Here is a 57,671-nt window from a genome sequence, read left to right on the forward strand (position 1 = left end):
AAGTGATCAACAAACGCCTGGTGAAACCCTTTTGCCTCGGAGGTGGCAGAAAATGCGCGTTCGGCGTTAGCCAGGCTTTCCAAAGCCTTGTCGCGGGGAGTGTTGCTGGCTTGAAATGTGCCCATCATAAATGCGGATAGAAGTAATATGGTAATCTTCATAGTTTTAGGCTTTTGCCGTGTTGTACAGTAACCCAAATATAAGCTTAATTCTCGTTCGCTGTCACATTAACTGCTTAACTTTTAGATGTTTATTGTTTTAGTTGCAGTGAAGCAAGCGTAATAACTAGCCTGTTTAGAGTTTATTAAAATTTACTCTGCCAGCCCTTGCTGCGTGTTTTCACCAGCAAGTATAGTAGCCAACGTCTTTTAAAACTTGAGACCTTAAGACAATAACTCACAAGAGGCTTTATTAAAAAAAGAATTGCTAACGGGAGAAGCAAAATTCGATGCTTTCCCGTTAGCAATTAAGGAATGGATTAATATAGATACTTTTTTATTTTTTAAACTTGATGCTTTTAATAATTTCATCTAAAGCTTTTTCAGCTGCTTCTCTATTGCCTTTGTTATATTCTAACGTCCCTACTAATATGCTGTCACCGCTTCTGTTGTAACTCCTGAACAAGAAGTAGCCCTTATCTCTTCCAGCATCTTCAAAGTTAGCGACTACCACAGATTGGTTATGATAATGTTTAATCGAAGAGCTGTATACTTGAGGTTGAGACAAGCTGAGGAGGTAATCTATTCCTGCCTTCTCTTGTTCCAAGTAATTAGGCTTTGGGGCAATTGAACCGGCATTTAACTGTATTAGAATGTCCTTTCCTTTATAGGTCTCACCATTAAAATGCTCATGGGAGATAGGAGAGGATTTGCCCTTATCTGGTTTGAGGGCAGTAAGTTTCTCTTTTGTTAATTTTTCAACGTTTATTGGTAAGGTTACAGTAACAGTATTGTGAATGGTTGCCTGCTGCTGGCTAAAAACATTAACATAAACCAACAAACCAATTATTGTAAGTGCTATTATTTTTTTCATCTTAATATATTGTTAAGGTTATACGCAAGGCATAGTTGTAAGCTGCCCTTGACTATCAATTTGAAGAGGTTGAAGTTTTGTAGACCCTGCAGGTGCTTTATATAAGTTAATAGCATTTCCATACATTTTCAATAATGCATAAGCTGTCATTTCTTGAGTAGTGGCTGTAATATTCTTTGATTTGTAATCGAAAGCATAATCTCTATAGATTTGGTTGCCAGCTTGCTCTGTATACCAATCAGCATAAAAATTCCAATAATGCTGTTCAATTGCCCCCCAGTCTTTTACAGTAAGTATAAAGATGCCGCCGTTTGTTACAACAGTTACACTTACATTGTCTTTATAGTAAGCCTGTCCGTTAGCACCAACTAATTGAGGATTATTGATATTGCTTATAGGCCACAGAGCATCGGCTGGAGAAGGAGCACCATGACCTGTATGACTATGTGATGCACCAATTGTATACCCATTCTGAGAATTCCAGGTAAATTTAGGTGTAAATGTGCTTGCTTTACCATCGGTACGCACAGAAGTATTAACATAGGTATTTCCTGGTACTGATGTTAAGTTCTGTTCCGTCCCATACTCTACCGTGTTATTATTGGCCTGTGTATCATTTAATATTTGGTTGTTTTGAGCAGAAATAGTGGAGTTAGCAGCATTGGTGCTTAATTTGTCTTTTTCAGAACAAGGTAATGGTTGAGCAGGTTCTAATGAGCCGCCACCTCCTCCGCCACCGCCTCCACCACTATAATCATAATCAGCTGGCATAAGGCTTTGTAGAGGTTCGTCAATATAAACAGTATAGCAATCTGTATAGCTACCTTCATAAGTAGGTGTTCTGTATTCAGTATAAGAGTAGTAGTCAGTTGTTGTACAATACGTTTCCCATCCGTTAACTGCATTTCGGTCACCGGCCGTTTGAACTTGATTGACCTCAGATGATAGTCTTCCTGATTTAGAAATATATACTTTATTATCAGCAAACAGAAATCCATTTTTGGCCTTACCATTCCACTCTTCTATAACTATCTTTCCTGAAAACGACTTATTGTTATCACCTGATTGTATATACTCTGCATCAGGCATATGAGTAACGAACTCAGTGATCATTACTCCATCTTTATTGCGGTACATTACAAGATTACTCTTGTCTTTTAAGCTTATGTACATGTTTCCAGTCTTATAATACATATTTTCCGGAGTTGAAACAGGTATTACAACAACTGGCCCAATAGACGTTTGTTTCACAAATGATTTTTGCCAATCTGGATTTTTGAAGCCAGGTATTCTAGGGTTTCCACTATTTACATCTGTGCCATTTGGTTCGGTGTTTAAGTTTTTGATAAAATACTCTTTTGCCTCTCAGATTAAAATGTTTTCTTCTGTTTGAGGTTTAAGATCATCTTGCTGCTCACAAGAAAATATAGAGAGTAGGAGAAAAAATTGAAATAGTTTTAACAAGTTTTGTTTCATATGATTAGATTAAAGTTGGATAATAAAGGTTTGATTTATTTTCAAGCACATTTTATGTTAAAGGCCTATCAAACTGATTGAACTACTACCTGCTAATGAAAGCAATAGAGTTAAGTTTTTGAAACATGCTAAAATCTTGACAACTGCCGGATTCGAAAGATTAAAGGAATTCCGGCTATCAATACAGCATCGTATAATATTGTTTCTTTAGCCTTAGGCAATTATTATAATAACCTAAAATTTTGCTTTTAAGGCTTTGGGTAGGAGTTGAAGGAAAGGATTACTTCTTCTTGAATTAATATCCAAATAGTTGGTAATGTTGTTTTCATTTTAGTAGACATATATTTATATCATGCAAATATGATGGCAACCAATCAAGTATAAAAAGAAACTTTGATGAATAAAGTAACTACAATTATATTGTTAATATATTTAATTTTATTAATACATGATAATTTGTAGTTGTGATGTTAAGGTGAGAAGTTCTTACAACTATGTTATAAACTGTATCTTCTACTCTCTGCTATTTTCACATCTACAATTTTATAACATTGGGTTAAAGCCCAATGTTATTGTATCTACTTATTCTACTAAATAAACCTAATAAGGGAAGTTCCTATAATAACTATGATTTCAATATAGGAATTATCTATCATGGTTCCCAAGTTATAAGCTTTAAAGGCAGGAAGTTACATGGTGGCGTAAAAAGAAAAAGGCCCACCGTTTCCGGCAGGCCTTTTATACTTGAGTTTATACTTTACTTACTGGTTTACCTCAGTAGGGTTGATCAGCTTACGCTCCAGGAAGTTCGTCATCATCTTGAAGCGGTGCAGCGAGGTAATGCCACCACCCACGCCGTGGTTACGGTTCGGGTAGTAGAAGCTCTCGAACTGCTTGTTGGCACTGATTAGTGCATCCTGCATAGCTACTGCATTCTGGAAGTGCACGTTATCATCTCCGGTTCCGTGAATCAGCAACAGATCGCCTTGCAGCTTATCTGCAAACATCAGCGGTGAGTTATCGTCGTAACCGGCAGCATTCTCCTGTGGTGTTTTCAGGAAGCGCTCTGTGTAAATGCTATCATAATATCTCCAGCTTGTAACCGGTGCTACAGAAATACCTGCTCTGAACACGCCTTCGCCTTTCGTCAGGCCCAGCAGGGTCATGTAACCACCAAAGCTATGGCCCCAGATGCCTATGCGGTTTTTGTCAACATAAGACTGATTGCCCAGCCACTTGGCCGCGTCAATCTGGTCCTGAATCTCATACTTGCCAAGGTTGGCATAAGTAGCTTTCTTGAACGCAGCGCCGCGTGCACCAGTACCACGGTTATCCACACTTACCACGATCAGGCCTTTGTCGGCCAGCACCTGGTACCATAGGTAGTTGGTGCCGCCCCAGCTGTTGTTCACTGTCTGCGAACCCGGACCGCCATACACGAACATCAGCACAGGGTACTTTTTGTTAGGGTCGAAATCAGTTGGTTTTATCATCCAGCCGTTCAGTTTGGTGCCGTCCGGTGTGTTCATGGTGAAGAACTCCTGCTTGGCAATGTCGTACTGCGCCAGTGTGTTCTTCAGCTTCGAGTTATCCTCTAACATCTTGATCAGTTTACCGTCTTTTGCCGTGTGCAGGCTAACAGTAGGCACCTCGTTGGCAGCAGAGAAATAATCCAGGTAGTACTTAAAGTCATTGCTCATGTTCACGCGGTGCGTGCCCGACTTGTCAGTCAAACGCTTCTTGCTTTTGCCCTTGCTGCTGATTGTGTACAGGTGGCGCTCCAGTGGCGATACCTCCGTAGACATGTAGTACAGGCGGTCATTTTTCTCGTCGTAGCCCACAAACTCGCTTACCTCCCAGTTGCCGTCCGTGATCTGGCGTACCAGCTTGCCGTTCATGTTGTACAGGTACAGGTGATTAAAGCCTTTCACTTCTGAAGAGTGGATAAAGTGCTTGCCATCTTTCAGGTAAGTCAGGTCGTCCGTGATGTCGATGTAGGCTTTGTCAGTTTCTTTGAGTACCACATTGGCAGCGCCTGTAGTAGCGTTTGCGTGCAGAATTTCCAATGTGTTCTGCAGGCGGTTCATCTTCTGGATAGAAAGCAGGTTGGCATCGTTTGTCCATTTGATGCGCGGGATGTAGATGTCCTCTTCTTTGCCAGTGTCCATTTTCACGGTTTTGCCGCTATTCACGTCATAAACCGATACTTTTACCTTTGAGTTGGCCTCGCCTGCCTTTGGGTACTTAAACTTGTTGTCCTCTGGGTAAAGCTTGCCCCACATCTGCATGTTAAACTCAGGTACGTTGGTTTCGTCAAAAGTATAGAAAGCGATCTTCTTGCCATCCGGTGACCAATGGAAGCCCTGTGCAAAAGAGAATTCTTCTTCGTATACCCAGTCAGCATAACCGTTGATGATAGAGTTGAACTTGCCGTCAGTGGTGATCTGGGTTTCCTTCATGTTGCTCAGGTCCACTACAAACATGTTATTGTCGCGGGCAAAGGCAACACGCTTGGCATCCGGCGAGAAAGTGGCATACATTTGCTTGCCGCCGTTGCTTAGCTTCGTCAGTTTTTTAGAAGCAATGTCGTAGATGTAGAAGTCGGCCTTGGAAGAACGGCGGTAGATCTGCTCACGGTTCGTGGAGAAAAGCACCTTCTGCTCGTCCGAAGAAAAAGTATAATCATCATACTTTATGGGAGTATTGCTGCCCTCAGGCTTCAGGTTCTCACCTTCTATAATAGTGCTTACAGGCTTGCCGGTGGTTACATCATACTTTACGATGTCGTACACATTGTTCTGCTCGTCCTGGACCTGCGAACTGTAATACTGGCCATCGTTCATCCAGTTTACACCATACACCGACTGTGCCCGGAAGGTGCCTTTGCGGTAGATGTCCTCGAGGGTGATGTCCTTTTTCTGCTGCGCCTGCGCCACAAAGGCAAAGCAAAGAAGCACGGCAGCCAAAAGGTTTGTTTTGATCTTGTTGATATGCATGCGATTAGTTTGGTTTATACTTGGTGCTACTAATTTATCAGAATTATGTGGTTTCGCCATAGAAAGAAGCCAAAACCATACCTGTGTATCTCTACATTGGATGTTAACTAGTGAGAAGTATAAAAAAAGGCAGCCCCCTCGGACTGCCTTAAACAATTAAACCTGTTAACTTAAAAATTGTAGCCAAACGTCAGCATCACGGTAGTCAGCTTCTCATCGATGTCTACTACCGGCTGGTCGCCGTTGTCGAGCACAAACGGGGAGTAACGGCTGTTGCCATTGCTTCTTACATAGGCCAGGTCAAAATAATAGTTCTTGAGGCGCACACCTGCACCGGTAGTAAAAGAATTTATACTTCCATCGAAGGAGGCGTTTTTGTACGGGTCTCCGGAGTGGGCAAAACCTGCACGCACCCTGAACACATCAAAGCGGCCCTCGGCACCTATCCTGTAGTTAACCGCCGACTGATAAGTGCTGGAGATGCGGTTATTGATATCATTAAAGTAATCGTTTACAGTGGCAAAATCACCGTCATCCTCCGAGAACCTAATATTGCTGTAGTTCACAAATTCCACATCCGCGGTAACAAAGCCATACTTACCCACAAAACCCGCCGCACCCAGACTTGCCCTGAAAGGAGTAACCAAAGTATAGGAAAACTCTCCGGGCAGTTCCACAGCACTTTCTGTCGGGCCATCATCAAACGAGGCATACAAAGAACGCTGGTAGGTATCGGTAAAAGAATAAGCTGTTGGAGTTTGCAAGGTTAAACCTAAGCGCAGGGCATCGGTTGGCCTGGCAATTACGCCTACTTTCAGGTTTATGCCGGCACCCTCCGTCGTAAACTCATCGCGCAGCTCCAGGTCTGTGAATGCGGTATTGGTGCTTGTCTCGGACTCGCGGTAAATGCTCTCCTGCGTAAAGTTGGATGTCACAATGCCCAGGGAGGCACCCAGGTATACTTTATCTTTGTAGCTTGTGCCTACGCCAATATCAAACTGGTTTTGCGAACCTCTGCGCCGAATGTCTTCCCGCTCCAGAATCTGACCTTCCCTGAACAACGGAACAACAGCCTCATTGCCGTTGGCATCAGTTACCACATCAATCAGGTAGGCGCCAAACGCCAGTCCTTCCAGCGTTACAAAGCCATTGCTGAACTCATTGTTCAGTTCGTTCAGCGTAACACCTTTTTTATTGGCCTGCTCGGCAAAGTACTCTACAATAGTGGACTGGTCGGCGGCGGCATTGTTTCTGTAAGACAGGCGCTGGTTAAAATTATTGAGCCGGGTAAAGCTGATGCCCAGGTTGGCACCTGTCCAGTCGTTTCCTTCGTTTTCATTTCTTTTGCTGATAACCAGCCCGGCGTGTGGTATACTTACTGCGTTCTGGTCGGTGCTTTGGGTAAAGCCGCCTACTTTGGTCTGGGTGCTGTTTAACTGCAACCCAGGGCTAATGCTGAACTCCGACCTGCGGAACATGCCCAGGCCAGCCGGGTTAGACGAGATAGTGGAGATATCTGCGCCAAGGGCGGTTTGTGCGCCGCCAATGCCCTGTATTCTGGCAGAGCCGGTTATGCCTAAGCGGGTGTAGCGCAGGGCGTCTACCTCGTTCTGGGCAAAGGCGCTGCCCGCCCAGCCCAGCGTAAGCGCCAGGCTGGCAAGAAATAGCTTATGTATTTTCATGGGGTGGTTCTAGGTTATTGTCCTCTTTTTGGTCGGCCGCCGCTGCTACCGCTGTTGTTGTTTCCGGATGATGAGTTATTGCTTTCACGTCTGATCTCGCTGGAGCGTGACGGTGCAGGGCTTTCTCGCCTGATCTCACTGGAGCGTGACGGTGTCGGGCTTTCGCGGCGTGGCTCGTAGGTTGATCTTCTCTCTACAGAGCGCTGGCGTTCCTGCTGCTGCGGCGCGTTATATTCCCGGGTTCTGATGCTGCGGCCCTCTGATGACCTTTGCGTTGGCGTATACTCACGTGTGCGGCGCTCAGTTGGCTGTATCACGCGGCGTTCACCTTGCTGTTGCTGCTCACCAACGTTAATTGGCTGGCGTGTGCCACGGTCTCTGCCACGGCTCGGGTCATAATACTCGGTGCGGCTTGGGCGTGCAGGTAAACTTGGTTTGGCCTCGCTGCCAGCTTCCGGGCTTATCACGGCATCGCTACCCCTCGACGGACGGGACGGCCTTGCATACTCAGAGCCTTTTACATCACCCTCAAAAGCTTCTCCTCTTACAGGTCTGCCGCCATTACCCCTGTTGCCATCTGTAACAATCGCACCGCGTGCGTCGCGTGGGCCATACTGCGTTTTAACACGGTTTACGATGATCGGGCTGTCGTATACCCATCGGTTGCCATACCAGCTGTTGCCGTACCAACTATTGCCATAGAATCCGCCATAGTATGGGTGGTAAGGATTCCAGCGACTATAATATGGGTATCCGTGTCTGCCCCAGCTTCCCCAGCCGTAATTATAGCTTATAATAATCGAGATGCCGCTGTTCCAGTAAGGTCTGCGGTAGAATGGGTCGTAAAAAGGATCGTAGAAGAACGGATCGTAGAATGGGTCATAGAATGCCGAGTTATATCGGCTGTAAGTATAGTGGCGTGGCGTGTATGCGCTTCCCCAGTATGGGTCTATATAAGAATAATTCGGGCGGTACCAGTTATCGCGTGGGTTATACTCCCGGCCATCGTAGTACTCATCAGCATAATAATCATCAGTAACCGAGTTGTTGCGCTGCGAGTAGGTTTGCGCCTGTGTTGCTGATGTTTCTGATTCGGCCAGCCCTGCGTAGGAGGATTGCTGCGGTTGCGAGTAAGTTGTTTCGTCCGAAGAGCTGTAGTACATATCATCATACTCCGTAGACTGCATTGCTGTTGGACTGCTACAACCCAGGGCAAACAATGCCAGAGCGGGGGCTAGTGCGTATATCGTAAATTTTTTCATGGCCATCTCTGTAATAAATTCCTCTATATCAAAGATAAACACACATGGGCGCAAATCCTTATCAATAGTATAATATATTAAACGTATTTTTGAGCCAGAATGATATTTGGCTGCGAGTGTAGAAACAGCAATTATTGTTCCAAAAGCATTAATTATTAGCGATATATTATAAATTTCTGTAAAAGATGAGCAAAGGGCTACCAAAAAGAAGCGAAGACTACTCCTTATGGTATAACGAGCTGGTAAAGAAAGCCGGTTTAGCAGAGAATTCTGCGGTGCGCGGCTGTATGGTTATCAAGCCATATGGTTTTGCCATTTGGGAGAAAATGCAGCGTGTGCTGGATGATATGTTTAAGGCCACCGGCCACTCCAACGCATACTTCCCGCTATTTGTACCCAAGAGCTTATTCGAGGCCGAAGAGCAGAACGCAGAAGGCTTTGCAAAAGAATGCGCTGTGGTTACGCACTATCGCCTGCAAACAGACCCAGACAAGCCAGGCAAACTGCGCGTAGACCCGAACGCTAAACTGGAGGAAGAACTGATTGTGCGCCCTACCTCTGAGGCTGTGATCTGGAACACTTACAAAGGCTGGATACAAAGCTACCGCGACCTGCCTATACTTGTAAACCAGTGGGCAAACGTGGTGCGCTGGGAAATGCGTACACGCCTGTTCCTGCGCACAGCCGAGTTCCTGTGGCAGGAAGGCCACACGGCACACGCCACCGCCGATGAAGCAGTTGCCGAAACAGTGCAGATGCTGAACGTGTATGCCGACTTTGCCGAGAATTTTATTGCGTTACCGGTAATCAAGGGTGTAAAAACGCCAAACGAACGCTTTGCCGGTGCCCTGGATACTTATTGCATCGAAGGATTGATGCAGGATGGTAAGGCGCTGCAGGCTGGTACTTCGCACTTCCTGGGGCAGAACTTCGCCAAGGCTTTTGATGTGAAGTTTGCTACCAAAGAGGGCGGACTGGAGCACGTATGGGGTACATCGTGGGGTGTAAGCACACGCCTGATGGGTGCCCTGGTAATGGCCCACTCAGATGATGAGGGCTTGGTATTGCCTCCAAAGTTGGCGCCTATACAAGTGGTGATTGTTCCGATCTATAAAGGCGAGGAACAGTTGGCGCAAATAAGCGAGAAAGTGAACCAACTGAAGCGTGAACTGGAAGCGAAAGGCATTAGCGTGAAGTATGACGACCGCGATACCGAGCGCCCAGGCTTTAAGTTTGCCGAGTGGGAGCTGAAAGGTGTGCCGGTGCGCATCGCCATCGGTGCCCGCGACCTGGAAAACGGAACAGCCGAAGTGGCTCGCCGCGACACAAAAGAAAAAGGCTCACAGCAGTTTTCCGGACTGGCTGACTTTATACCTGCGTTGCTTGACGAGATTCAGCAGAACATCTACAATAAGGCACTGGCCTACCGCGAAGAACATACTACCAAAGTAGACTCTTACGAGGAGTTTAAGCAAGTGCTGGAAACCAAGGGCGGTTTTGTGCTGGCGCATTGGGATGGCACCTCTGAAACCGAAGAACGCATTAAAGAAGAGACAAAAGCAACTATTCGCTGCATCGCCCTGGACACACCAGATGAAGACGGTGTGGACATGCTGACTGGTAAGCCTAGCAAGCGCCGCGTATACTTTGCTAAAGCATATTAATCTGGTTGATCGTTATTAGTTGTTCGTTATTCGGGCATTATAATAAACTGATTATAGAAGTGCCGCTTTCCGGAAAGGGAGGCGGCACTTTCCTTTTTGTGGCGCCTCACGCCTTTAAATCCAATCAACAATAAACAATTCAACAATTAATTTGCTATATTTACTTAAACAAGCCCCCACGCTATGCTACTGGATTGGATCACGGTTATCTTGCTTATCGGTATCGGACTGCTGCTTATAATAGTGGAGCTGATCTTTGTGCCGGGCACTACCATTGTGGGCATACTGGGTTTTGTGCTTACCTGTATCGGCATCTGGATAGGCTATGCCGCTTTGGGTACTGGTACAGGACATATCATACTTGCCTCAACCGTGCTGATTGGAGTCGTGGCTTTCGTGTATAGTTTCCGGTCGGATAGCTGGAGCCGTTTTGCGCTCAAAAACCAGCACCGGAGCCGCGTGAACGAAGAGTATAAGTACATTTTAACGGTAGGAGACCTTGGCAAGACAATCTCTGCGCTGCGCCCTCAGGGTACGGCCATCTTTAACGAGCAGCACCATGAGGTACAGACCAAAGGAGAATTCTTACCACCCAACACACCTGTTCGCATCATTAAAATTCACCACAATAAAATAACAGTAGAAGAAAATAAGCTAACCTAACCCAGATGGAAAATTTCTCTGTATTGTTTCTGATAGCAGGTGGTATCATCCTGCTCATTATCTTTTTATACTTTGTGCCGATCAGCCTTTGGATCACGGCCCTGTTTTCGGGGGTACGCGTGGGACTGTTGGAGCTGGTGTTCATGCGCATCCGTAAAGTACCGCCAAGCCTGATCGTAAACTCCATGATCAACGCCACCAAAGCGGGTATAGACGTAACCACCACCGAGCTGGAAACACACTACCTGGCGGGTGGTAATGTGCCCAACGTTATCAAAGCGCTTATCTCTGCCGATAAGGCAAACATTCCGCTTTCGTTTAAGCAGGCAACTGCCATCGACCTGGCTGGCCGTAACGTGTTTGAGGCGGTAACCACATCGGTAAACCCCAAAGTGATCAATACACCAAATGTGGCCGCTGTTGCCCAGGATGGTATTCAGCTGATTGCCAAAGCCCGTGTAACTGTGCGCGCCAACATTATGCAACTAGTAGGTGGTGCCGGCGAAGAAACCATACTTGCCCGTGTTGGCGAGGGTATTGTAACTTCCATCGGTTCATCAGGTTCGCATAAAGTAGTGCTAGAAAACCCGGACATCATCTCGAAACTGGTACTGCAAAAAGGTCTGGATGCTGGTACAGCCTATGAAATACTTTCCATTGATATTGCGGACGTAGACGTGGGGGAGAACATCGGTGCAAAACTACAGATAGACCAGGCCAACGCCGACCTGAAAGTAGCAGAGGCAAAAGCAGAAGAACGCCGCGCCATGGCCGTTGCCGTTGAGCAGGAAATGAAAGCCAAAGCACAGGAGGCCCGCGCCAACGTAATTCAGGCAGAGGTAGAGATTCCGCAAGCCATTGCAGCAGCCTTCCGTAGCGGCAACCTGGGCATCATGGACTACTATAAGATGGAGAACATACAGTCGGATACCGACATGCGTAACTCCATTGCCAACCCAGGCCAGCAGGGAGGAGCCCAAAACAAGCCACGCGAATAGCAAAAACATAGAACTCTTACAGGAAGCCATACTTTGCCAAAGTATGGCTTCTTTGTTTTTATGCTGTTTATATGCAGGCAGAGATTAAATTAGTATTGGAGCCCACCCCTAACCCCTCCAAGGAGGGGAATCAGTAAACGATTGTCATCCCCCTACCCCCTTTAAAGGGGGACTTTTTCTGCTTTTGTAATTTTATGCCTTGTTGTTTCTTTGCAATAAATGTGAAGGTTATATATAATAAGCTTAAACTACTCGTGCTGATTGTCCCCCTTCGAAGGGGGTAGGGGGATGACAATCGTTCACTGGTTTCACTTACGGCACAAATGCTTATCTTCGCAGGATAATGAGATTCAGGCTGCCCGGTGCAGCATACGTATAAGAGCTTTTCCTTTATGAACTATCAAAATACCCTCGCTTTTGCGCAGGAGCAAGACCAGCAAGACCCACTATATCATTTCAGAGAGCGTTTTCATTTTCCGCAGGTAAATGGCCGCGATGCCATTTATTTCTGTGGCAACTCGCTGGGTATGCAGCCTAAAAAGGCACAGATGTACATCGACAACGAGATGTATAAATGGGCTAATCTGGCCGTAGAAGGTCACTTTAAAGGCGAAGAGCCGTGGTTCGATTACCACAGGTTGCTAACGCCGGCCGCTGCCCGCATTGTGGGTGCCCAGGAGAGCGAAGTGGTGATCATGAACCAACTGACCGTGAACCTGCACCTGATGATGGTGTCGTTTTACAGGCCAACTGCCACACGCTTTAAGATCATTACCGAAGGCGGCGCTTTCCCGTCGGACCAATACGCCCTGGAAACACAGGCTAAATTCCATGGCTTTAACCCCGCTGAGGCCGTAGTGGAGTTATTCCCGAGAGAAGGTGAATTTACACTACGCACCGAAGACATTCTGGCAAGTATAAAAGAACATGGCGAAGAGTTGGCGTTGGTGATGATGGGTGGTATAAACTACTACACAGGCCAGGTGTTTGATATGGAGACCATTACCAAAGCCGGACACGAAGTTGGTGCCCTGGTAGGTTTTGACCTGGCGCATGCTGCCGGCAACGTGCCCGTTAAGCTACACGACTGGGGCGTGGACTTTGCGGTTTGGTGTACCTATAAATACCTGAACTCCGGCCCTGGTGGCACATCGGGGGTATTTGTGCACGAGCGCCATGGCAACAACCCTGACCTGCCGCGTTTTGCCGGTTGGTGGGGCCACGATGCGCAGGCACGTTTCCAGATGAAGAAAGGCTTTATACCGATGCAGGGTGCTGAAGGCTGGCAGCTGAGCAATGGCCAGATCATACCATTTGCCATGCACCGCGCCTCGCTGGAGCTTTTTGACGAAGCCGGAATAGAAAACCTGCGCACTAAAAGCTTGAAGCTGACCGGTTACCTGGAATACCTGATTGACGATGTACATGCCGGCAAGGATGTGATGGAAATGATCACCCCGCGTGACCCGCAGGCCCGTGGCTGCCAGATATCGTTGCTGGTAAAGAAGGATGCCCGCAAGCTGTTTAATATGCTGATGGATGCCGGTATTATCGTGGATTACCGTGAGCCAAACGTGATCCGCGTAGCACCTACACCGCTTTACAACAGCTTCGAGGAAGTGTATCGCTTCTCTGAGATCCTGCACGAGTGCCTGCAGGCGCACTAAACTGGTTTAAAGTATAAATTTCTGAGCGGCTGGTTCTGATTAGATCCAGCCGTTTTTGTTTTGCGAGGAGACAGTGTTTATACAGACCGGAATATATAGTATATTCGTTAGTCAGGCTATCTGTCAATTTCGACAAAAAAGCGGATGTTTATTACGTTTCTACCATAGTTGGTGTGTATTGCAATCATGAAAAAAGGAGAGGACTTAAAGAACTGGAAAGAGTACCTGGAGCAGAAGTTCTCGGACTCCTCCCTGTATCTGATTATCGACAATACAAAAAAAGAGTCAGAAAGCGGCATCTACAGAGTTGTTGCTAAGACCAATAAAACTGTCATCGACTTCATATGGCCTGACGATCAATGGAAATCCCTTGACGACATCCAATATTACAATGAATCAGCGAAAGGTTGGTCAGGAGAGCTTCTAGGTGGCAACGGCCCTCTAAGGGGAGTATACAATCAGGAGAATATTACTTACATTGATAAACTGCTTGAAGTACCGATAAAGAAGGGCTGGATAAGCGAAGAGTACTACATTTTGGAGAAGTTGTTCAAAGCAGTTACTTACGAAAACGATAATGGGAAAAAGAAAAACAGAGTCTTTACCGACTTTCATACTGGCTGTCTTGGACTTATGCTTTTCCCACTAACATTATTACTAAATGTAGCCTTAGTTTTTGGTTTAGTAGGAGAAAAAAGAACAGTTGTAGTTGAACCTGTTGAAGAACAACAAAACACCAACAAGACCTATAGTGCCTAAACACACCATAGCAAAACCGTTAGGCACTAGACTAATTAATTTAATATGAAACAAACTTTAACATTCATCCTTATCCTCTTGTCTCTGACTACAATGGGGCAGGTCGAGAAATACACCAACTCCACTTACTTCCTGCCGGATATATCTATAAAAAAATATGCTGGTAAAGATTTCCGCTTCCAAATAGATATAAAATCGCTATCTGCAGATACAGCTAGCAAGGTAAGAACTTATGCGCTACAGGTTGGCAAAAATGAGTATGACTTTATTGAATACAACCATCCTGTCAGCATCCAGGAGGATACACTCTGGAATACACGTATTATAACAGGAAGGCTTTCAGAAAAGACGCACAGAATATGGTTCTATGTGAATCAGGTAGGGAATGGCAAGTTCTATATAGATAACCTCAGGCTGGAGGTAAAAGAGAATGAAGGCTGGATTTCTATTCCCATCCCATCCGGTGATTTTGAGCTGGCTGAAAACAAAGACCCGCTAAAGGGATTTCAGAGAACTGCAAAGCTTCCTGTAGGTACACAACTTTCCATCGTGCCTGTTGCGAATCCCTTGCAATCTAAAGCGCTTTTGATTTCGGCCGAGGGCGCCAAGAAAAAATGGGTGACACACTACGGAGCCAACCCAACGGCAGGGAAATACTGCAACATAAATGGTATCAACATCTACTACGAAACATACGGGGAGGGGGAGCCATTGCTGCTGTTGCACGGAAACGGCCAGTCTATCTCTGCCCTTGCAAAGCAGATAATAGCGCTGGCAGGGAAATATCGCGTGATTGCTGTGGATACCAGAGCACAAGGCAGAAGCCTGGACACAGTTTCCACCTCCCTGTCATACAAGCTGTTTGCCGAGGATATGAAAGTGCTGCTGGACTCATTGGGCCTCCGAAAGGTATATGTTGTGGGTTGGAGCGACGGCGGGAACACTGCCCTGACCATGGCTATCAGATATCCTGATTATGTTAATAGGATAGCAGTGATGGGAGCTAACCTTAATCCTTCTACAGACGCTGTTCAAAAGAACATCTTAAAGCAGACGTCCAAAGATCTCATTATGTTGAAAAGTAAGAATGACCCAAACGCAAGGCTCTTGGCTATGCTACTGACAGAGCCTAATATCTCTTTGGAAGAACTGAAAACGATAAAGTCCAGAACATTGGTGATGGCAGGGGAGAAAGATGTCATTAAGGAGCAGCATACCAAACTTATAGCAGCTAGCATTAATAATGCTGAACTTCGAATCTTCAAAGGCCAAACACACAACGTGCCTCAACAAAATGCTATATTATTTAATGAAACTGTATTAAGGTTTCTTTCAGATGAATAATCTTGTATCCAATTAAATCTGAAGCAGATTTAATTGCGCTTTAACCCAGTACTCAAAGTACAGGTAAGGTATTTTAAGCCTCTTAGCAGTGCAATTATTATTATCATTATTAAATAGTCCTACTAACCCCTTGCTGTTTTTATGAAACTCAAACTTTTGTTACTGCTAACTGTAGCCATAAGCTTACTATCCAGCTGCAACTCATCGGAGCCGACAGCAGAAGCCGTGGCGCACCCTGAAACCAACCAGGTAGCCACAGTTGATCTTCCTGAGCCAGCCACAAATGAAACAGAGCTAACGGAATACATTGAATGGAGCAGCTTAAAGCTAAACAATCAGCTATTGTTGGAAGCCAATCTGCGTGAGGTAGAAGCACTGTTTGGCAAACCAGACAGCGTAGTTGTGCCGGACTATGATAACATTTGCCATAACTGCCACTTCTGTACCGAAGAAATGCCGCCCTTTAAAGAAGTATACATTAAAGGCGTAAATTTCGAGCAGTTAAACGATAGCCTCGTATTCTGGTCGGCAGATTTTTCCAGGAATAAAGCGCTGTTCCTGCAAAGCGGCAACATGCGCCTCGACCACAGAACAACTTTAACAGCGTTTCAAAAGCGCTTTCCTGATGCAGTAAAGGAAGCACGAGATGAAGGGAATGAAATTTGGGTAAATATTGCAACTTCAAAACAACCCACGGATGGTGCTTTTATACTTGTGTTCGATAAAAGAGGGTATCTAACTCAATTCAGTTACTGGTTTCCTTGTTAGGGTGATGAGGTTACCTTTGCAAAGTATAAACAACCAGCTTTAATGACCACACAGCCATATACGGTATGCCACGCCCGGGCAGATGAATTTGCCGGTTTAGGGCAGTTAATGGTACAAGTGTACTCGCAACTGGCAGGTTTCCCGAAGCCAACGGAGCAGCCGGCTTATTATACTACGCTTGCCAATATCGGAGACTTCGCGCAGAAACCAGACACAGAGCTTTTGGTAGCTGTAGCTGAAGATGGCAAAATTGCAGGCGGTGTAGTATACTTCAGCGACATGCAGCACTATGGCTCAGGGGGCACGGCCACCCAGGAGAAGAACGCCGCAGGCTTCAGGCTATTGGCCGTAGACCCTGAGCAAAGAGGCAAAGGTATTGGCAAGCTGTTAACTATAGCATGTATCAGCAAAGCAAAAGAAAAAGGCCTGGCTCAAGTGATCATCCACAGCACCAAAGCCATGCAAACTGCCTGGGCCATGTACGAAAGCCTGGGCTTTAAAAGATCAGAAGACCTGGACTTTATGCAGGGAGATTTGCCTGTGTTTGGCTTTAGGTTATACTTAGAGCAAAATCATACTTAGGGTAAAAAGTATAATTTTGCTTAAAAGCATTGGCTATTTTATTCTATTTGTTTTGATTCTCTCGCCCTCGCTTGCCTCTGGCGAGTGTGCGCTATAGTTTGGCCTCCGGCCGCTTTAAGTCTGTTGCTTGAAGTATAAATGTCAGTACGCCACCGTAAAAGCACATTCTCTTTTGAATCAGGTTTCGCTCACAATACCCAAAGGCAAAATCGCTGGACTTATAGTTGAAGTAGGGTCAGATACAATCAGGACATAACTATAAAATTACGATCTGCCGCAAGTTGAAAACCTTATCCTGTCCCATAAATTTACTGGATTAGGCCCTTCTTTAGAAGAATTGTCCCCTTGAGGGCAGGGCCGTTTCATTCTAGTAAATTACACGGTAATGGCGCGTGCGTCCTTGCTCGTGTCGGGCTATGGCTGGGCCTCTGGCCCAGTTGGATTGCAAATCCAACGGTATAACAAGTCACGGATCACAGATCCGCGCCAGCAAAAAATAGAATGAAACACCCCTATGGTAAAATAGTCTCATATCTAAAAAGCCATGGACAACCACGAGTTGAAAACTCGCGGTAGTAGCAGCAATAAAAACCGGTTTATACTTTGGTTGAACTCTTGGCATGAAAAGAAACCCATAAGCCACAAGAGAAACAGGGGTGGAACCCCGGTGCTGCAGAAAATCCTGTTCATCCAATAATCCTGCAAATCCTGATTCAGAATGGCAAAGTAGCTACAGCCTTAACTTAACAGCACCAGAGCTGGAATTATACTTTCACCTTCTCTTCCCTGAATGCTTTCATGCGCACAAAATAATCTTTGGCAGCAGCCATTACTTTAGGTGAAAGCAGCAGCCCCGAAACCATTGTTGGAATCGCCATCATGGCATACAGGCCATCTATTAAGTTGATAACGGCTGTGATAGAAACCACTGCACCGAAAATGATGGTAAGCACATAAAAGTAATTGTACAGGTGCTTATACTTTGCCCCAAACAGGAAGCTGAAGCATTTGGTACCGTAGTAGGAGTAAGAGAACAGCGAAGTAAAGGCAAAGATCATTACGCAGACTACCAGCACATAGCTGCCAAAGCCCGGCATGGCATTGTTAAAGGCGGTTGCCGTCATGGTTACGCCGCTGGCCCCGGAGGTTTGCCAGGTGCCGGTAAGTATAATAGCCAGGGCAGTAAGCGTACAAACCACGATCGTGTCAATAAACGGACCCATCATGGCTACTAGGCCTTCCCGGATCGGCTCGTCGGTTTTAGCGGCGCCGTGCATCATGTCGGCGGTGCCTATGCCGGCCTCGTTAGAAAAAGCGGCCCTGCGCGCACCGGCTATAATAATGGCACCGACAGCACCACCCAGCATCGCGTTGGCAGAAAACGCATCCTCAAAAATAAGGCTGAACGCTGCAGGTATACTTGCATAGTTCATGGCCATGATATAAAATACCGCCAGCATATACAGCACTACCATGCCAGGCACCATCTTGGTGGCCACATGCCCGATGCGCTTGATGCCCCCGAAAATTACCAGGGATACGATCATAACCAGCGTTATGCCAATGCCCAGGTTCCAATAAAGCAGGCTGCGGTCGTTGTCCATGACGATGCCGTTGGGCATTAGCAGTACTTCCCGTACTACCTGTGTTACCTGGTTTGCCTGAAAAATAGGCAGGGTGCCAAACAAGCCGGCTATGGAGAAAAATATGGCCAGAGGTTTCCATTTTTTGCCCAGGCCCTCCACGATCACATACATCGGCCCGCCCTCGAGGTGGCCTCTGCTGTCGCGGCCACGGTACATAACAGCCAGCGTGCAGGTAAAGAACTTGGTAGCCATGCCCACAAAGGCGCTTACCCACATCCAAAAGAGCACACCCGGCCCTCCCACGGCTATGGCAACCGCCACGCCGCTGATGTTACCCATGCCCACCGTAGCTGCCAACGCACTTGACAAAGCCTCGAAATGATTGATATCGCCGGGGTCGTTCGGGTCGTCGTACTTGCCGCGAAGCACATTAATGGCATGTCCCAGGTAGCGGAACGGTAAAAAGCCGGAGTACAGCATAAAGTAAAAACCGCCACCCATTAGCAGGATAAGCAGCGGCATGCCCCAGGCTGCATCGCTGAACGCAGCAAAAATCTTCTCTAATGCTTCCAAATCAGGTAAATATACTTTTGATGAAGATACGAATATAGGCATGAATCGCAAAACAACGTATGGTATGCTACGTGCATACTTGCCTTGCCTGCAAGTATAATTTTTAGGCAAGGCTGCACCATCAAGATTCATTGTAATGTCATGTCAACATACATCATTGTTTTAACGGTTGTAGGCCTTGCCGCCCTTTCTATGGCATGGGTGCCCTCGCTGCTGAAACGCACATTTATTTCTTACCCCATGGTATACATGCTGTTGGGGATGTTGGTGTACCTGCTGCCATACGAGCTGCCGCAGCCGGACCCGATCTGGCGCGAGGAGTATGTGGTGCACCTCACAGAGCTAATCGTGATCATCTCGCTGATGGGCTCAGGGCTGAAGATCAGGCGCAAGGTAAGCTGGAAAAACTGGCAGATACCGCTAAGGCTGGTAAGTATAACCATGCTGCTTTGTATTGCCGGGCTGGCCTTGCTGGGTTGGGGCGTACTGGGCATGGCGCCTGCCGCAGCCATACTTTTAGGCGCTGTGCTGGCGCCAACCGACCCGGTACTGGCAGAGCAGGTACAGGTGGGCCCACCCCACGAGAAAGAAGAGGACGATGTGCGCTTTTCTCTTACTGCGGAGGCCGGCCTGAACGACGGTATGGCTTTTCCGTTTACTTGGTTGGCCGTGGTGGTAGCCATTGCCGCCGGTACGAAAGGCGACTGGCTGGCAGACTGGTTATGGCGCGACCTTATTTACCGCATTGTGGCTGGCCTGGCCATTGGTTGGCTTATTGGCCGCGCGCTGGCCTATCTTATCTTCCAACTGCCCCGACGGTCAAAATTCCCGCGAGCGGAGGATGCTTTTCTGGCGCTTTCGGCCACGCTGGTATCGTATGGCATAACGGAGCTGGCACATGGCTATGGCTTTATTGCGGTGTTTGTTACGGCCATAACCCTAAGCAGCTACGAGCCGGAGGATAAGTACCACACCGAGATGCACGACTTCGTAACCCAAGTGGAGCAGATACTGATGGTGATGCTGCTGCTGCTCTTCGGGGGTAGCCTGATGTACGGCCTGCTGAACTACCTTACCTGGCAGGGCGCAGTGGTCGGGCTGGTGTTCCTGTTCCTGATAAGGCCGGCGGCTGGGTTAGTGGGTATGCTGGGGGTAAAAGTGCCCCTGCACGAAAAAATGGCGATCAGTTTTTTTGGCATACGGGGTATCGGTTCTTTTTTTTACCTATCCTTTGCCCTGGATAAAATTGATTTTGTGGATGCGCCACAACTTTGGTCGGTGGTGGGGTTTATCGTGATGATCTCCATTATCATACATGGGTTTACTGCCTCCAAAACCATGGGCTACCTGGACAAGCGCCGCAAAAGAAAGCGGGCAACTGCTGAGGATGTTATCAATTAATACCTAATGAGCACAGATGATTAAAGTATAGTTTTGCTTTTGCCTATCTTGTAAATCATCAATAAGCCATACTTGCCATACATGCATTTACTCAACAAACTGGATCTGCCCGACGCCGAAGTATACTTTGCCCCTCATTTCTTTAATAAGGATGAAAGCGACGCATACTTTGAACGGCTGATGGAGGAGGTGAACTGGCAGCAGGAAAGTATAAAGATGTTTGGAAAACTGCTGCCCATGCCCCGGCTTACGGCCTGGTACGGCGATAAAGGCTATACTTACTCTGGACTGCAAAACAAACCACAGCCCTGGCTTCCCGTTTTACAGGAACTGAAAGAGCGGGTAGAGCAGGCAACCGGCGCAAAGTATAACAGTGTGCTGCTAAACCTGTACCGCAGCGGGCAGGATAGCATGGGCTGGCACTCTGATAATGAAGCGGAACTGGGGCCAGAGCCGGATATAGCCAGCCTTAGCTTTGGCGGCGAGCGGAAATTTAGCTTCAGGCACCGAGCCGACAAAAGCATAAAGCCCAAAAGTATAAACCTGAGCCACGGCAGCTTGCTGCTGATGCGTGGGCCAACCCAGCACCACTGGCTGCACCAGGTTTCAAAGACCGCACGCACCGTAGAGCCCAGAATTAACCTGACCTTTCGTAAAGTGATTTGATAAAGGTTTGGCATTAAACACCGGAAATCTTTACTTTACAAGAAACAACTGCGCAACCTCTGTTATCATGACCAAAAGAAAGAACATCGCCATTATGGGAGCCGGACTGGTTGGCTCGTTACTGTCTTTGTACCTGGCTAAGCGCGGCCATAAAGTGGATGTGTACGAACGCCGGCCTGATATGCGCAAAACAACCCTGGATGGCGGACGTTCGATTAACCTGGCCCTGAGCGACAGAGGCTGGCGTGCCCTGCGCGGCATTGGCATTGAGGAGGATGTGCGCAAAGTGGCTATCCCGATGCAGGGGCGCATGATGCACGATGAATCCGGGAAGCTTACCTTTCAGCCATATGGCAAAGAGGGGCAGTTTATTTACTCGGTATCGCGGGGTGGGTTAAATGCAGCTTTAATGAACCTGTCGGAGCCCAACGATGCGATCAACTACCATTTTAACCGCCAGGCACTGGATGTGAACCTGCGCGAAAACAAAGTGCAGCTGCTTAACACCGAAACCAATGAAACGGAAACCATACAGCCGGACCTGCTTTTCGGGGCTGACGGTGCCTATTCGGTAGTGCGCAGCGCCATGCAGAAAACAGAGCGCTTTAACTACGAGCAGAGTTACCTGGAGTATGGCTACAAAGAACTGACCATACCTGCCGGGCCAGGAGGGGAGTGGTTGCTGGAGAAGAACGCACTGCACATTTGGCCTCGCGGCAACTACATGATGATTGCATTGCCTAATATTGACGGCAGCTTTACCTGCACGCTTTTCTTCCCTTACGAAGGAGAGCGTTCGTTTGCAGCCATCAAAAACGATACCGACCTGCTTAATTTCTTTTTGGAGGTATTCCCGGATGCGGTGCCACTGATGCCGAACCTGGCCGAAGATTATTTCTCTAACCCGATCGGGTCTTTGGTAACGATAAAGTGCTTCCCATGGAGCTATGAGGATAAGTCGCTATTGATCGGGGATGCCTGCCATGCGGTAGTGCCTTTCTACGGGCAGGGCATGAACGCCGGCTTTGAAGACATTACGGTGCTGGACCAGATGCTCGATGGCTTTGACGGAGATGACTGGGAGGTGTTGTTCAAGGCGTTTGAGCGCAGCCGCAAACCTAATGCCGATGCCATCGCCGACCTTGCCGTGATGAACTTTATAGAGATGCGCGACAAGGTTGCAGACCCGCGCTTCCTGCTTCGCAAAAAGATAGAGGCCAAAATTTCGGAGCAGTTCCCGGATAAATGGGTGCCACTGTACTCCATGGTTACTTTCTCCGATTACCCTTACTCTTACGCCCTGGAAACCGGCCAAATGCAGGATAAGATCATGCGCAAGGTGATGAAGCACATCCAAAGCACGGATGACTACTACAAACCCGAAGTACAGAAGTTACTGGAAAAGCAATTGGTGCGCAAAGAGAAGCTAAAGCCTTACCAGACACAGGAAGTATAACCGCGCAGCTCTTCAGTTGCTTTTACTTATCCAGCCAGGCTTTAAAATCCTGTACTTTCTCGCGGCTCACCACCACATCTCCGGCTGGGGTAGGGTGGTGTAGTTCCAGCTTTAAGCGGCTGTTAGACCAGGCTATAATGTCTTTCAGGGCTTTAAGGCTTATCAGGTAGCCACGGTTCACCCGAAAAAAACAGTCAGGGTCTACCAGGCCTTCCACCTGTTCTAAAGTATAATCTATGGCGTAGCGCTTTCCGGTTATAGTTTGCAGAAAAGTGGCTTTCTCGTAGCTGTAGAAGCAGGCAACCTCCTCAACGGGAATCGTGTGCAGGTGCTCGCCTACCTTTACCACAAACCTCGATTTATAGCTTTTGCCCCCGTTTATCAGTTGCATTGCCTGCTCCAGTGCGCCAACCTGGGGGGAAGCCGCGTGGCTGTTCAGCTTCCTGAATTTTGTTAGCGCAGCCTGTAGTTCTTCTTCATCAATGGGTTTTAGCAGGTAATCAATACTGTTTACTTTAAAGGCCTTTATGGCATAGGCATCATAGGCTGTCGTGAAGATGACGGGTACATCTACCTGCACCTGCTCAAATACCTCGAAGCTTAAGCCGTCGGCCAGCTGTATGTCCATAAAGATCAGGTCCAGCTGGGGTTTGAGGCGAAGCAACTCCACTGCTTTGGCCACAGAAGCGGTAGTGGCAATAACCTGTGCTGAGTTATCCAGTCGTTGCAGAAGGGTTGTCAGTCTGTCTGCGGCCAGCTTTTCGTCTTCAACTATAAGTATGCGCATTTTCTTTTATGTGCAGGATTGGCAGCTTTACCGTAAAGTGCTGATCGGTTTGTTGTATCTGTACTTTCTTGTTCGTCAGGAAGCTATAGCGCGACTTAATGTTCTGTAAGCCAGTGGCAGTGGATGTTTCCCGGGCACGGCGTTCCTGCAGGTTGTTTTGTACCACCAGGTAATCTTCCTCCAGGTATAAATGTATACTTAAAGGCGATTCCTCCAGGGCTATATTATGCTTGATGGCGTTTTCCAGGAGCAGCTGCAGGGCCAGCGGAGGCACTACGATGTTGCCATCTGGCGGCAGGTCGTTCTGTAAAAGTATGGCATTGCCGTGCCGTATCTGCTGCAGGTAAAAGTAAGACTGTATAAAATCGACCTCCTGCTGCAGCGGCACCACTTCCTTTTGGCTGCTATCCAAGAGGTAGCGGTATACTTCCGATAGTTTCCGGATAAACTTTACAGCCAGCTTTTGATCTGTTTCAACCAGGCTGGTCAGGGCATTCAGGCTATTGAACAGGAAGTGAGGATTTACCTGCGCTTTCAACGATTCATACTGTGACAGGATGTTTTCCTTCTGAAGCCGCTCCACGTTAATGGCCATCTCACGCCAGCTATGGAAAAAAGAGAGGCTGTACATAATAAAAGTGATAAGGGAGGTTATGCCTATCTGAAAAAGCAGCATGTTTCTGAACCCTGGTGTAGCAACGATGTTGAAATCATTGCCTTTTACAACCACATAGTAAAGGATATCAATCACCAGAAACACAAGCGTAGAGTAAACAAGCATAGCCAGCACCGACAGCACAAAGCGTTTACCGGGTTCCTTCAGCCAGCTTACATACTTACTTAGCCCTTCGGCAATGTATCCGTTTCCTAACCAGATAGGGAGTATAAGTGCAAAGTTAAAAGCAGCGTTTATGAGAAATCGTTTCAAGCGGAACTCCTCACCTAAATCAAAGAATACCTGAAGGGAAACAGCCAATGCAAGCATGGCCAACAGGTTTTTAATGAAAGTATGCCGGCCATCCGGTTTACCAGAGTCGGTACATAAAGCCTGTTGGATTTGAATTTCCTGCATATCCTTAAATATAAGCATCAGGAGGGAAAAAGCCTCCTGATGCGGCTACTACTTGAAGCTGGGAGTTAAAATGATCAGTTACACCTGGCAAGCATGGAGTCGTTTTGGGCTTTGCCCCAGCTGGGTGCAAACGCAGAGGCCGGTTTTTGCGATTCATACTTTGTTTTAGCCTGCTCAAAGTAAGGCTTGGCCGCTGCCGGTCCGCCCCCGAACATGGATGGCGTATGAAACAGGTTAGAGCCCATCAGGTAGTGTACACGCGGGTTGTCTGGGTTTATACTTTTGGCCTTCTCCAGAGCTGCTGTGGCCATGCCGCTATACTTCATGCCCCGTGCCATCGGCGACACCTGTATGCGCACCATGTGCAGCAGTCCTTGTAGGGCATGCAGCTCCGACTCTTTCGGCTCCAGCTTCTGGGCCTTTTGCAGGTAGTCCTGCGCCTTGTCCAGGTAGGCATCCTTCTTATCGTTGTCTTTTTCGTGATTACACATATTGATATAGCTCAGACTGGCATAATACAAGGGTAACCACTGGTTTTGCTCTGTGCCGGCAATACGCTCGAACAGGTTGGCAACCTGCTGGTACTCTTCTACTGTTTTGGCTTTGCCCAAAGCTTCCAGGTTCTGGCCCATAGCCGACTCGAAAGCGGGGTTTTGCGCAAAGGCGGTAAGTGTAAAAAATAAGGCAGTTGCAAAAAGAATAATGTGCTTTCTCATGGTCTCTAAAATTTATTGTTGATTCATAATTCATAATCAGGCGCAGCCCTAGTGGTGAATGCCTTTCCCCCCGAAGTTGATGAAGACACCTGCGAAGACGAAGCGCTTGGCCGGCGGGCCTACTTCCATACTTTGGTAGTGGCCTGTTTCGTCCGGGGAGCCGGCGTAGCGATAACCAAACACCTGCTCAGTTCCCAGTAGATTGGTAACAGATAAGTACACTACCGTAAAGTTTCCCCGGATATTGGTGAGGTAGCTGGCGTTAAAGCTGAGGTCGTGGTAGTTTGGAGTGCGCCCCTGGTTAAAGCCAGCCATGTTTGGGTTGTGGTAAGGCCGACCACTCGCAAAGGTATACGTGGTTCCAAGTTGTGTTTGCAGCTTGGGTACAAAGTGCTTGTATACTATAGCCAGGTTATGCCTGGATGCAAAGGCTGGGCTTGTCTGCTGCGGATAATCTCGGTAGTTACGGCGTGTGTCCAGTAGCGAGTAAGACACCCAGTAGTCTCCGTGCTTTATACTTTTGCGGTCGCGCCAGAAAATGTCCAGGCCTTTGGCGTAACCGTTGCCCTGGTTGTTGTAGGCAGTGGCCAGGTATGGTTGCTCGGGGTTATACTTTATAAGATCATCATACTTCTTGTAATAGCCCTCTACCCTGAAAGTGCGTTCGTCTTGCTGATGCTGGTAATTAAGAATGTAATGTGTGGCGTTCTCATATCCCAACTCATCATTGATCTTAAGAAACTGCGCTTCAGGTAGCTGGTAAAACCTGCCATAGGCTGCAGATAGTTGGCTGCTTTGGTTCAGCTTGTAGGCCAAAGACAGCCGTGGAGCCAGGTTGGCTTTGCGTAGTAACGCCGAATATTCTGCCCTTGCCCCGACACGTGCCACGAAGCTGTTGCTCAGGTACCAGTCTGCCTCGGCAAAAAGGGCTGGCAACGATTCCGTGAAACCGGCTTTTATACTTTGTTGCTGTCGTGTCTGTTGGTATTGCTGCTCATACTTTCGAAGGGTTAGCTCTGTACCTATTTTCAGCCAGAGTGGGTCTGCTGCCTGGTGTTCCAGCATCGCCTTTGACTGTAGCGTGTTATCCTGCTCTGTTATGTGCTGCTCATCTACATGTACCTTATCGTTGTTTCGCATATAGCTAACACCGGCTTGCAGCGTAGTCTTTTCGGTAAGCAAGCCCTGGAAAGTGGTATTGCCAAAATAGTTGTCGTTAGATAGGTTTATATTGTTTGTGTGGCCGTCAGGTGTGGGCTGTTCTAAGGCAAGTTTAGAGGTGTTGTAGCTGCTGTAGGCCCTAACCATACCTGTTGTCGATGTTTTATACCTGAAAACCAATGAACCGCCTATACTTTCCGGGGCATGGTGCCACTTGATGTTTTGATTGACCAGGCCAGTGTAAGGAGCCAGGTTGCTGTGATCGGCAGTCAGGGCAAAGGAGGTATTTTCCCAGCGCAGTGTGTGCGAAGCGCCTAGTCCCACCGACATCAATGACAGGCCGGTTTCTGTCTTATCGGGTAGTCCGTTGGTTTTTAGCAGCAGCGCTGACGAAAGTGCCTGGCCATACTCGGCAGAGTAGCCCCCCGAACTAAAGGTAGTGCCACTGAACATGAAAGGTGAAAAACGGCCCCGGGCAGGCACATCCGGCACTGAAGAGTTGTAAGGCCGCTGCACCAGCAGCCCGTCAATAAAGGTTTTGGTTTCGTAGCTGTCGCCGCCACGCACAAACAGTTTGCCTTCTTCGCCTATGCGCTGCGCACCTGGCAGGGTGTTTATGGCTGCATAAATATCAGCAGTAGCACCGGCTGTTGTCGCAATATCAAGCGAGCTAAGTATAGTGCTGCGTTTTTCATCCCCAGCCTCAAATGCACCGGCTGTTATGGTTACCGCATTCAGCTGGCTCTGTTTTTCTTTTAGCTTAAAGTATACTTTCACAGGGCCCGCTGCCTCAAGATCTATACTTTGCTCTTGTGGCTCATAGCCTAAAAAACTTGCTACAATTGTTTGTTGCCCTGCAGCGGTGCTCTTAAACTCAAAAGTGCCATCTGTGCCTGTTGATGCCCCGTTGTAGCTCCCTTTCACAAAAACATTGGCCCCAATAACCGGCTGCCCCTGCATATCAAGTACCTGGCCCGAAACAGTATATTGCCTTTGTGCCAGTACCAGCAGTGGGGTAAGCCAAAATAAGAGTATGCCTGTAAATGTCCTTTTCATAGTCGTAGCGTGTAAACTTCGACTCAAAGGTGCATAGGCTATAAGGGTAAGTAAATTAAAACCCGACGAACCGCCGGATCAAATGGATGAATTGTAGGAAAGCCGCGAGATGGAAAAATACAGACTCGAAGTATAGCGGAATGCTGGAGAGAGTATAGGTTAAGAAAAAAAATAAGGGCAGTAGAAGTACTGCCCTTGTCTTTTATAAGTGAGATCGCTTTACTTCAAAACTGAAAGCTTTGTTACAGCCTTCGCGTTACCTGACTGCACTGATACGAAATAAATGCCGCGCGCCATTTTCTCCAGGCTAAGCGTGTGCTCAAAAGTGCCGCTTGCTTCAGACCAAGACTCGCTGTGAACCACTACACCTCTCATATCCACTACCTGTAGCGATACGGAAGAAGATCTGTCTGCTACAGTAATGGACACGGTTGCCTCTGTATTGGCAGGGTTCGGATAAACCAACACCTCATTTGCTAAACCAAAATCAGCTGAGGCTGAACTGGAGGCCTCGGCAAACATGCCTGCTTTGGCACCGGCAAAGGTTGCTCTTGGGCCACCAGAGGCAAATACCGCTCTCATTCTGTCTTTCTGGCCATACGTGAACATGTACATGCAACGGTCATAAGTATAATCCATGAAGTTCATCCACATGTCGCTGGTGTTGTTGCAGGAAGGCTTAGGGAAGGTAGGGCAGCCACCGTTGGAGCCCTGCTGGGTTGGGGTATCGTCCACGTAGTCGTTGCCGCAACGTCTGTCGCCCCAGATGTGGCGCAGATTTAGCCAGTGGCCCACTTCGTGCGTGGCAGTACGGCCTAAGTTATAGTTGCCGGCAGTGCCCCCAGGCAGTGAGCTGTACAAGCACACTACACCATCGGTGGCCGGGTTGCCCCCCGGAAACTGCGCATAGCCTAACAAGTTGTTGCTCAGGTTACATACCCAGAAGTTAAGGTACTTGCTCGAGTCCCAGGCATCGCTGCCACCTCTGTTGTTGAACTTCATGTCATCGTTTGAGGAGAATGCAGTAACGGAAGTTTGTTTTCTCACAACTGCTGCCAGCGTAAACTCGATCTCAGAGTCGGCATCCAGGGTGCCAAACAAACTTGGTACGTTGGATGCATCAGCGTTCTGCTTTCTGAAGTCTTCGTTCAGCACGCGCAACTGCTCGGTTATCATAACGTCCGAAACGTTTTGAGCAGTAGTATTGTACAACACATGGAAGACCACCGGTATTTTGATGATCACGCCCGTTGGTGCGGGCTCTGGTCCGGGTGTACCTGGGTCGGTTGGGTCTGAAGGCTTACCTTTGCCGTTGCCGTTTGCAGTAACTTCTTTCGTGAAGCGTTCAATGGCTTCCATTCTTTTCTCAAGGCCCGGGTTTTCCTTTAGGTGCCTTTCATAAACATCCATGGTGGCGCAGCTTTTCTTCAGCAGCCCCTGCTGTGCAAAGCCCAGCGTGCTTGTCAGTACCAGTAAGGAGATTAGACTGAGTAAATGTTTTTTCATAAGATGAGGGTAAAGTGAGATAATGTGAATGAGATGTTTTACGTAGTCTCCAAAAGTTAGGCTAATAATGTTTATACAATAAATTGCCTGAGCACAAATTTTTCTGGCTGCTTTCTTTACTATCTGTTACCTGCTCATCTGTTTTGCTATAGTTGCGCCTTAAGGGAGTTTATGAAGCATGTTATTGATGCAGTTTTTTAGAGCTGCCAGCAAAATAAAAGGCCCACTGGTATAGCGGGCCTTTCAACTATAGAAAAGAAAACTCTTTACTCCATGGGCTGCTGGGCTGAGGGCTCCTGGCCACGGGCAAACTCCACGATTTTAAAAGTCTTGTTGCGGCGGTCGTAGTAACCGTAGTGCAGCTTATCGCCATACTTGTAAACCGTCTTTAGTTCCGGCTCAGGCTTTAGTTCCTGCTCATAGGTTTCAACTTTATCCTGCAATACCACTGGTTCTTTCCCGTCCTCAGCAGGTACTTTTGCCAGGCCATCTGTCGTAATAACTGACCTAAAGTATGTGCTGATGCCCGGGCCTGACGGAATATTGCTTCCTCTGCTGAAAGGGTCGTAGAAAAAGCGGCTATAGTATGGTGAGTTCAGGTAATAGCTCGGAATGTTATAAGCTGGCACCCAACGGCCTGGCAACATCATCAAACCACGTGATGTCTGCACATACCTGTCAGGGGTGCGTACCATCCTGGTTGGGTCCTGGTTAAAAGCGTTATCCGTATCAGGTGCTTTGTAAGAGCCTATGGTAAGCTGCAACGAGTTATCATCATACGTATCCACGGTAATGGCCGGCACACCACTGGCAAGGTTCTTCATCACTTTGGATGTTTTCTCGATCACAGTATTGTCCGGAGAGAACAGGCTTCTGGCACCACGCTGGTAAACAGGCGTAGACTTAATCGTGATCTCCTCATCACCTGTATAACTATACTCTTTAATTGGCTGCAGCGAGTTAAAGTCGTAGGCAGCCAGCTTAAACTGGTCTTTGTTCAGGTGCACACGGAATAACTTGTTTTTGTACAGGAAAGAATTAAAGTTAGGCGTGCTTCGCTGGTCAGCTGCCGGCAGTGTTCTATACTTTGTCTTACCGGTGTTCCAGTCCAGGGTCAGAATTTCAGTGGTAGTTTCATCGCTGCTTTTGCCCCTAAGGTGGAAGCCGTCAAATATCATGTGTATCTTATCGCCTTCCGAGTAGATCTTGCTTCGGTGGTAGCCTGTGAACACATTGTGCTGCATATCAGGGTGCACAAAGATCATATCAGATTCCCGGGCATTACGCACACGGGTACGCGGCATCTCCTCCGACCTGAATATCTTGTGCTCCATATGCGCCACATCGGCATCTGAGTCACGGTACAGGTGCATGTCGTTGTCCCTGTCGGTGTAGAGCATGTAAAAGTGCTCCTTGTCGCCAAAGCCACCCACAAACGTTACATTACGCTCCAGGTTTATCTGCTCGTCCTGCATGGTGCGGAAGGCGCCTGTTTCGCGGTTAATGGCAAAAGGGCGCAGGTACTCACGGCGGCCATTCACATAACGGCTATAGAACACAAACTCATCGTCGGTAACGCGGGTACCCAGCAACTGTGGTTCCTGGGAATAGCGGTAAGGTATTTCGTGTCGCGCAATCTGTTTGCCATCCGGTGCGATCAGGGCAAAATTCAGGGCGCGGTTCTGGTAGTAGTAAATACACACGTTGCCATGATCATCGGCCAGGGTAACCAGGTCCTCGGCGCGGTTCATGGGCAGTTCTATTGTGGCAAACTCCTGTTGGGCATTAGCTGTAAATGCTGTAGCGCCAGCCAGGAGCAGGCTAAAGATTAGTTTACGCATAGTAAGGAGCTTAAAAATCATACTTAATAAGTTGAGCAAATTTCTAGCCAAAGTATAGCTAAAGCTGTGTAAGCGTTGATTTTATCTTAGTTAACGGCACTGCTCGTGGCTTCTTGTATACTATTATGCTGCGGCTCAAGTGCAACTATCTTTAGCTGCCTGGTTCTCTTTTCGAGGTATCCGTAGTGCAGCTTGCCTTTATAGGCGTAGGTTACAAGAGCGCCTATACTTGCCTTCCCTGTTATCAGGCGGTTAGTGTGCTGGGTAATCAGGTCGGATGTGCCTACTCTGCTCACCCCGTTCACAATCTCAAAAGTCTCTGCATCCAGGTAAGATCTATAGTACGTGTTTTTCTCTTTCGGGGGAGCCTCGTTGGCAGCTATTTTTATAAACATCAGAGCCGCCATAACCGGTATTGCCCCCGGTCCCATGGAGCTCATAAGTCCGGCACCGGTGGGTAGCATGGCGGCCGGGTTATTTTTTACGTCGTAGGTGCCAAGCTGCAGCTCAATAGTATTGCCGGGTGCGTTGTTAGCCACTACGGCCACCAAACCGTTGTGCATTTTCTGGATCATGGTGCGGGCTGTCTCTACCTGGTTGGCATCTGGTAATTTGTTGGCCTGTACTACTGCCGTTGCCTGCAGTGCTATCTTATCGTCGCCGGTAAACTTGTAGCTTTTGCTAGGAGCAAGGGTTTCGGCATCATATATTTCCAGCTGTACGATGTCTTTGCCTGTCATCACATACCTGAACAGTGCGTTATTGAAAAGGTAAGAGGAAAAGTTCTCATTGTTGGTGTCTTCTATATAAGGCAATACATTAAAAGCAGAGGTTTCTGTGTTTAGGTCCAGCGTAAGGATTTCTGTGGTCAGGTTCCTGCGGCTAACCCCTGGCCCCGCAAAGCCATCGAAAAGGAAGTATAATTTGCCTTGGTGCAGAAACAGTTTTTTAGGGAATTGTGCCTGATACAGTTCATTGTCAAGGTCTGTGCCTATGTAAACAGGAGAGGTGGTAGGCTTAAACAAGCGGTCCTCCATGTACATGTAGGCATTCAGGTTATACTTCTTCAGGGTGTAGTGTTGCTCCGAGGTAAAAGCAGCTACCTGCATGGTGTTGGTCTTTTTGCTGTAGTATACAGCGTAAAAGGTGCTGTCGGAGGTGAAGGCCTGTAACAGCTGGCTACGCGGGTCCAAGGGCAAGGATACCGACTCGATATGCACCAGCCTGCCAGTATTTTTATTGAGGTAGTAAGGCTGTATGGATTCTCCTCCGGAACTATTCCTGCGCTCAAAGTACACAAATTTATCCCTTAAAGGTAGATCGCCGAGCAGTTCGGGCATACTTCCCAGGGGCTTAGGTTTGGAAAGACGAGCTTTAACTTCTCCCTTATTGTTTAAGTGCAGAAAATGAACCTCTTCCTGCGTTACTGCATAAAGACAGATCTCCCCATCAGCGGAAACAGAGGATTTAAGGTAATCCGCTGTGCGGAAAGGCACCTGGAAACTGGCGAATTCTGTCTGCCCGAACACAGTGCCTGTAACTGCCAGTAAAGCAGTAAGAAGAGTGTAAAGTTTGTTCATTTATTTCGTGTTGGTATGATGCGCTGAATATAGGTGAAAATCTATTCGGTAGTATCTATCTAAAACAAAAAAGCCCGGCCATACTTTGGCCGGGCTCTCTTGTAAAGTATAAATACTTTTAAAACTCTGCGTTTTGTGGTGTTCTCGGGAAAGGAATCACGTCGCGGATGTTACCCATGCCTGTTACGAACTGCACCATGCGCTCGAAGCCAAGTCCGAAACCAGCATGCGGACAGCCACCAAAACGGCGGGTATCCAGGTACCACCACAGAGCTTCTTCCTCAATGCCAACGCCTTTCATGCGCTCCACCAATATATCTAAACGCTCCTCACGCTGCGAACCACCCACGATCTCACCGATGCCTGGGGCAAGTATGTCCATGGCAGCTACGGTTTTGCCGTCGTCGTTCAGGCGCATGTAAAAAGCCTTGATATCTTTCGGGTAGTTGGTCACGATCACTGGCTTCTTGAAGTGTTTCTCTACCAGGTAGCGCTCGTGCTCGCTCTGCAGATCGATGCCCCAGCTAACCTCATACTGGAATTTCTTCTTCTTGTAGTGGTTCGAGTTAAGCAGGATGTCAATAGCCTCGGTGTAGGTTACACGCTCAAAGTCGTTGTTCACCACGAACTCCAGCTTCTCCAGCAAGGTCATTTCCTGGCGTTCGTTCTGTGGCTTGCTCTTGTCCTCCTCGGCCTGGCGCTGCGCTAAGAACTCGATATCCTCGCGGTTGTTCTCCAGGGCGTAGCGGATAATGTATTTGATAAACTCCTCGGCCAGGTCAGCGTTCATTTTCAGGTCGTAGAAAGCCATCTCCGGCTCAATCATCCAGAACTCGGCCAGGTGGCGCGTAGTGTTGGAGTTCTCGGCACGGAATGTTGGTCCGAAAGTATAAATATCGCTGAAGGCCATCGCTGCCAACTCGCCCTCCAGCTGCCCGGACACAGTAAGGTTGGTGGCTCTCCCGAAGAAGTCCTCTTCGTAGTTTACTTCTCCATTCTCTGTACGTGGCGGGTTAACCGGATCTAAAGTAGTTACACGGAACATCTCACCGGCACCCTCCGCATCAGAAGCCGTGATGATAGGCGTGTGCATGTACACAAAACCCTTCTCGTTGAAGAACTTATGCACGGCAAAAGCCAATGAGTTACGCACTCTGAATACAGCACCAAATGTGTTAGTACGGAAGCGCAGGTGCGCGATCTCACGCAAAAACTCCAGCGAGTGGGCTTTTTTCTGCAGCGGGTATGTTTCAGGGTCGGCTTTGCCCAGTACTTCTATACTTGAAGCCTGTATCTCAAAAGCCTGGCCCTTGCCCTGCGAGGCAACCAGTGTGCCCGTTACAGCAACGGCCGCACCGGTAGTAACGTCTTTCAGATTCTCTTCGCTGAACTTCTCAGCGTCAGCCACTACCTGCAAATTATTTATCGTAGAGCCGTCGTTCACGGCGATAAAATTCACAAACTTATTTCCGCGCTTTGTGCGCACCCAGCCTTTGAGCAGAACCTCCTGGTCTACCAAGGCACCCTGTAGCAGATCTTTTACTTTTGTGCGTTGCATGTGTAATGGTTTATAGAGTATCAGGACACAAGTAGCAAGATACAAGACAAAATCAACCCCTGCTTACACAGTATAAAGCAGGCCGTTTTGGCTACTTTACCTTTATAGACAAGCGGTGAAACTATACTTTAAAAGTCTTGTGTCTAACGTCCTGATACTTGTGTCTTCTAATAATTTCTCAAAGTAACGATATTTTAACCTTTTTTTTAAATGAGAGTAAAATTATCCTAACTTTGGAAGTGCACGATACAGCACTAATTTCTCTTTTAAAACTATGCAGCGACTCGATTTAAGACAACTTTTATCCCAGAAGCTATCGCCGCAGCAGATACAATTTATCAAGCTGCTGCAGATACCTACTGCTGAGTTGGAGATGCGCATAAAAGAAGAACTGGAAGTAAACCCCGCGCTGGAAGAGGGCCGCGAAGAACCTACCGAAGAGTATAGCGATAGCGAAGACTACGAAGAGGACTACAGCAAGGATGATGACCTTGACATAGACGATTACCTGCACGACGACGAGATAAGCGGCTACAAGATGCAAGGCGACCGTGGCGGCGACGAGGAAGACAGGGAAATGCCTATTGCCATGTCGTCTACGCTAACTGACTCGCTGATGGACCAGCTCGGTTTTCTGAGCCTGGACGACAAGCAATACACCATTGGCATGCAGCTGATCGGAAGTATAGACCATGATGGTTACATACGTCGCGACCTGCGCTCTATTGCCAACGACCTGGCCTTTTCGCAGAACGTTGAAACCTCGGAAGAGGAGATAGAGCAGGTGCTGCAACTGATCCAGACCTTTGACCCTGCCGGCATTGCTGCCCGTGATCTGCCTGAGTGCCTGTTGCTGCAGCTGGAACGCCGCGAGCAGGACGACACCACCATACTTGCCGAACGCATCATCAAAGAATCGTTTGACGAGTTTACCAAAAAGCATTACTCCAAGATACAGAGCAAGTTCGGGGTGTCGGAAGATGAGCTGAAAAAAGCCATCGACGTGATCATCAAACTGAACCCGAAACCGGGTGGGGCAGGGGCCAGCATGACACGCGTGCAGTACATCATCCCGGATTTTATACTTACCAACAACAACGGGGAATTGGAGTTGTCGCTTAATGCCCGCAACGCCCCGGACCTGCGCATTAGTCGTTCTTATGCCGACATGTTCGATGCTTATGACAAGTCGGACAAAAAGGACAAGAAGCTGAAGGAAACCGTTGCCTTTGTGAAGCAGAAACTGGATGCAGCCAAGTGGTTTATTGATGCCATACGCCAACGCCAGAACACACTGCTACGCACCATGGAGGCCATCATAAAATACCAGCACGACTTTTTTCTGGAAGGCGATGAAAGTATGCTGCGCCCCATGATCCTGAAAGACATTGCCGAGGAGATTGGCATGGACATCAGTACCGTGAGCCGCGTGGCTAACAGCAAAGCCGTGCAAACAGAGTTTGGCATTTATCCGCTCAAGTACTTCTTCTCAGAGGGTATCGCCACTGACTCCGGCGAGGACGCCAGCAGCCGCGAGGTGAAGCACATCTTAAAGGAGATCATCGACAACGAGAACAAGCGCAAACCGCTCTCCGACGAGAAAATTGAGAAGATGCTGAACGAGAAAGGCTACAACATTGCCCGCCGTACCGTGGCCAAGTACAGGGAGCAGCTAAACATACCCGTGGCCCGCCTGCGTAAAGAACTCTAATTAATTGATAAATTGTTAGCTTGTTAAATTGTTTATCGGTGTGTATTACTTAAACAGGTTTAGCAATGATTCCCTCAACATGGGCCTTTTAACTCTTTGACTTTCTAACTCTCTAACTCTTTAACTCCAAAGTGAATCGTTCCCTGGCGCAGTTGCTTTCCGTTGTTTTTCACCCGCTGCTTCTGCCTACATATTTGTTTGCCTTTATACTATACTACATGCCGGCATCTATGCTCACGCTGCCTTTAGAGAGCCGCTGGGTAGTGATGACCATGATCGTATTATCAACGTTTGTGGTGCCAGGGATAGGTGCTTACGCGATGGTGCGTATGGGCTACCTCGATAACCTTGCAATGGAAAAGCGTGAGCAGCGAAGTTTACCTTTACTTTTTACAGGGGCATGCTATGGCGTCACGGCTTATTTACTTTATAACACCTCTGCTCTGGATGAGATCTTTTTCTTTGTGATGGGCCTGATCGCAGCCTCTGTTTTCCTGACCTACTTTGTTTCGCTGTTCTGGAAAGTAAGTGCCCATAGTGTAGGCATGGGCGGTGCCCTGGGTTTGCTTATGGTGCTAAACCGCCTGATGCCGGACGGCTCTATCACAATGGCGATAATTGTAGCGATTATACTTAGCGGGGCAGTGCTTTCGGCAAGACTGGCACTGCACGCGCACACGCCTTCTCAGGTGTATTCCGGCTACGGTGCCGGTTTGCTACTGGTGATCATCACAGCCTATATCGCTATTTAAAATAAGGAAGACGCCCCCGTTTAAGAGCGTCTTCCTTGTTTATACTTAGTATCGGCACCTTACTGCTTCACTATTCTGCGGGTAATGTTAGCGTTGTTCTCATCGGTAACTTTAACCATATAAACACCGGCAGGCAGCTTGCTGATGTCTACAGAGGTAGTGGCTGCCAGTCGGTTTTGTTCATATACTTTTTGCCCTGTTATGCTGTAGATGTTTAGCGTGGCGTTTCGAACCTTAGTAGCATCCAGCGAAATACGCAGTGTATGCTGTACTGGGTTAGGGTATACTTCGGTGGCCTGTGCCAGCACATCGTTAGCTGCGCTTGTAACAGTAAGCGTTGTAAAGTTAGAGTACACATAGCGTTCAGAATTCACAAAAGCATCTGTAGCCGGGCTAAACTCCTGCACCACAATCTCTGTAATGCTGCCATTATTATCTCTCGTTATGATGGCTTTTTCCTCATTGCTTCTCACCCAGCTATTGGTGCTTGTTTCATACGCTTCCTCCAATGTGCCAAAAGAAGTTGTTGTTAAGTATGTCTCGCCAGAGGTAATCTCTTTTGTAGTATAACGCAGGTTTGGTATAAGGTTGCTGCCCTCCACGTTATACTCAGTTTCTACAACTGTTCTGGTTTGTGCGGCTGCGTCCTGGCTGTACTGGTATTCATACTTATACTTGTTCCAGGTGCTGGTGGTGGCGTCCAACTCTTCCAGGAAATAGCTGCTGCGCTCAAAGGAGTTACCCGCATAAACAATATCTGTTTCTTTTTCAGTCAAAACCCAGTTTTCGCCCTGTCTTTCATAAGTAGTTGTAGTTGCAGGTCTGCTGTCGCTGCCGTTATAAGTATAGTTTATTTTTTCGTCCAAAGTCCATACAGGGGTAACAGATGAATAAGACTCTGTGATGGTTTCTGTTACCTGGCCGTTTGTACGGGTATGAGTCCTCCGTATGCCCATAGACAGTACCCAGGAGTTGTTTGCCCAGTTATATACACTAAAACTGTTCAGCATTTCTCCGTCCATGCTCATCGTCATCTTCATGGCATTCACCCAGGTATTGTTCTGCCACTGCTTCAAAACTGTTTCTGTTGGTTCTCCCTGAGCGTTATAAGTGTTAGTATACTGTGCCTGATTTACGTTGTCTGGTAGGCTAATCACGGTCACGGTTTCTTTCAGACCACGGTTGTTATAGGTAATGTTGGTGCGGGTTACTTCTTCCCACTGGTTATCATCTCCCCAGGTGCTGTATACTTCTGTCTGCGCCACCCGCACAGCCTCGGCAAATGCCATCTGGGCTTTTTCTGTAGCGGTAAGCCTGCTGTTTTTAAGTGATGATGGGAGGATGGATTTGCCTGTTAAGGCGGATAATTTTTGAGCCTGCAGGGCAGGGCATACCAATAAGGCTGCTGCGAACAGCAGTACTGTAAACACTTTTTTCATAGTAATATATAGTTTTATAGGTTTGGTAGCACAGTAAACTATAAACGAGTTATAGCCCTGATACTCAGAATGAACTGAGCTGTAATCCGACAAATATAAGCTACCGGGAATTAAGTTGCATGTTATTAGTTATAAATTTTGTTAAAATAATATTAACACAGGGTGTGGGATGATTCGACTAGGGTTGTGGCTTGCCATAAGCGGCTGTTTTATTAACTTTGGCTATCTACAACAAAAAAGACAAGTATGGCTTACGAGTGCTTATTATATGATGTGCAGGATGGCGTTGCAACCATCACGCTAAACCGACCAGACGTTTTCAATGCCTTTAACGACCAGCAAAGCTACGACCTGCAGGATGCCCTGAAGCAAGTAGCCCGCGACGAACAGGTGCGTGTGGTAGTATTAACGGGTGCAGGCAAGGCTTTCTGCTCTGGTCAGGACCTGAAGGCAATTGCCAGTGCAAGCAAACGCGATCTGTCAGAGTCGTTGGAGAAACGCTATAACCCGATCATCAGGGCCATGCGTAATTTGCCCAAGCCAATTATCTGCAAACTGAATGGCGTGGCTGCCGGTGCCGGTTGCTCGCTTGCCCTTGCCTGCGACATGGTAGTGGCTTCCACGGCTGCCAGCATGATCGAGGTTTTTGTGAACGTGGGGCTGGTGCTGGACTCCGGGTCTTCATACTTTCTGCCGCGTGTGGTTGGCTCTTTAAAAGCGTTTGAACTTAGCACGCTTGGCTCTAAGGTTTCGGCTGAGGAAGCGCTGCAACTGGGCATGGTAAACAAAGTAGTGACACCCGAAGAGCTGGATGCCGCTGTGGCCGAGCTTGCCGCACGCTATGCCGCTGGTCCAACAAAGGCTATCGGTATGATGAAGAAGATGCTGAACAAGTCTTTTAACTCTACCCTGGATGAGATGCTGGACTATGAGGCCTATTGCCAGAAAATTGCCGGTAACTCCGCAGACTATAAAGAAGGAGTAACCGCCTTTAACGAAAAAAGAAAGCCGCAATTTAAGGGAGCTTAAGCAACAAGTTATAACAGGAAAGCCAGCCACAGTGCTGGCTTTTTTTATGCTAAGTTTTTTAAGCTATTTACGAAGTATTCGGTCATTTATACTTGTGATACAAACTTTTAAGGGGCTTGGCGTGAGGTGAGTCTCGTTTAATATAGTTTAATGATTTAACAGCCTCAGTTATGAAAAAGAATGTATACAGCACACTGATCCTTCTGCTGCTCCTGTTGGTAGTAGCACCCAAAGCGAAAGCCCAGAACTGCAATGATTTTATGCTGCTCAAGAACAATGCGCAGTACGAGATCCTGACTTACAACAGCAAAGACAAACTGGAGACAAAAGCCACCTACCAGGTTAAAAGTGTGAACCGCAGCAATGGACAGCTAGAGGCCATCATCCACACGAAAGTATACGATAATAAAGACAAGCCGGTATCGGAAGGGGAGTTTACCGTGGCCTGCGACGGCGGCACGATTTCGATGGATATGCGCTCGCTGATGAACCCCGGTATGACTGAGGCCTACAAGAACATGGAGATAAGTATGGAAGGTGACAAAATGCTATACCCTGGCAACCTGAGGGTCGGCCAGAAACTCGAGAACGGCACCATGACCATGACCGTGAAAGACCAGGCCAGCGGCCAGGCCATAACCACCATGACCATGAAGATCACAGACAGAACAGTAGAGGGCAAAGAAAGTATAAAAGTGCCGGCCGGTACCTACAACAGCTTCAAGATCAGGCAAAATTCCGAGATGGAAAACCGCGCGATGGGCATGAAGATGCCGGGTATGAAAATGCAGACAGTAGAGTATTATGTGCCGAACATAGGCATGGTGCGTTCAGAAACGTACCGCAATGGCAAACTGGTATCGTACAGTGTTTTAAGCAAGGTGAGTAACTAGCCATTGCAGTTTTAAACCCAAATCAAAAGCCGGCCATACTTCAGGTATGGCCGGCTTTTGATTTAAGGGAGGCTGCAATTATCGCAGCTGTATGATTTTCTTTCTGCCGTTGATGGTTACCTCGGCGATTTTGTCGCATGGTTCGCCGCCTACGGGGTCGTAGTTTACAGACAGGGTGCCACCGCGCTCGTTGGTAATAGTAAGTATACCGGATACGAAGTTTCTGGCACATCCGAAGCTAAGCACCTTTTTAAGCGGCTGCTCAATTTTAGCGGTATAGGCTATTCCCCTGCGGTTTACACCGGATGCCTCACCTGTAATCACCCACACATCATCAGAGATGCGTGGCGTGTCGTAGCCCGCGATTTTTTCTACCACGCGGTTTGCCTGCCAGGTAGCAGTAGCGCCTTCCGGGGTGGTTATACTTGCACCGGTTACCACCACGCTTACCTTTCTGTTGCCCAGGTTTGTTTTAACCTTAGTGCCCTGTATGCGGTTGTCGTTTACGAAGTAGTTTTGTGGCGTAATGGTTACCGTTGAGCCTACTGTCCCAAACGGCCCGTTAAACACAGCCACGATCTTACCGCGGCGGGTCAGGCCATCGCGGCAAAGGCAATTGGTTGTGCCAAAATCGATGGTAAGGGTGCGAGTGTCTTTGTTGTAGCTTGCAGTGGCGCAGGACGGAAGACTTTCGGCTGCGGCCATACTTCCGGCCAGCAAAGGTTCTGCGGCAGCGGCATCCTCCACGAAAGAGTCAACGGATGTCAATTCGTTTTCAGCAACGGCGTTATCCTCGGCAGACTCTACCTCAAGCGCGGCCTGAGCGTCGTCCATGCGTTGGCAGGCTGTGATGGCCAACGTGCTTCCCAGCAACATCAGCGTTAAAAAGTTGAAAAGTTGTTTCTTCATAACATTCTAGCTTTGTAGGTATAACGCTTAGATGAGCCGGATATTTAAAAGTTAAATCCTATATTAAAAAATAGTTATACTTAGAGCAAATACTAGAAGGAATAGCCCACCGAAAAGTTGAACTGTGCCAGTGGCACCCCAAAAATGGCTGAGTTTTGTTCCGCCACCAGTTCATGCCCTATAATGCGCTGCGCCAAAATTTCTTCTGCGCCAACAGAGCGGGCATACTTTAGCCTGCCGCCTAAGGCAAGGCCTATCTCCGAGGTGAGGTGCTTGCCCAGCTGAAACTGTCCGCCTATTTGGTAACTCAGGTCAATGGAGTTCTGGTAAAGCCGGCCTATATAACGGTAATTCGGGTCAGATGGTGGAGTGGATTCGGTGCCGAATACGTCTTTCTCAAAAATCAGCAGGCGATAGCCAAACACCGGGCCATGGTAGAACCCGAACGGGGCCATTTTTTTGTTTGTAGTATAGTGGCGCTGGCTCATGCGCACGCTAAGGCCGTTCACTTTTTTATCGACAGGCGTAAAGCCGGAGTCTTTTAAATAAGATTTGTAGATATACCCGATGCCGAGCTCATTAGACACCCGCGACGAACGCAGCTTTTCGTACGTGAAGCTAACCTGGCCAATATCGAAAGGCCTGAACTTGATGATACGGTCATGGTCTTTGTTCAGCACCTTGTCTTCGGTGTCCTCATCATTGTGGCCTTGTGCCTGTGCAACGCCTGCCGGTACTACAAAAAAAGCGGCGGCAATTAACAGGCCCCCTGCAAATCTCCTTAAATTCATAAATAAATAGTAAGTATAAACGAACTGATAAAGTGTCTGGGTAAAAAATGGTTCCGGGCTTATGGCTTTTTTTAGTGGGCGCAGGCGGTTTTTATACTTAACCTCATTCACCTTGCTAAAATTGACTTCAGCTAAGTATAATCCAAAAGCGAGAACATGATTTTAACCCAGACGTAGAACTATCAGTGTAAGTGATAATTTATTAAATATAAAGGCTTTAAAACTATGAAAAAAGTATCTTCGACAGGTTTGTTGCTGCTGGCATTGATTTTTGGCGTGGCATCCTGTAACCAGGAAAGAGGTGCCGTGGAAGAGGCACAGGAAGCAAATGAGGAAATGGCTGAAGGCATGGAAATGGAAGACCAGATCGAGGAGCAGTCGGAGTTCCTGACCAAGGCAGCCTCTGGGGGCATGATGGAAGTAGAACTTGGAAAGCTGGCGCAGCAAAAAGGGCAGATGAAAGAAGTTAAGGATTTCGGCACCATGATGGTGAACGATCATCAGAAGGTGAACCAGGAGCTGAAGGCTCACGCTGCGCGACTAAACATTATGTTGCCGGACAGTATGGGCGAAAAGCACATGGAGCATGTGAAAGAGCTGCGTAAAAAAACCGGGGCTGAGTTTGACAAGGCCTACATGGACCTGATGGTATCGGACCATAAAGAAGACGTGGAAATGTTTGAAAATGCTGCAAAAGATTTGGAAGATCCGCAATTGAAGACCTTTGTGAGCAACACGGTTACCACCCTGCGCCAGCACCACGACCGCGCCAAGCAGGTAAACGACATGGTGCAGAAAAAGAAATAGCGAGGCCCTTGCCGTGAATAAATAAAACATATAAAAGCATCTGTGAGTATCAGTACTTACAGATGCTTTTTATTTAAACCAACACTATGAAAAATAATTTAGTCTATGGCTTATTGCTTTGCCTTTTCCTGGTAGGCTGCGACTCAGACGACAGTGTGGAACAGGCAAAAGAGCTGAGTGTGCAGCAATTTGAGGCTGCCGGTATCGAAGATATGGAGAACGATGCGCTTTTCGCAGCCGAAGCAGCCAGTGCCAATTTGCTGTTGGTGCAGATGAGCGAGGCAGCCATAAACCGGGGCGTAAGCCCTGAGGTTAAGAGTTTTGCGCAGCGTGCCGAGAATACACATATGCAGCTTAACAACGAGCTCCAGGAATTGGCAAGCCAGACGAACCTGGTACTGCCTAACACATTAGGCAAACACGACCGCAAGATCTACGACGACCTTCTGGAAAAAGAGGGCATTGCCTTTGATGTGGAGTTTATCAGGGTAATGCGGAACCAGCACAGAGAACTGCTGAAACGCTACGAAGACATATCAGAGCATGGTAAAAGCATGGAGGTGAAGCAGTTTGCATCCAGGCAATTACCGTTGCTGCGGCAGCACAGCGAGGCCGCCGACAGGCTTGAGGAAAAAATAGACTAAAGCAAAAGGGCAGTTATGGATCCATAACTGCCCTTTTGCTTTATGCCTCGCCGTTATCGGTATAGTGGCTCGTGCTGAGTTCCTCTTTCAGGAAGCGCGAAGTATAGCCTTTCTTTACCTTGGCAACTTCTTCCGGTGTACCGGCGGCTACAATTGTGCCGCCGCCCTCGCCGCCTTCCGGACCGATATCGATGATGTAATCGGCTATCTTGATCAGGTCCAGGTTATGCTCGATGATCAATACCGTGTTGCCCTTGTCGGTTAGCTTGTGCAGTACCTCCGTCAAGTGCTCTATGTCCTGAAAGTGCAGGCCGGTAGTTGGCTCATCCAGAATGTAAAGCGTTTTGCCGGTGTCTTTTTTGGATAATTCCGTGGCCAGTTTCACGCGCTGCGCCTCGCCACCCGACAGGGTAGTGGCCTGCTGGCCCAGCGTAATGTAGCCCAGACCAACATCGTTCAGGGTCTGAATCTTACGAAGTATACGCGGCTGGCTTTCGAAAAAGTCCACGGCCTGCTCCACGGTCATGTCCAGCACGTCGGTTATACTTTTGCCCTTGAAGCGTACCTCCAGCGTTTCGCGGTTGTAGCGTTTGCCTTTGCATACTTCGCATGGCACGTATACATCCGGTAAAAAATTCATCTCGATCGTACGCATACCGGCTCCTTCGCAAGCCTCGCAACGTCCGCCCTTCACGTTAAACGAGAAGCGGCCCGGCGAATACCCTCTTATTTTGGCTTCAGGTAGTTGCGCAAACAAGGTGCGTATATCTGTAAATACACCAGTATAAGTGGCAGGGTTAGAGCGCGGCGTACGGCCAATCGGCGACTGGTCTACCTCGATTACCTTGTCCAGGTGCTCCAGGCCTTCTATATTTTTATAAGGTAGCGGCTCGCGCTTTGCCCGGAAAAAGTGCGTGTTAAGTATAGGGTACAGGGTGTCGTGTATCAATGATGACTTGCCACTGCCCGACACACCCGTTACGCAGATCATTTTACCCAGCGGTAAAGTCAGCGTTACGTTTTTCAGGTTGTGGCCCGTGGCTCCTTTAAGTATAAGTTTCTCGCCGTTGCCTTCACGCTTTTTGCGTGGCACAGGTATACCTCTGCGGTTGCTCAGGAAATCGGCGGTAGTGGTACCGGCTTTCATCATATCTTCTGGCGTGCCGGCTGTTACCACCTGGCCGCCATGTATGCCTGCCCCTGGGCCGATGTCTACTACATAATCCGACTGCAGGATCATGTCCTTGTCGTGCTCCACCACAATAATGGAGTTGCCTAGATCGCGGAGGTCTTGCAGGGCTTTTATCAGGCGTTCGTTGTCGCGCTGGTGCAGGCCTATACTTGGCTCATCCATAATGTAAAGCACACCCACCAGCTGCGTACCTATCTGCGTAGCGAGGCGTATACGTTGGCTCTCGCCACCCGAAAGTGTTTTTACAGGGCGGTGCAGGCTCAGGTAATCCAGACCAACATCCAGCAAAAAGCCGATGCGCTTGCGTATTTCCTTTAAAAGCTCTTTTGCAATTACGTTCTGGCGCTCACTCAGTCTTTCTTCCAACCCTTCGAACCAGGCTGCCAGTTTGTTGATGTCCAGCACAGAAAGCTCACCGATGTTTTTGCCGTCTATTTTAAAGTGCAGCGACTCTTTCTTAAGCCTGTAGCCGTTACAATCAGGGCAGGTGGTAGTTTGCGCAAAATCCTCTACCCACGAGCGAATGTTGTCGGAATCAGACTCCATCTGGTTCTTCAGGAAATTGACGATGCCCTCAAACTCCACAATGTAGCTGCCCTTTTTGGTATTCACCTCCAGGTCCTCGTCGAGGCCGTAAAGCAACACCTTTAAAACATCCTCGGGCAGGTCTTTTATAGGCGTGGAAACCGATACTTTAAAATGCTTAAACAGCGCTTCTATCTGCTTGAAGATCCAGATGTCACGATAGTCGCCAAGCGGCGCGATACCACCACGGCGTATGCTCAGGCTCCTGTCCGGTATAACCGATTCCTCTGTGATCTCCTGTATCTCGCCCAGGCCATTGCAGGTAGGGCAGGCTCCGTAAGGCGAGTTAAATGAGAAAGAGTTCGGAGCCGGATCGTCGTAAGCGATGCCAGTGGCAGGGTCCATGAGGTGGCGTGAGAAGAAGTGCGTCTTATCTGCATCAGCATCAAGTATAAGTACCGTGCCCTTGCCATGCGTGAGCGCATTTTGGATAGAGCTTGACAGACGGAAACGGTCCTCTTCCTTCACCACGATCTTATCCACTACGATCTCAATGTCGTGGATCTTATACCTGTCCACCTGCATCTTAGGCGCGATCTCCATTAACTCTCCATCCACACGGGCACGTATAAAGCCCATTTTGCGGATCTGCTGGAACAGCTCACGGTAGTGGCCTTTACGGCCTTTTACCACTGGTGCCAGCACTACAATGCGCTTGCCATCGAAGTTCTCCAGGATGTGGTTCACGATCTGCTCGTCGCTCTGACGCACCATTTTCTCGCCGGTAACATAGCTGAATGCTTCGGCGGTTCGTGCCCACAGTAATCGCATAAAGTCGTAGATCTCGGTAATGGTGCCTACGGTAGAGCGCGGGTTGCGGCTGGTGGTCTTTTGCTCGATAGAAATTACCGGCGAAAGGCCTTCAATTTTGTCCACATTCGGCCTTTCGAGTCCGCCCATAAACGAGCGGGCATAGGCCGAGAAGGTTTCCATGTAGCGTCGCTGACCTTCGGCATAGATCGTATCGAAAGCCAGAGAAGACTTGCCCGATCCGCTAATGCCGGTAAATACTACCAGCTGGTAGCGCGGAAGCTTGATGGAGATATTTTTGAGATTATGTTCACGGGCACCGTATACTTCTATCTGCTGCGCATCGCCGTTTATACTTGGGACTTGCGTGTTAGTAGCTGTGCCTGTTAAAGCAGTTGGTTGCTCTTGGTTGAGATCCATTCAGGATAAGTGGTTTTAAGTCGCAATTTACAAAAACAAGAGGGTTTTACAGCAGCAAAACCCTAACCACTCTTAACAGAAAATGACACCAATTGGTTTACCATTCCCAATTAAAGTAACAAGGGCTAATCTATGTTACCGTAGCAGCTGGCTTCTTTCTCATGTATTTCGGCGTGGTGGTGGCTGGTTTTGGAGTAATGCTGGTGGTGGTTCAGGATGATTTTCTGCTTCTGGCGATAGCGATAAAAGCCATATACCCCCAAGACAAAGCCAACCGGCAGCAACACAAAACCTGCAATTTTAAGGTAGAGGTCGTTGGCGAATTTGACAGCCACAATACCCGCACCCACTATGGCCATGGCTGTGCGCAAATAAGCCATAAAGGTGCGCTCATTAGCAAAAACAGTCCGCTCCAGCGCCATGTGATCCCTGATCTCGCTGTTCTTCTTTTCCTGAACCTTCAGTTTTTTCTTGAGTCGCTTTATCTCGTCTTTATCTTGCATAGCACCGATACCACACCTTTTGAAAAATATACGGGCATGGCCATGTTAAGTATACTTTAAGTGCTGTGGATAGCGACACAAGAGTTTATAAAACAAAAAGCCCGCTACCAGGGCAGCGGGCTTTCGTGTAAGTATAAAACTTTCTTCTCTTAGAAGTTCGGAGACAGCAGGTACTTGCTGTAGAAATCGTCAATTACCTTAACGGCCTCAGTGGCGTCGTCCACAATGTGTACCAGGTCAAGGTCTTCAGGGCTGATGTTGCTTTCCACGTTCAGCATCACGTCTTCGATCCACTTGAACAGGCCTTCCCAGTAAGAACGACCTACCAACACGATTGGGAATGCACCGATCTTCTTCGTCTGGATCAGCGTGATCGCCTCGAATAACTCATCCAGCGTACCAAAGCCGCCCGGCATTACTACAAAGCCCTGGGCATACTTCACAAACATTACTTTGCGCACAAAGAAATAATCGAAGTTTATCAGCTTGTCAGAGTCGATATAAATGTTGTTGAACTGCTCGAACGGCAGGTGGATATTAAGGCCTACAGACTTGCCGCCTTCAGAGTGAGCGCCTTTGTTGCCGGCCTCCATAATGCCCGGGCCACCGCCAGTGATAACACCATAGCCATGGCGCACCAGTTTAGCGGCGATCTCCTCGGCCATTACGTAGTACTTATGCGTGTTTTTAGTGCGTGCAGAACCGAAAATGGAAACGCAGGGGCCGATCTTGGCCAGTTTCTCAAATCCCTCCACAAACTCCGACATCACTTTAAATATCTGCCACGAGTCAGCAATTTTGATCTCGTTCCAGTCTTTGTCTACAAACGCCTGGCGGATCTTTTTATCTTCCGGCGAGGCTGGTGGCGCAGTAACCTGGCCGCTTTCGCGCAGGTCGGTAACCGATCTGGCTTTATTCTCATTAACGTCAGGCTTCAGGATAGTTTGTCCGCTGCCTGTGTTCATCTCCTGATCCTGGAGCTTTGTCTTACTTGTCTTTCTCAGCTTTGTCATAATTATTCGTCATCTTCATCGCAGAGGCGCGTGTGCCCCTGTGCGCCATTTCTCTCAGGCGCATGTCATCTCAATTAATATAATAAAATTTAAGGGTGTTTTGCATCAAGTGAGGAAGCACTGCAAATCAACCAAGGGTGTAAATATATCTATTTGGAGCGGATTGCAATAACAGGGTCCAGGTTAGAAGCTAAAACTGCCGGAATAATCCCGGAAAGCATTCCAATAACCGCCGATACGCCCAGTCCAAGTATAATGTTACCTGCCGATAGCCCTACCTCCATCATGTCCTGGGGTATGAGCGTGAGCAGGAACACTAGGAAAATGCCTATGCCACCGCCAATTAAGCTCAGGAACACCGACTCGAACAGGAACTGGAAAAGTATGAAATAATTCTTAGCTCCCAATGATTTTTGTATCCCGATAATGTTGGTCCGCTCTTTTACCGACACAAACATGATGTTGGCAATACCGAAACCTCCCACAAGTATGGCAAATCCGCCAATCACCCAGCCGGCCAAACCCACCACCTGGAAGAAGCCGCCTATAGCCTGCGTGGCCATTTCGGGGCGGTTCAGGGCAAAGTTGTCTTCGTCGCGGGGGCGCAGCCCACGTATGTTGCGCATCAGGCCACGTATCTCATACTCCAGCTCCATCAGGCCTGGGTCCTCTTCGCGGCCTTTAACCGCGATGGTAGAGCCAAGCCCGTCGGGGCCCACATCATATACTTTGGCAAAGGCTCCGTAGGGCACGATGCCCATCTGATCGAAATTGGGCATGCCAAACATGCTTTCGCCCTGTTTTTCCATTACCCCGATCACCGAAAATTTATGCCCTTTTACCTTTATTATCTGCCCCATGGGCTCTGTGTAAGGGAAAAGAGCCGCTGCCATCTCATGCCCGATAATGATCACGTTTCGGGCTGCGTCCACTTCCTGCGGAATAAAATAGCGTCCCTTTTCGATCGGAATTTCGGATACTTTGTTGTACTCGTAAGTTACCCCAATCAGGCCGGCGTTGGAGAAGCTGTTGCTGCCCTGCTTAAAGGTGTTGTTGCCCCTGTCTACGAAAATAGCGGTGCCGGCATCGTTTGTGAGGTTGCGCTCCAGCAGCCTGAACTCGCGCATGTTGGGGTGCGGCCTCTGGAAGTACTTCCACCAGGGGTAGTCACCCCCAAACGCCCACGGCCATTTCTGCACATAGATCACCTTGTCGCCAATAAAGCTCATACTATCGCGTACGTTACGTTCCAGCGAGTCTACCAGCGTGAAAACAGAAATAATGGCGAATATACCGATCGTAACCCCAAGCAAGGAAAGTACAGTGCGCAGCAGGTTAGACCGCAGCGCCTGCCATGCAAACCGGAAACTCTCAGCTATTAAGCGCAGGTATATCATTCTGATGATCAGTAATCGGGCAATATCCGAAGTAATTTTCTTAAAAGTAAGAATATTTCGGCCAAAATAAGTAAATTTGCGGCTCAATTTTTAGATTTTTTGCCTTATAGGGTGCTATGAACCCTTACAGGCATTTTGCCTGTTTTACCACCAGAAACATTTACCTAAAAGTTTAATACCGTAATATTAAATTTATGAAATTATCAGAATTCAAGTTTGACCTGCCGGAAAACCTACTGGCAACGCACCCTTCCGAAAACCGTGATGAGTCGCGTATGATGGTAGTACACCGTGATACAGGCAAAATAGAGCACCGCATTTTCAAAGACATCCTGGAGTACTTCGACGATGGTGATGTGATGGTGGTAAACGATACAAAAGTTTTCCCGGCCCGCCTTTATGGCAACAAAGAGAAGACTGGTGCCAAGATCGAGGTTTTCCTGCTGCGTGAGCTTAACAAAGACATCCACCTGTGGGACGTGCTGGTAGACCCGGCCCGTAAGATTCGTGTAGGCAACAAGCTATACTTCGGCGACAGCGACCTTGTAGCTGAGGTGATCGACAATACAACATCTCGTGGCCGTACTATCAAATTCTTGTTCGATGGTACAGATGAGGAGTTCTATAAAACTATCAACGACCTTGGCGAGACGCCACTTCCAAAGTATATCAAGCGTGAAGCTGAGCCTGAGGACAGAGAGCGTTACCAGACAGTATATGCTAAAAACGTAGGTGCCGTGGCTGCCCCAACTGCCGGCCTGCACTTTACAAAAGAGGTGATGAAGCGCCTGGAGATAAAAGGCGTTGAGATGGCTCCGATAACATTGCACGTAGGCTTGGGTACTTTCCGTCCGGTGGATGTGGAAGACCTTACTAAGCACAAGATGGACTCTGAAAACTTCATGGTTCCTGCTGATACTGCCGAGCTGGTAAACAAAGCACTGGACAACAAGAAACGCGTTTGTGCCATTGGCACCACTACAATGCGTGCGCTTGAGTCTTCAGTTTCAGCAAACAGCCGCCTGAAGCCAAACGAGGGCTGGACAGATCGTTTCATCTTCCCTCCGTATGACTTTAAGATCGCTAACGCACTTGTTACGAACTTCCATATGCCTGAAAGCACACTGCTGATGATGGCCGCTGCCTTTGGAGGTTACGAACTGGTAATGAAAGCTTACGAAGAGGCTGTTAAAGAGAAGTACCGCTTCTTTAGCTACGGCGACGTAATGCTGATCCTGTAAGCTATACTTTGCAAAAAAATACAGATGCCCCAGCCGATAAAGTTGGGGCATTTTTTATACTTTGATTTATCAGACTTCGCAGTTCCTGTGAGCGTCTTTTGAGTTAGAGAGTTTGGGAGTTAGAGGGTTAGGGTGAATATATATGCACTCATTCGCTCATTCGCTCATTCAGAATTACTTGTTTCAAATGCTAGACGCTCGCAGGAGCCGCGCACGCTGCGAGGTCTTAAACTATAAAACTATGATCGGGCCAGATCCAAACACATTGTACCCGCTGTCGCACCATAGAAAGCTGGTGTTTCTGAAAAACATTATCCAGCACCCAAACATTGAGGTTGGTGACTATACTTATTACGATGACCTGGAGGATCCTTACAACTTCGAGAAGAATGTGCTTTACCACTTCGATTTTATAGGAGATAAACTGCTTATTGGAAAGTTTTGTGCCATCGCGTCCGGTGTAAAGTTTATCATGAACGGCGGAAACCATGAAACAAAGCCAGTGTCAAGTTACCCCTTCCAGATATTTGGCAACGGCTGGGAACGGATCGCAGAAGAGGTGGCTTACCCCATGAAAGGCGACACGGTGATAGAAAACGATGTTTGGATCGGAACAGAGACTGTAATTATGCCTGGCTTACGAATTGGCAATGGAGCTGTGGTAGCCACCAAGTCTGTTGTAACCAAAGATGTGCCCGACTATGCCATAGTAGCCGGTAATCCTGCCGTGGTAGTGAAAAAGCGCTTCTCAGAGGAGCAGATAGAACAACTGCTAAGTATAGCCTGGTGGAACTGGGATGCAGAAAAGATCAGCCGTAACCTGCACCTGATCCATTCTGACAACGTGGAAGCCCTGGCAAGCTGCGAGTAGTAAAGCAACTTCCTGACTTCAATACCCTCAAACTTTGTACCTTTGCAACATGGCAAACCAAATACCGGAGTACGCAATTATAGTGGCAGGTGGCAGTGGCAGCAGAATGCAAAGCGACTTACCCAAGCAGTTTATTGAGGTAGCGGGCAAACCCATACTTATGCACACCATTGAGCGCTTTTATAAGTATAACCCGGATGTCAGGCTGATTGTGGTACTGCCTCAGGAACAGCTTGTAACCTGGCGTGAGCTGTGCCGCAAACACGGGTTTAAGCTTTTTCATATGACAGTGGCTGGAGGTGCCTCGCGGTTTCAGTCGGTTAAGAATGGTTTGAGCGCTGTGATGGGAGAGGGCCTGGTTGCAGTGCATGATGGGGTGCGACCTTTTGTGGAAGAGCAAATAATTAAAGCTGCTTATGCAGTTGCCGCCCAGGGAAGCGGGGCAGTGGTGGCCGTATCACCAAAAGACTCTATCCGTGAGTTGACGGATGAGGGAAGTCGCGCCGTGCCTCGCACAAAGTATAAACTGGTGCAAACGCCACAGGTTTTTCCGGCAAGTATACTTCGCAAAGCCTATGAGCAACCCGAGCAGGAATATTTCACTGACGATGCTTCTGTAGTGGAAAGTATAGGCGAAAGTATAGTTTTAGTGGAAGGCAGCTACCGCAACATCAAAATAACCACACCCGAGGACCTTATACTTGCAGAAGCTTTTGCGGCTGGTGATTGGACCACAGATTAAGGGGGTTAGAATGATTAGAAGGATTGGTCCTCACAGTATCTTGCTTATCGTTTCATAGTGAGCGTGGTCCAACCACCCCTAACCCCTTAGAGCTACGCTCGCAATCTTCGAACTCCCGTTCTCGATTGTCCAAGGCGGGGAATTTTACCTCCCCTAGCCCCTCCTAAAAACAGGAGGGGGATTTCTGAAGACGATTACACACCCCTGCACCCCTCTCTTTAAAAGAGGGCCCCTACCCCCAGAGGGGAATCTTCGCCTTTAATGTAGGGAAGTATCAGTTTTATACTTGCTGGCCAGTTGTGACAGACGTTCACCAAGAAGTGTCGATCCCAGCCTTTGGGTGGGGGAAGGGGCCCTCGATAAAGAGCGCCTTGTAGCTGTTGCGGTGCCCGTAAGGGCAGCCGGAGCAGAGCGGAGGCAGCTTCAGATACACAGCGCGATGCCCGAAGGCGAGGCCTCCCGGCCTTGAGGGCACCAAAGCTAGAAGTGAAACAATTGGCAAGCAAGACTGAGGGATAGAAGCAACTCGATATCAAAGCAAATAAGTGCTGAATACCCAATAACCACTGCAATCTTATATAGTAAGCTCTCTGTCCTAGCTAATAAAGAAAGGAATGGTTGGACCTGGTATTGAAGGTAATCCTATCCATCCTTTCAAATCCTGCAAATCCTAATTCTGACTACAACGCCACCTGTCGCCCTGCCTCCAGAAATACCTGGTTTTCCTGCACTGCCGTGGCAGAAATAGGCTCAAGTACAGGCTCTGGTTTAGAAAGATTGAGTAGATAGCCCTGCAATGGGGTTAGGTTTGACAAGTCGTGGGTGATGCAAAGTATGGTTTTGCCTTTGGTAAGCGCCCAATCCTGCAGCAGGCTGAAGACCTGGTTTTTGTAGTATACATCTAGCTGTTGGGTAGGCTCATCCAGAAGTATGATATCGGCATCCTGCAGCATTAATTGTGCAAGCCACACCAGTTGTTGCTCACCACCGGATAAGGTAGTAAAATCGTGGTCTATAAGGTGGGTGAGTTGCAGTTGCTCCAGTACCTGTGCCGCCAGGTCGTAGTCGGCTGCATCGTAGTTCTCAAAGAATCGCTTCTTCCGGAACAGGCCCATTACCACCAGGTCGTGTACCTTTATCGGGAAATTGATAACGTTTTTCTGAGGCAGGTAAGAGAGTATGCCTTTTTCAGCGGGGTTGCGGAGGTGTTTCAGGTCATGGCCCTGCACCAGTAACTGCCCTTGGTAGGGCACCTTTTGCTGGAAGGTTTTGAAGAACGTAGTTTTACCAGCGCCGTTATGGCCGATGATAGCCACAAAAGCAGGAGAGGGGATAGAAAAAGAAAGGTTGCGGATCAGGACCCGTTGGCCATAACCCGCAACCAGATTTTTTACTTCGACGATCAAGCTTTGCTCAATTATGAATTACAAATTATGAGTTATGAATTACAGACAGCGAAGTAAGCCATTCATAATTCTTAATTCATCATTCATAATTAATCTTAGTACTCGTCTTCGTTAAACATGAAATCCTCTTTTGTAGGATAGTCAGGCCAGATCTCTTCGATGTTCTCGTAAGGCTGTCCGTCATCTTCCAGGGCTTGCAGGTTTTCTACAACTTCCATTGGGGCACCTGAGCGGATAGAAAAGTCGATCAACTCGTCTTTTGTTGCTGGCCAGGGTGCATCTTCCAGATATGAAGCTAGTTCAAGTGTCCAGTACATAGTATTTTCTCCTTTAATTATTGGCTGTTTGAATGGATTGCAAAAGTATGAATAAATATAAAAACTAAAATTTTTTAGCTGAAAAAATTGCTTTTTTGTTTGTTTTTAACAACACAACGCAATTAAACAGGAAATGTTCAAAATAGGATAAGTTTTTTTGCGATGCTATAACAATAGTTGTACAAGGCGGCATTGCACCATAAAAAAGCGCCTGCTACATATATAGCAGACGCTTTTTCAGCAAAACAAAGTATGTGAAGGCTATTTGCTTATTGCACTTAACTGGCCCTGGAACATCTCGATCAGCTCCTGCTTTGTATTGATCTTGCGGTTAAAGTTCCTGATCTTACCCTTCAGCATATTTCTAAAAGAGTCATTGCCAGGTGCATCGCTCAGCTTGCCCAGGTTTTCCTCAAGCAGGCTCAGTTCGTTTTTATCAGATTTGATAAAGTCCTTCAAAGCGTTGATACGGGCTTGCAGGCCATCGATCTCTGTAAAGGTTTCGTTGCCGGCCTGCTGGCGCTTGCGTATGTAATGCTCCAGGCTGCTCATCTCAAACACCCTGTCGCAGGCTTTAATAAAGCGCTCCCAAATCATATCAGACACGCTTGGGTGCACCGGGCCTACTTTCTTCCACTCGGCCTGCAATTCTTTGGCGCGTTTAACGGCATCATTCAGGCTGTTTTGCTGCAATAGCTTCTCTGCCTCAATGGCCAGTTCTTTTTTGCGCTCAAAGTTAACCTCGTGGTATTTCTCCCTCGATTCGTTCTTCTCATTATTGATCTTCTGCTTCAGGCGATCAAAGAAGTGGTTGTGGGCTTTGCGGAACTCGGTCCAGAGTTTGGTTGTGGTTTTGCGTGGCAGGTTGCCGCCTACATCTTTCCACTGGTTCTGCAGTTGCTTCAGCTTGGCTGTAGTAGCCTCCCACTCATCAGAGTTTTGCAACGCCACAGATTGCCGGATAAGGTCTCTATACTGCTCATACGTACGGTTGAGCATGCGCTTCTTATCCTCGAAATAGTTTTTCTTACGCTCAAAGAACTTGTCGATGGCTGTTCGGAAACGCTCTTCTAATTCTTCTGTAAGTTCTTTTTCAACAGGGCCGGTCTTGATCCAGGTGCTGCGCAGGTCTTTCAGTTTTTCAGTGGCTTCTTTCCACTCAATGCTGTTGCTGTGCGCCTCAGCTTCCTGTATCAGGGCTATTTTGGTTGACAGGTTTTTCTCGCGATTCTGCTTGATGGTTTCGTTGATGTCTTCCTCTGCTTTGGAAAGCGTGTGGTAGATCTGCTCAAAATCACCCAGGGCATCGTAGTTGCCTACCTGCTCTTTCATGTGGAGCACTTTCATCAAAAAGGAGCCTTTGTTCTCGGAGGTTGCGATACGTTCCAGCAGGCTGTTTACCTTGCCTTGAAACATTTCGAAACGCTTTGCGAAATAAACCAGCGAATCATCTTCTGATTCTTTTACCTCACCCACCTTCCTGGCAGGGTAATTCATGAAGGGTTTCAGCCACACTTGCTGGTCTTGAATAAAGCCATACTTTTTGGCCTCTTCCAATAGGTTGTCGTATTCCATGTTACTGGATTAGGTTATGGGTCGTAAATTAGGGTAAGGCATTTGTTTAAACTAACTGTAACATACGCAGGTTGGTTCTCATCGTTTCCATAATTCTTTCTGCCGCTAAGCACGAATTAAAATCAGACAAAGCCAAACTGGTGCTAAAGTAAGTCTGGGCACACTTTACCCATACAGTTTTTACAAGTTTAAACAATTTGGAGCAATTTTGTGAACCATAAACACATGAATTTTTGCGATATTTGTAATTCAGCACGAATAATTTACGAAAGTCCGGGTTAAACCGATCCGTTGACGTAGAAGTGTGCTCGGATCAGTAAAAAATTACGCAAATAACCATAAAGCTAGATATGAGTAACGAAACCATTATATTCTCAATGGCTGGGGTAAGTAAAATTTACCCGCCTCAGAAACAAGTACTTAAAAATATTTACCTGTCATTTTTCTACGGAGCCAAGATTGGCGTACTGGGTCTTAACGGATCTGGTAAATCGAGCTTGCTGAAAATTATCGCCGGGGTTGATAAGCAGATACAGGGAGAAGTGGTTTGGTCGCCGGGCTACTCGGTGGGTTACCTGGAGCAGGAGCCGCAACTGGACCCGACCAAAACTGTGCGTGAGGTAGTGGAAGAAGGCGTAGCAGAAGTGGTGGCCTTGTTGAAGGAGTTCGACGAGATCAACATGAAGTTTGCCGAGGAGATGACAGATGATGAAATGAACAAGCTTATCCAGCGCCAGGGTGAAGTACAGGAGAAACTGGATCACCACAATGCCTGGGAACTGGATAACCGCCTGGAGCGCGCCATGGATGCTCTGCGCACGCCACCGGAAGATGCCATCATCGGAAACCTTTCGGGTGGTGAGAAGCGCCGCGTGGCTCTTTGCCGCCTACTATTGCAGGAGCCGGATGTACTATTGCTTGATGAGCCTACCAACCACCTGGACGCTGAATCTGTGGACTGGTTGGAGCAGCACCTGCAGCAGTATAAAGGTACTGTAATTGCCGTTACCCACGACCGTTACTTCCTGGACAACGTGGCCGGTTGGATTCTGGAACTGGATCGTGGTGAGGGCATTCCGTGGAAAGGCAACTACAGCAGCTGGCTGGAGCAGAAAGCTGCCCGTTTGGCTAAAGAGGAAAAAACTGAAAGCAAGCGCCAGAAAACACTTCAGCGCGAGTTGGAGTGGGTGCGTATGGCCCCGAAAGCCCGCCATGCCAAGTCTAAGGCGCGTATCAGCCAGTACGACAAGCTTGCCAGCGAAGATGTATCTAAGAAAGAAGAGAAACTGGAGCTATTCATACCTGATGGGCCTCGTTTGGGCAGCCAGGTAGTAGAGGCGCACCACGTAAGCAAGGCCTACGGCGACAAGCTGCTTTTCGAGGACCTGAACTTTGCGTTGCCGCAAGGTGGCATTGTGGGTATCATCGGACCAAACGGTGCTGGTAAAACTACCTTGTTTAAGCTGATAACAGGGCAGGAGAAACCAGATGCCGGTACCTTCGAGGTAGGCTCAACAGTACAGATCTCTTACGTAGACCAGGAGCATGCTCAGCTAGACTCTGAGAAGTCTGTGTTTGAGGTGATCTCGGGTGGTACGGAACACATGATGATGGCTGGCCGCCAGGTTAACTCCCGTGCCTATGTAAGCAAGTTCAACTTCTCTGGCGGTGACCAGGAAAAGAAAGTAGGCAAACTGTCGGGTGGTGAGCGTAACCGTGTACACCTGGCCATGACGCTGAAAGAGGGCGGTAACTTACTGTTACTCGATGAGCCTACCAACGACCTGGACGTAAACGCGATCCGGGCCCTGGAAGATGCCCTGGAGAACTTTGCCGGTTGCGCCGTGATCATCTCCCACGACCGCTGGTTCCTGGACCGTATCTGTACGCACATTCTTGCCTTTGAGGGTGACTCACAAGTATACTGGTTTGAGGGTAACTATACCGAGTACGAAGAGAATAAGAAGAAGCGCATGGGTGATATCGAGCCGAAGCGTATCCGATATAAGAAACTTGCATAATCAAAGTCAGCATCAAGGAGTAAACTTCTTCTTCTGAAGTATAAAAAAGGGCCGCTACAAATACCGTAGCGGCCCTTTTACGTTTTATGTTCAACCCTTATTACCCAATAAGTATACCTTAAGGACTGGTTTCGGCAGCCGGGTAAACCATATGAAACTTTACGGGCAGGGCGTCATCCACTTTCAGGCCAAACACGGATGGCCGCTTTATGTTAAAGTCCTCAAGGCTGATCACAAGCTCCCCATCTACTATAAGCTTATCTGCCATATAGCGGGGCTTTGCCTTAAACGCAACAGTTCTTGTTACCCCATGGAAAGACAACTGACCTTGAACGGTTAGCAGCTCTTTACTGCCAGTGATACCGGTGCTTTTAAACTTTACTGCAGGGTGCTGCGCTGCGTCGGTAACTTTCAGCATCTTCTTATCCCGGTTCTTGTTGCCACTATCAAAACTCGAAACAGGAGCAGTAACTTCTACCTGTTTTATCTGGCCGTTTGCATCGCCAAGAATGACCGTGCTGCGAACCTGGTCACTTACTCCATAAACGGTATGAATGGGATGGTCCAGCACATAGGTAAGAGTGCTTTCTGAGGTGCTGCTGAGTCTGTTTTTCTGCACCACGGGTGAGCCCATTGCAGAAGCCGTGACGCAAATGGCAAGAAACTTAATAACATCCAACTTACATGTAAACCATACCATAGTAATTTATACTTTCCGGCCTGGTTATAAGTTGCTGGTAATCAGGTTTATTAATTTTTTAATATATATAATTTAAGCCTGAGGATGCGTCGCGTAATATTTTGTTTTAAA

47 protein-coding genes (1 of these 47 only partly in view) are annotated in these 57,671 nt (G+C 47.8%); 21 read left to right on the plus strand and 26 right to left on the minus strand.

The genetic code is table 11. From position 1 onward, the window contains the following. From AC4BAP_RS01905 to AC4BAP_RS01930, 6 genes are all read right to left on the minus strand, one after another. Positions 1–161, minus strand: partial view of a YybH family protein gene (locus tag AC4BAP_RS01905; RefSeq protein WP_490580919.1) — the 5' end (the start) only. 646 nt of this gene lie to the left of the window's left edge; only the first 161 of its 807 coding nucleotides appear in the window; its start codon is at positions 159–161; its stop codon lies beyond the left edge, outside the window. 334 nt (positions 162–495) lie between these two features. Further along, on the minus strand, positions 496–1,032 hold the full coding sequence (locus AC4BAP_RS01910; RefSeq protein WP_490580920.1) for a hypothetical protein: 537 nt from the start codon (positions 1,030–1,032) through the stop codon (positions 496–498). 18 nt (positions 1,033–1,050) lie between these two features. Next, positions 1,051–2,283, minus strand: coding sequence for a hypothetical protein (locus tag AC4BAP_RS01915; protein ID WP_490580921.1), 1,233 nt, complete (start codon positions 2,281–2,283; stop codon positions 1,051–1,053). 986 nt (positions 2,284–3,269) lie between these two features. Beyond that, positions 3,270–5,504, minus strand: a complete 2,235-nt coding sequence (locus AC4BAP_RS01920) for a S9 family peptidase (RefSeq protein ID WP_490581145.1) — start codon at positions 5,502–5,504, stop codon at positions 3,270–3,272. A 170-nt stretch (positions 5,505–5,674) separates the two neighbouring features. Continuing rightward, complete coding sequence (locus AC4BAP_RS01925; protein WP_490580922.1) at positions 5,675–7,186, minus strand: OmpP1/FadL family transporter; 1,512 nt, start codon at positions 7,184–7,186, stop codon at positions 5,675–5,677. 14 nt (positions 7,187–7,200) lie between these two features. After that, complete coding sequence (locus tag AC4BAP_RS01930) at positions 7,201–8,448, minus strand: hypothetical protein (RefSeq protein ID WP_490580923.1); 1,248 nt, start codon at positions 8,446–8,448, stop codon at positions 7,201–7,203. A 185-nt stretch (positions 8,449–8,633) separates the two neighbouring features. On the opposite strand from AC4BAP_RS01930, the gene proS reads away from it, so the two are divergent. The 8 genes from proS (at position 8,634) to AC4BAP_RS01970 (ending at position 16,893) form a co-directional block, all read left to right on the plus strand. Next, entirely contained in the window at positions 8,634–10,112 is a 1,479-nt protein-coding gene (gene proS, locus AC4BAP_RS01935; protein WP_490580924.1) for a proline--tRNA ligase, read from the plus strand. Between the two features lie 183 nt (positions 10,113–10,295). Then, the gene (locus AC4BAP_RS01940; RefSeq protein WP_490580925.1) at positions 10,296–10,775 is read left to right on the plus strand and encodes an NfeD family protein; all 480 of its coding nucleotides are present in this window, start codon (positions 10,296–10,298) and stop codon (positions 10,773–10,775) included. A 5-nt stretch (positions 10,776–10,780) separates the two neighbouring features. Next, positions 10,781–11,773, plus strand: a complete 993-nt coding sequence (gene floA / locus AC4BAP_RS01945; protein ID WP_490580926.1) for a flotillin-like protein FloA — start codon at positions 10,781–10,783, stop codon at positions 11,771–11,773. Between the two features lie 392 nt (positions 11,774–12,165). After that, a complete protein-coding gene (gene kynU, locus AC4BAP_RS01950) occupies positions 12,166–13,440 on the plus strand; it encodes a kynureninase (RefSeq protein ID WP_490580927.1) in 1,275 nt (424 codons plus the stop codon). 186 nt (positions 13,441–13,626) lie between these two features. Further along, positions 13,627–14,199, plus strand: a complete 573-nt coding sequence (locus AC4BAP_RS01955; RefSeq protein ID WP_490580928.1) for a hypothetical protein — start codon at positions 13,627–13,629, stop codon at positions 14,197–14,199. A 45-nt stretch (positions 14,200–14,244) separates the two neighbouring features. Beyond that, the gene (locus AC4BAP_RS01960) at positions 14,245–15,543 is read left to right on the plus strand and encodes an alpha/beta fold hydrolase (RefSeq protein ID WP_490580929.1); all 1,299 of its coding nucleotides are present in this window, start codon (positions 14,245–14,247) and stop codon (positions 15,541–15,543) included. A gap of 141 nt (positions 15,544–15,684) precedes the next feature. Then, entirely contained in the window at positions 15,685–16,311 is a 627-nt protein-coding gene (locus AC4BAP_RS01965; protein ID WP_490580930.1) for a hypothetical protein, read from the plus strand. 42 nt (positions 16,312–16,353) lie between these two features. After that, positions 16,354–16,893, plus strand: a complete 540-nt coding sequence (locus tag AC4BAP_RS01970) for a GNAT family N-acetyltransferase (protein WP_490580931.1) — start codon at positions 16,354–16,356, stop codon at positions 16,891–16,893. 764 nt (positions 16,894–17,657) lie between these two features. Here the strand turns inward: AC4BAP_RS01970 and AC4BAP_RS01975 are convergent. Further along, positions 17,658–19,001 (minus strand): alanine/glycine:cation symporter family protein, encoded by a 1,344-nt coding sequence (locus AC4BAP_RS01975; protein ID WP_490581146.1) that lies wholly within the window; start codon positions 18,999–19,001, stop codon positions 17,658–17,660. A gap of 192 nt (positions 19,002–19,193) precedes the next feature. Between AC4BAP_RS01975 and AC4BAP_RS01980 the strand changes: the two genes are divergently transcribed. The 3 genes from AC4BAP_RS01980 to AC4BAP_RS01990 all read left to right on the plus strand — a co-directional run bounded on the left by AC4BAP_RS01980 (position 19,194) and on the right by AC4BAP_RS01990 (position 22,575). Further along, on the plus strand, positions 19,194–20,453 hold the full coding sequence (locus tag AC4BAP_RS01980) for a cation:proton antiporter (RefSeq protein WP_490580932.1): 1,260 nt from the start codon (positions 19,194–19,196) through the stop codon (positions 20,451–20,453). Positions 20,454–20,534: 81 nt separating this feature from the next. Then, the gene (locus AC4BAP_RS01985) at positions 20,535–21,119 is read left to right on the plus strand and encodes an alpha-ketoglutarate-dependent dioxygenase AlkB family protein (protein WP_490580933.1); all 585 of its coding nucleotides are present in this window, start codon (positions 20,535–20,537) and stop codon (positions 21,117–21,119) included. Between the two features lie 67 nt (positions 21,120–21,186). Then, positions 21,187–22,575 carry an FAD-dependent oxidoreductase gene (locus tag AC4BAP_RS01990; protein ID WP_490580934.1) on the plus strand — a complete coding sequence of 463 codons (1,389 nt, stop codon included), beginning with the start codon at positions 21,187–21,189 and terminating at the stop codon, positions 22,573–22,575. A 22-nt stretch (positions 22,576–22,597) separates the two neighbouring features. Here AC4BAP_RS01990 and AC4BAP_RS01995 read toward each other — a convergent pair whose 3' ends face one another. The 8 genes from AC4BAP_RS01995 to asnS all read right to left on the minus strand — a co-directional run bounded on the left by AC4BAP_RS01995 (position 22,598) and on the right by asnS (position 33,852). Next, the gene (locus AC4BAP_RS01995; protein WP_490580935.1) at positions 22,598–23,362 is read right to left on the minus strand and encodes a LytR/AlgR family response regulator transcription factor; all 765 of its coding nucleotides are present in this window, start codon (positions 23,360–23,362) and stop codon (positions 22,598–22,600) included. Continuing rightward, entirely contained in the window at positions 23,343–24,434 is a 1,092-nt protein-coding gene (locus AC4BAP_RS02000) for a sensor histidine kinase (RefSeq protein ID WP_490580936.1), read from the minus strand. Before AC4BAP_RS02000 ends, AC4BAP_RS01995 begins: the two co-directional genes overlap by 20 nt. Before the next feature lie 74 nt (positions 24,435–24,508). Next, positions 24,509–25,150 carry a tetratricopeptide repeat protein gene (locus AC4BAP_RS02005; RefSeq protein WP_490580937.1) on the minus strand — a complete coding sequence of 214 codons (642 nt, stop codon included), beginning with the start codon at positions 25,148–25,150 and terminating at the stop codon, positions 24,509–24,511. Between the two features lie 48 nt (positions 25,151–25,198). Beyond that, positions 25,199–27,367, minus strand: coding sequence for a TonB-dependent receptor (locus tag AC4BAP_RS02010; RefSeq protein WP_490580938.1), 2,169 nt, complete (start codon positions 27,365–27,367; stop codon positions 25,199–25,201). Positions 27,368–27,586: 219 nt separating this feature from the next. Beyond that, the gene (locus tag AC4BAP_RS02015; protein ID WP_490580939.1) at positions 27,587–28,873 is read right to left on the minus strand and encodes a M43 family zinc metalloprotease; all 1,287 of its coding nucleotides are present in this window, start codon (positions 28,871–28,873) and stop codon (positions 27,587–27,589) included. A 266-nt stretch (positions 28,874–29,139) separates the two neighbouring features. Then, positions 29,140–30,714 carry a hypothetical protein gene (locus AC4BAP_RS02020; protein WP_490580940.1) on the minus strand — a complete coding sequence of 525 codons (1,575 nt, stop codon included), beginning with the start codon at positions 30,712–30,714 and terminating at the stop codon, positions 29,140–29,142. Positions 30,715–30,800: 86 nt separating this feature from the next. Next, the gene (locus AC4BAP_RS02025; RefSeq protein WP_490580941.1) at positions 30,801–32,294 is read right to left on the minus strand and encodes a hypothetical protein; all 1,494 of its coding nucleotides are present in this window, start codon (positions 32,292–32,294) and stop codon (positions 30,801–30,803) included. 118 nt (positions 32,295–32,412) lie between these two features. Continuing rightward, on the minus strand, positions 32,413–33,852 hold the full coding sequence (gene asnS / locus AC4BAP_RS02030) for an asparagine--tRNA ligase (RefSeq protein ID WP_490580942.1): 1,440 nt from the start codon (positions 33,850–33,852) through the stop codon (positions 32,413–32,415). A gap of 274 nt (positions 33,853–34,126) precedes the next feature. On the opposite strand from asnS, the gene rpoN reads away from it, so the two are divergent. Beyond that, positions 34,127–35,563 carry an RNA polymerase factor sigma-54 gene (rpoN, locus tag AC4BAP_RS02035; protein WP_490580943.1) on the plus strand — a complete coding sequence of 479 codons (1,437 nt, stop codon included), beginning with the start codon at positions 34,127–34,129 and terminating at the stop codon, positions 35,561–35,563. Between the two features lie 131 nt (positions 35,564–35,694). Then, positions 35,695–36,315: a hypothetical protein gene (locus AC4BAP_RS02040; protein ID WP_490580944.1), complete on the plus strand. Its 621-nt coding sequence runs from the start codon at positions 35,695–35,697 to the stop codon at positions 36,313–36,315. Positions 36,316–36,374: 59 nt separating this feature from the next. Here the strand turns inward: AC4BAP_RS02040 and AC4BAP_RS02045 are convergent, their stop codons facing one another. Next, positions 36,375–37,754 (minus strand): T9SS type A sorting domain-containing protein, encoded by a 1,380-nt coding sequence (locus AC4BAP_RS02045; protein ID WP_490580945.1) that lies wholly within the window; start codon positions 37,752–37,754, stop codon positions 36,375–36,377. A 246-nt stretch (positions 37,755–38,000) separates the two neighbouring features. Here AC4BAP_RS02045 and AC4BAP_RS02050 point away from each other — a divergent pair, with 246 nt between their 5' ends. Together AC4BAP_RS02050 and AC4BAP_RS02055 are read left to right on the plus strand one after the other, a co-directional pair. Then, the gene (locus AC4BAP_RS02050; protein ID WP_490580946.1) at positions 38,001–38,783 is read left to right on the plus strand and encodes an enoyl-CoA hydratase-related protein; all 783 of its coding nucleotides are present in this window, start codon (positions 38,001–38,003) and stop codon (positions 38,781–38,783) included. Between the two features lie 170 nt (positions 38,784–38,953). After that, entirely contained in the window at positions 38,954–39,676 is a 723-nt protein-coding gene (locus AC4BAP_RS02055) for a TapB family protein (protein ID WP_490580947.1), read from the plus strand. A 78-nt stretch (positions 39,677–39,754) separates the two neighbouring features. Here AC4BAP_RS02055 and AC4BAP_RS02060 read toward each other — a convergent pair whose 3' ends face one another. Together AC4BAP_RS02060 and AC4BAP_RS02065 are read right to left on the minus strand one after the other, a co-directional pair. Further along, positions 39,755–40,585 (minus strand): hypothetical protein, encoded by an 831-nt coding sequence (locus tag AC4BAP_RS02060; protein ID WP_490580948.1) that lies wholly within the window; start codon positions 40,583–40,585, stop codon positions 39,755–39,757. Positions 40,586–40,677: 92 nt separating this feature from the next. Then, positions 40,678–41,376 carry an ABC transporter ATP-binding protein gene (locus AC4BAP_RS02065; protein WP_490580949.1) on the minus strand — a complete coding sequence of 233 codons (699 nt, stop codon included), beginning with the start codon at positions 41,374–41,376 and terminating at the stop codon, positions 40,678–40,680. A 225-nt stretch (positions 41,377–41,601) separates the two neighbouring features. Here AC4BAP_RS02065 and AC4BAP_RS02070 point away from each other — a divergent pair, with 225 nt between their 5' ends. Together AC4BAP_RS02070 and AC4BAP_RS02075 are read left to right on the plus strand one after the other, a co-directional pair. After that, positions 41,602–42,183, plus strand: a complete 582-nt coding sequence (locus tag AC4BAP_RS02070) for a DUF4142 domain-containing protein (protein ID WP_490580950.1) — start codon at positions 41,602–41,604, stop codon at positions 42,181–42,183. An 86-nt stretch (positions 42,184–42,269) separates the two neighbouring features. Beyond that, on the plus strand, positions 42,270–42,827 hold the full coding sequence (locus AC4BAP_RS02075; protein WP_490580951.1) for a DUF4142 domain-containing protein: 558 nt from the start codon (positions 42,270–42,272) through the stop codon (positions 42,825–42,827). 40 nt (positions 42,828–42,867) lie between these two features. Here the strand turns inward: AC4BAP_RS02075 and uvrA are convergent, their stop codons facing one another. From uvrA to AC4BAP_RS02095, 4 genes are all read right to left on the minus strand, one after another. Further along, positions 42,868–45,774 carry an excinuclease ABC subunit UvrA gene (gene uvrA, locus AC4BAP_RS02080; RefSeq protein ID WP_490580952.1) on the minus strand — a complete coding sequence of 969 codons (2,907 nt, stop codon included), beginning with the start codon at positions 45,772–45,774 and terminating at the stop codon, positions 42,868–42,870. A gap of 125 nt (positions 45,775–45,899) precedes the next feature. Next, the gene (locus tag AC4BAP_RS02085; protein ID WP_490580953.1) at positions 45,900–46,277 is read right to left on the minus strand and encodes a YidH family protein; all 378 of its coding nucleotides are present in this window, start codon (positions 46,275–46,277) and stop codon (positions 45,900–45,902) included. A 149-nt stretch (positions 46,278–46,426) separates the two neighbouring features. Continuing rightward, a complete protein-coding gene (locus AC4BAP_RS02090; protein WP_490580954.1) occupies positions 46,427–47,290 on the minus strand; it encodes an LOG family protein in 864 nt (287 codons plus the stop codon). Between the two features lie 149 nt (positions 47,291–47,439). Beyond that, positions 47,440–48,687, minus strand: coding sequence for an ABC transporter permease (locus AC4BAP_RS02095; RefSeq protein ID WP_490581147.1), 1,248 nt, complete (start codon positions 48,685–48,687; stop codon positions 47,440–47,442). Between the two features lie 194 nt (positions 48,688–48,881). Between AC4BAP_RS02095 and queA the strand changes: the two genes are divergently transcribed. From queA to AC4BAP_RS02110, 3 genes are all read left to right on the plus strand, one after another. After that, entirely contained in the window at positions 48,882–49,928 is a 1,047-nt protein-coding gene (gene queA, locus AC4BAP_RS02100) for a tRNA preQ1(34) S-adenosylmethionine ribosyltransferase-isomerase QueA (protein WP_490580955.1), read from the plus strand. 241 nt (positions 49,929–50,169) lie between these two features. Then, a complete protein-coding gene (locus AC4BAP_RS02105; protein ID WP_490580956.1) occupies positions 50,170–50,799 on the plus strand; it encodes a CatB-related O-acetyltransferase in 630 nt (209 codons plus the stop codon). 49 nt (positions 50,800–50,848) lie between these two features. After that, positions 50,849–51,541, plus strand: coding sequence for a 2-C-methyl-D-erythritol 4-phosphate cytidylyltransferase (locus tag AC4BAP_RS02110; RefSeq protein WP_490580957.1), 693 nt, complete (start codon positions 50,849–50,851; stop codon positions 51,539–51,541). A gap of 680 nt (positions 51,542–52,221) precedes the next feature. Here the strand turns inward: AC4BAP_RS02110 and AC4BAP_RS02115 are convergent. The 3 genes from AC4BAP_RS02115 to AC4BAP_RS02125 form a co-directional block, all read right to left on the minus strand. Continuing rightward, a complete protein-coding gene (locus AC4BAP_RS02115) occupies positions 52,222–52,947 on the minus strand; it encodes an ABC transporter ATP-binding protein (protein WP_490580958.1) in 726 nt (241 codons plus the stop codon). A 95-nt stretch (positions 52,948–53,042) separates the two neighbouring features. Beyond that, positions 53,043–53,264 carry a DUF2795 domain-containing protein gene (locus AC4BAP_RS02120; protein WP_025608825.1) on the minus strand — a complete coding sequence of 74 codons (222 nt, stop codon included), beginning with the start codon at positions 53,262–53,264 and terminating at the stop codon, positions 53,043–53,045. A 261-nt stretch (positions 53,265–53,525) separates the two neighbouring features. After that, complete coding sequence (locus tag AC4BAP_RS02125) at positions 53,526–54,839, minus strand: DUF349 domain-containing protein (RefSeq protein WP_490580959.1); 1,314 nt, start codon at positions 54,837–54,839, stop codon at positions 53,526–53,528. 350 nt (positions 54,840–55,189) lie between these two features. Between AC4BAP_RS02125 and ettA the strand changes: the two genes are divergently transcribed. Next, complete coding sequence (ettA, locus tag AC4BAP_RS02130; RefSeq protein WP_490580960.1) at positions 55,190–56,860, plus strand: energy-dependent translational throttle protein EttA; 1,671 nt, start codon at positions 55,190–55,192, stop codon at positions 56,858–56,860. 118 nt (positions 56,861–56,978) lie between these two features. Here ettA and AC4BAP_RS02135 read toward each other — a convergent pair whose 3' ends face one another. Continuing rightward, the gene (locus AC4BAP_RS02135) at positions 56,979–57,560 is read right to left on the minus strand and encodes a YceI family protein (protein ID WP_490580961.1); all 582 of its coding nucleotides are present in this window, start codon (positions 57,558–57,560) and stop codon (positions 56,979–56,981) included. Between the last annotated feature and the right edge of the window lie 111 nt (positions 57,561–57,671).

The organism is Pontibacter sp. GD7 (genome assembly GCF_058216375.1).

Bases quoted from the DNA above. Each gene is read 5' to 3' on its own strand.
- AC4BAP_RS01910 (WP_490580920.1), bottom strand. From the start codon at position 1,032: ATGAAAAAAATAATAGCACTTACAATAATTGGTTTGTTGGTTTATGTT.
- AC4BAP_RS01920 (WP_490581145.1), bottom strand. From the start codon at position 5,504: ATGCATATCAACAAGATCAAAACAAACCTTTTGGCTGCCGTGCTTCTT.
- AC4BAP_RS01925 (WP_490580922.1), bottom strand. From the start codon at position 7,186: ATGAAAATACATAAGCTATTTCTTGCCAGCCTGGCGCTTACGCTGGGC.
- AC4BAP_RS01930 (WP_490580923.1), bottom strand. From the start codon at position 8,448: ATGAAAAAATTTACGATATACGCACTAGCCCCCGCTCTGGCATTGTTT.
- proS (WP_490580924.1), top strand. From the start codon at position 8,634: ATGAGCAAAGGGCTACCAAAAAGAAGCGAAGACTACTCCTTATGGTAT.
- AC4BAP_RS01940 (WP_490580925.1), top strand. From the start codon at position 10,296: ATGCTACTGGATTGGATCACGGTTATCTTGCTTATCGGTATCGGACTG.
- floA (WP_490580926.1), top strand. From the start codon at position 10,781: ATGGAAAATTTCTCTGTATTGTTTCTGATAGCAGGTGGTATCATCCTG.
- kynU (WP_490580927.1), top strand. From the start codon at position 12,166: ATGAACTATCAAAATACCCTCGCTTTTGCGCAGGAGCAAGACCAGCAA.
- AC4BAP_RS01955 (WP_490580928.1), top strand. From the start codon at position 13,627: ATGAAAAAAGGAGAGGACTTAAAGAACTGGAAAGAGTACCTGGAGCAG.
- AC4BAP_RS01960 (WP_490580929.1), top strand. From the start codon at position 14,245: ATGAAACAAACTTTAACATTCATCCTTATCCTCTTGTCTCTGACTACA.
- AC4BAP_RS01965 (WP_490580930.1), top strand. From the start codon at position 15,685: ATGAAACTCAAACTTTTGTTACTGCTAACTGTAGCCATAAGCTTACTA.
- AC4BAP_RS01970 (WP_490580931.1), top strand. From the start codon at position 16,354: ATGACCACACAGCCATATACGGTATGCCACGCCCGGGCAGATGAATTT.
- AC4BAP_RS01975 (WP_490581146.1), bottom strand. From the start codon at position 19,001: ATGCCGCTGCTTATCCTGCTAATGGGTGGCGGTTTTTACTTTATGCTG.
- AC4BAP_RS01980 (WP_490580932.1), top strand. From the start codon at position 19,194: ATGTCAACATACATCATTGTTTTAACGGTTGTAGGCCTTGCCGCCCTT.
- AC4BAP_RS01985 (WP_490580933.1), top strand. From the start codon at position 20,535: ATGCATTTACTCAACAAACTGGATCTGCCCGACGCCGAAGTATACTTT.
- AC4BAP_RS01990 (WP_490580934.1), top strand. From the start codon at position 21,187: ATGACCAAAAGAAAGAACATCGCCATTATGGGAGCCGGACTGGTTGGC.
- AC4BAP_RS01995 (WP_490580935.1), bottom strand. From the start codon at position 23,362: ATGCGCATACTTATAGTTGAAGACGAAAAGCTGGCCGCAGACAGACTG.
- AC4BAP_RS02000 (WP_490580936.1), bottom strand. From the start codon at position 24,434: ATGCAGGAAATTCAAATCCAACAGGCTTTATGTACCGACTCTGGTAAA.
- AC4BAP_RS02005 (WP_490580937.1), bottom strand. From the start codon at position 25,150: ATGAGAAAGCACATTATTCTTTTTGCAACTGCCTTATTTTTTACACTT.
- AC4BAP_RS02010 (WP_490580938.1), bottom strand. From the start codon at position 27,367: ATGAAAAGGACATTTACAGGCATACTCTTATTTTGGCTTACCCCACTG.
- AC4BAP_RS02015 (WP_490580939.1), bottom strand. From the start codon at position 28,873: ATGAAAAAACATTTACTCAGTCTAATCTCCTTACTGGTACTGACAAGC.
- AC4BAP_RS02020 (WP_490580940.1), bottom strand. From the start codon at position 30,714: ATGCGTAAACTAATCTTTAGCCTGCTCCTGGCTGGCGCTACAGCATTT.
- AC4BAP_RS02025 (WP_490580941.1), bottom strand. From the start codon at position 32,294: ATGAACAAACTTTACACTCTTCTTACTGCTTTACTGGCAGTTACAGGC.
- asnS (WP_490580942.1), bottom strand. From the start codon at position 33,852: ATGCAACGCACAAAAGTAAAAGATCTGCTACAGGGTGCCTTGGTAGAC.
- rpoN (WP_490580943.1), top strand. From the start codon at position 34,127: ATGCAGCGACTCGATTTAAGACAACTTTTATCCCAGAAGCTATCGCCG.
- AC4BAP_RS02045 (WP_490580945.1), bottom strand. From the start codon at position 37,754: ATGAAAAAAGTGTTTACAGTACTGCTGTTCGCAGCAGCCTTATTGGTA.
- AC4BAP_RS02050 (WP_490580946.1), top strand. From the start codon at position 38,001: ATGGCTTACGAGTGCTTATTATATGATGTGCAGGATGGCGTTGCAACC.
- AC4BAP_RS02055 (WP_490580947.1), top strand. From the start codon at position 38,954: ATGAAAAAGAATGTATACAGCACACTGATCCTTCTGCTGCTCCTGTTG.
- AC4BAP_RS02060 (WP_490580948.1), bottom strand. From the start codon at position 40,585: ATGAAGAAACAACTTTTCAACTTTTTAACGCTGATGTTGCTGGGAAGC.
- AC4BAP_RS02065 (WP_490580949.1), bottom strand. From the start codon at position 41,376: ATGAATTTAAGGAGATTTGCAGGGGGCCTGTTAATTGCCGCCGCTTTT.
- AC4BAP_RS02070 (WP_490580950.1), top strand. From the start codon at position 41,602: ATGAAAAAAGTATCTTCGACAGGTTTGTTGCTGCTGGCATTGATTTTT.
- AC4BAP_RS02075 (WP_490580951.1), top strand. From the start codon at position 42,270: ATGAAAAATAATTTAGTCTATGGCTTATTGCTTTGCCTTTTCCTGGTA.
- uvrA (WP_490580952.1), bottom strand. From the start codon at position 45,774: ATGGATCTCAACCAAGAGCAACCAACTGCTTTAACAGGCACAGCTACT.
- AC4BAP_RS02085 (WP_490580953.1), bottom strand. From the start codon at position 46,277: ATGCAAGATAAAGACGAGATAAAGCGACTCAAGAAAAAACTGAAGGTT.
- AC4BAP_RS02090 (WP_490580954.1), bottom strand. From the start codon at position 47,290: ATGACAAAGCTGAGAAAGACAAGTAAGACAAAGCTCCAGGATCAGGAG.
- AC4BAP_RS02095 (WP_490581147.1), bottom strand. From the start codon at position 48,687: ATGATATACCTGCGCTTAATAGCTGAGAGTTTCCGGTTTGCATGGCAG.
- queA (WP_490580955.1), top strand. From the start codon at position 48,882: ATGAAATTATCAGAATTCAAGTTTGACCTGCCGGAAAACCTACTGGCA.
- AC4BAP_RS02105 (WP_490580956.1), top strand. From the start codon at position 50,170: ATGATCGGGCCAGATCCAAACACATTGTACCCGCTGTCGCACCATAGA.
- AC4BAP_RS02110 (WP_490580957.1), top strand. From the start codon at position 50,849: ATGGCAAACCAAATACCGGAGTACGCAATTATAGTGGCAGGTGGCAGT.
- AC4BAP_RS02120 (WP_025608825.1), bottom strand. From the start codon at position 53,264: ATGTACTGGACACTTGAACTAGCTTCATATCTGGAAGATGCACCCTGG.
- AC4BAP_RS02125 (WP_490580959.1), bottom strand. From the start codon at position 54,839: ATGGAATACGACAACCTATTGGAAGAGGCCAAAAAGTATGGCTTTATT.
- ettA (WP_490580960.1), top strand. From the start codon at position 55,190: ATGAGTAACGAAACCATTATATTCTCAATGGCTGGGGTAAGTAAAATT.
- AC4BAP_RS02135 (WP_490580961.1), bottom strand. From the start codon at position 57,560: ATGGTATGGTTTACATGTAAGTTGGATGTTATTAAGTTTCTTGCCATT.